This is a genomic window from Ruminococcus sp. 210702-SL.1.03, from assembly GCF_020559915.1.
Taxonomy (GTDB): domain Bacteria; phylum Bacillota; class Clostridia; order Oscillospirales; family Ruminococcaceae; genus YE71.
Genome location: NZ_JAJCLZ010000003.1, coordinates 1 through 57,671, shown reverse-complemented (window position 1 = coordinate 57,671; position 57,671 = coordinate 1). Strand labels below are relative to the sequence as shown.

Annotated in this window: 48 protein-coding genes and 1 tRNA gene (1 of these 49 running past the window's edge); 6 read left to right on the top strand and 43 right to left on the bottom strand. The window is 49.2% G+C overall.

Annotation, left to right across the window (positions count from 1 at the left end; genetic code table 11):
* The 22 genes from LI114_RS03005 to essC form a co-directional block, all read right to left on the bottom strand.
* Positions 1-1,511 carry the 5' portion of a zinc ribbon domain-containing protein gene (locus LI114_RS03005; RefSeq protein ID WP_227219223.1) on the bottom strand. The gene continues 1,342 nt to the left of window position 1, outside the view, so the window shows 1,511 of its 2,853 coding nt (coding positions 1-1,511); the start codon lies at positions 1,509-1,511; its stop codon lies beyond the left edge, outside the window.
* 26 nt (positions 1,512-1,537) lie between these two features.
* Complete coding sequence (locus tag LI114_RS03000) at positions 1,538-2,788, bottom strand: protein kinase domain-containing protein (RefSeq protein ID WP_227219221.1); 1,251 nt, start codon at positions 2,786-2,788, stop codon at positions 1,538-1,540.
* Positions 2,789-2,812: 24 nt separating this feature from the next.
* Positions 2,813-4,165 (bottom strand): protein phosphatase 2C domain-containing protein, encoded by a 1,353-nt coding sequence (locus LI114_RS02995; RefSeq protein ID WP_227219219.1) that lies wholly within the window; start codon positions 4,163-4,165, stop codon positions 2,813-2,815.
* A gap of 43 nt (positions 4,166-4,208) precedes the next feature.
* Positions 4,209-4,925: a vWA domain-containing protein gene (locus LI114_RS02990; protein ID WP_227219217.1), complete on the bottom strand. Its 717-nt coding sequence runs from the start codon at positions 4,923-4,925 to the stop codon at positions 4,209-4,211.
* A gap of 18 nt (positions 4,926-4,943) precedes the next feature.
* Positions 4,944-6,104 carry a hypothetical protein gene (locus tag LI114_RS02985; RefSeq protein ID WP_227219215.1) on the bottom strand — a complete coding sequence of 387 codons (1,161 nt, stop codon included), beginning with the start codon at positions 6,102-6,104 and terminating at the stop codon, positions 4,944-4,946.
* 14 nt (positions 6,105-6,118) lie between these two features.
* On the bottom strand, positions 6,119-6,757 hold the full coding sequence (locus LI114_RS02980) for a zinc-ribbon domain-containing protein (RefSeq protein ID WP_227219213.1): 639 nt from the start codon (positions 6,755-6,757) through the stop codon (positions 6,119-6,121).
* A 17-nt stretch (positions 6,758-6,774) separates the two neighbouring features.
* Positions 6,775-7,398 carry a hypothetical protein gene (locus LI114_RS02975; RefSeq protein ID WP_227219211.1) on the bottom strand — a complete coding sequence of 208 codons (624 nt, stop codon included), beginning with the start codon at positions 7,396-7,398 and terminating at the stop codon, positions 6,775-6,777.
* A gap of 6 nt (positions 7,399-7,404) precedes the next feature.
* Positions 7,405-7,731 carry a hypothetical protein gene (locus tag LI114_RS02970; RefSeq protein WP_227219209.1) on the bottom strand — a complete coding sequence of 109 codons (327 nt, stop codon included), beginning with the start codon at positions 7,729-7,731 and terminating at the stop codon, positions 7,405-7,407.
* A 9-nt stretch (positions 7,732-7,740) separates the two neighbouring features.
* Positions 7,741-8,022: a zinc ribbon domain-containing protein gene (locus tag LI114_RS02965; RefSeq protein WP_227219207.1), complete on the bottom strand. Its 282-nt coding sequence runs from the start codon at positions 8,020-8,022 to the stop codon at positions 7,741-7,743.
* Positions 8,023-8,064: 42 nt separating this feature from the next.
* On the bottom strand, positions 8,065-14,154 hold the full coding sequence (locus tag LI114_RS02960; protein WP_227219205.1) for an Ig-like domain-containing protein: 6,090 nt from the start codon (positions 14,152-14,154) through the stop codon (positions 8,065-8,067).
* Positions 14,151-14,600: a hypothetical protein gene (locus LI114_RS02955; RefSeq protein WP_227219203.1), complete on the bottom strand. Its 450-nt coding sequence runs from the start codon at positions 14,598-14,600 to the stop codon at positions 14,151-14,153. The genes LI114_RS02960 and LI114_RS02955 overlap by 4 nt, the downstream gene beginning before the upstream one ends.
* On the bottom strand, positions 14,601-15,401 hold the full coding sequence (locus LI114_RS02950; RefSeq protein WP_227219200.1) for a hypothetical protein: 801 nt from the start codon (positions 15,399-15,401) through the stop codon (positions 14,601-14,603).
* 9 nt (positions 15,402-15,410) lie between these two features.
* Positions 15,411-17,111, bottom strand: a complete 1,701-nt coding sequence (locus tag LI114_RS02945; RefSeq protein ID WP_227219199.1) for a serine/threonine protein kinase — start codon at positions 17,109-17,111, stop codon at positions 15,411-15,413.
* Between the two features lie 25 nt (positions 17,112-17,136).
* A complete protein-coding gene (locus tag LI114_RS02940) occupies positions 17,137-17,910 on the bottom strand; it encodes a PP2C family protein-serine/threonine phosphatase (protein WP_227219197.1) in 774 nt (257 codons plus the stop codon).
* Positions 17,911-17,921: 11 nt separating this feature from the next.
* Positions 17,922-19,211 carry an FHA domain-containing protein gene (locus LI114_RS02935; protein ID WP_227219194.1) on the bottom strand — a complete coding sequence of 430 codons (1,290 nt, stop codon included), beginning with the start codon at positions 19,209-19,211 and terminating at the stop codon, positions 17,922-17,924.
* 2 nt (positions 19,212-19,213) lie between these two features.
* Entirely contained in the window at positions 19,214-19,711 is a 498-nt protein-coding gene (locus tag LI114_RS02930) for a hypothetical protein (RefSeq protein WP_227219192.1), read from the bottom strand.
* A gap of 6 nt (positions 19,712-19,717) precedes the next feature.
* The gene (locus tag LI114_RS02925) at positions 19,718-20,227 is read right to left on the bottom strand and encodes a hypothetical protein (protein ID WP_227219190.1); all 510 of its coding nucleotides are present in this window, start codon (positions 20,225-20,227) and stop codon (positions 19,718-19,720) included.
* Between the two features lie 36 nt (positions 20,228-20,263).
* On the bottom strand, positions 20,264-22,729 hold the full coding sequence (locus tag LI114_RS02920) for an Ig-like domain-containing protein (protein ID WP_227219188.1): 2,466 nt from the start codon (positions 22,727-22,729) through the stop codon (positions 20,264-20,266).
* 132 nt (positions 22,730-22,861) lie between these two features.
* Positions 22,862-23,161, bottom strand: coding sequence for a pore-forming ESAT-6 family protein (locus LI114_RS02915; protein ID WP_022128273.1), 300 nt, complete (start codon positions 23,159-23,161; stop codon positions 22,862-22,864).
* A gap of 19 nt (positions 23,162-23,180) precedes the next feature.
* Positions 23,181-23,483, bottom strand: a complete 303-nt coding sequence (locus tag LI114_RS02910; protein ID WP_022128272.1) for a WXG100 family type VII secretion target — start codon at positions 23,481-23,483, stop codon at positions 23,181-23,183.
* Between the two features lie 80 nt (positions 23,484-23,563).
* Positions 23,564-23,815, bottom strand: a complete 252-nt coding sequence (locus LI114_RS02905; RefSeq protein ID WP_227219186.1) for an EsaB/YukD family protein — start codon at positions 23,813-23,815, stop codon at positions 23,564-23,566.
* Positions 23,816-23,820: 5 nt separating this feature from the next.
* Positions 23,821-28,410 (bottom strand): type VII secretion protein EssC, encoded by a 4,590-nt coding sequence (gene essC, locus LI114_RS02900; protein WP_227219184.1) that lies wholly within the window; start codon positions 28,408-28,410, stop codon positions 23,821-23,823.
* A gap of 596 nt (positions 28,411-29,006) precedes the next feature.
* Between essC and LI114_RS02895 the strand changes: the two genes are divergently transcribed.
* Positions 29,007-29,399, top strand: a complete 393-nt coding sequence (locus LI114_RS02895) for a CBS domain-containing protein (RefSeq protein ID WP_227219182.1) — start codon at positions 29,007-29,009, stop codon at positions 29,397-29,399.
* A gap of 176 nt (positions 29,400-29,575) precedes the next feature.
* Here LI114_RS02895 and LI114_RS02890 read toward each other — a convergent pair.
* Together LI114_RS02890 and metG are read right to left on the bottom strand one after the other, a co-directional pair.
* Positions 29,576-29,652, bottom strand: a tRNA-Arg gene (locus LI114_RS02890).
* Positions 29,653-29,681: 29 nt separating this feature from the next.
* Complete coding sequence (gene metG / locus LI114_RS02885) at positions 29,682-31,628, bottom strand: methionine--tRNA ligase (RefSeq protein ID WP_227219180.1); 1,947 nt, start codon at positions 31,626-31,628, stop codon at positions 29,682-29,684.
* Positions 31,629-31,894: 266 nt separating this feature from the next.
* On the opposite strand from metG, the gene LI114_RS02880 reads away from it, so the two are divergent.
* The 3 genes from LI114_RS02880 to LI114_RS02870 are packed head-to-tail and all read left to right on the top strand — an operon-like array spanning position 31,895 to position 35,546.
* Positions 31,895-33,232 (top strand): hypothetical protein, encoded by a 1,338-nt coding sequence (locus LI114_RS02880; RefSeq protein WP_227219178.1) that lies wholly within the window; start codon positions 31,895-31,897, stop codon positions 33,230-33,232.
* A 22-nt stretch (positions 33,233-33,254) separates the two neighbouring features.
* Complete coding sequence (locus tag LI114_RS02875; protein WP_022128265.1) at positions 33,255-33,953, top strand: response regulator transcription factor; 699 nt, start codon at positions 33,255-33,257, stop codon at positions 33,951-33,953.
* 39 nt (positions 33,954-33,992) lie between these two features.
* Positions 33,993-35,546 (top strand): sensor histidine kinase, encoded by a 1,554-nt coding sequence (locus LI114_RS02870; RefSeq protein WP_227219176.1) that lies wholly within the window; start codon positions 33,993-33,995, stop codon positions 35,544-35,546.
* 72 nt (positions 35,547-35,618) lie between these two features.
* Here LI114_RS02870 and LI114_RS02865 read toward each other — a convergent pair whose 3' ends face one another.
* From LI114_RS02865 to iorA, 8 genes are all read right to left on the bottom strand, one after another.
* The gene (locus LI114_RS02865) at positions 35,619-36,059 is read right to left on the bottom strand and encodes an ACT domain-containing protein (RefSeq protein ID WP_022128263.1); all 441 of its coding nucleotides are present in this window, start codon (positions 36,057-36,059) and stop codon (positions 35,619-35,621) included.
* A 43-nt stretch (positions 36,060-36,102) separates the two neighbouring features.
* A complete protein-coding gene (locus tag LI114_RS02860; protein WP_227219174.1) occupies positions 36,103-36,618 on the bottom strand; it encodes a DUF1877 family protein in 516 nt (171 codons plus the stop codon).
* Complete coding sequence (locus LI114_RS02855) at positions 36,619-37,926, bottom strand: phenylacetate--CoA ligase family protein (protein ID WP_227219172.1); 1,308 nt, start codon at positions 37,924-37,926, stop codon at positions 36,619-36,621.
* Positions 37,927-37,965: 39 nt separating this feature from the next.
* Positions 37,966-38,463: a phosphohydrolase gene (locus LI114_RS02850; RefSeq protein WP_227219171.1), complete on the bottom strand. Its 498-nt coding sequence runs from the start codon at positions 38,461-38,463 to the stop codon at positions 37,966-37,968.
* A gap of 1 nt (position 38,464) precedes the next feature.
* Positions 38,465-39,040, bottom strand: a complete 576-nt coding sequence (locus LI114_RS02845; RefSeq protein WP_227219169.1) for an indolepyruvate oxidoreductase subunit beta — start codon at positions 39,038-39,040, stop codon at positions 38,465-38,467.
* A 72-nt stretch (positions 39,041-39,112) separates the two neighbouring features.
* The gene (locus LI114_RS02840; RefSeq protein WP_227219167.1) at positions 39,113-40,057 is read right to left on the bottom strand and encodes a hypothetical protein; all 945 of its coding nucleotides are present in this window, start codon (positions 40,055-40,057) and stop codon (positions 39,113-39,115) included.
* Positions 40,058-40,093: 36 nt separating this feature from the next.
* Positions 40,094-40,477 carry a fluoride efflux transporter CrcB gene (gene crcB / locus LI114_RS02835; RefSeq protein ID WP_227219165.1) on the bottom strand — a complete coding sequence of 128 codons (384 nt, stop codon included), beginning with the start codon at positions 40,475-40,477 and terminating at the stop codon, positions 40,094-40,096.
* Between the two features lie 15 nt (positions 40,478-40,492).
* Entirely contained in the window at positions 40,493-42,217 is a 1,725-nt protein-coding gene (iorA, locus tag LI114_RS02830; protein ID WP_227219163.1) for an indolepyruvate ferredoxin oxidoreductase subunit alpha, read from the bottom strand.
* A gap of 287 nt (positions 42,218-42,504) precedes the next feature.
* Between iorA and LI114_RS02825 the strand changes: the two genes are divergently transcribed.
* The gene (locus tag LI114_RS02825; RefSeq protein WP_227219161.1) at positions 42,505-43,836 is read left to right on the top strand and encodes an MATE family efflux transporter; all 1,332 of its coding nucleotides are present in this window, start codon (positions 42,505-42,507) and stop codon (positions 43,834-43,836) included.
* 227 nt (positions 43,837-44,063) lie between these two features.
* Positions 44,064-44,360 carry a DUF2325 domain-containing protein gene (locus LI114_RS02820; RefSeq protein WP_022128244.1) on the top strand — a complete coding sequence of 99 codons (297 nt, stop codon included), beginning with the start codon at positions 44,064-44,066 and terminating at the stop codon, positions 44,358-44,360.
* 144 nt (positions 44,361-44,504) lie between these two features.
* Here LI114_RS02820 and LI114_RS02815 read toward each other — a convergent pair whose 3' ends face one another.
* The 11 genes from LI114_RS02815 to infB form a co-directional block, all read right to left on the bottom strand.
* Positions 44,505-44,786 (bottom strand): hypothetical protein, encoded by a 282-nt coding sequence (locus LI114_RS02815; RefSeq protein ID WP_022128243.1) that lies wholly within the window; start codon positions 44,784-44,786, stop codon positions 44,505-44,507.
* A gap of 268 nt (positions 44,787-45,054) precedes the next feature.
* Positions 45,055-46,563, bottom strand: coding sequence for a DUF4340 domain-containing protein (locus LI114_RS02805; RefSeq protein ID WP_227219159.1), 1,509 nt, complete (start codon positions 46,561-46,563; stop codon positions 45,055-45,057).
* Positions 46,564-46,602: 39 nt separating this feature from the next.
* On the bottom strand, positions 46,603-48,411 hold the full coding sequence (locus LI114_RS02800) for a GldG family protein (protein ID WP_227219157.1): 1,809 nt from the start codon (positions 48,409-48,411) through the stop codon (positions 46,603-46,605).
* A gap of 22 nt (positions 48,412-48,433) precedes the next feature.
* Positions 48,434-49,138, bottom strand: coding sequence for an ABC transporter permease (locus LI114_RS02795; protein ID WP_227219155.1), 705 nt, complete (start codon positions 49,136-49,138; stop codon positions 48,434-48,436).
* Between the two features lies 1 nt (position 49,139).
* Complete coding sequence (locus LI114_RS02790) at positions 49,140-50,099, bottom strand: ATP-binding cassette domain-containing protein (protein ID WP_227219154.1); 960 nt, start codon at positions 50,097-50,099, stop codon at positions 49,140-49,142.
* Positions 50,100-50,422: 323 nt separating this feature from the next.
* Complete coding sequence (gene gltX / locus LI114_RS02785) at positions 50,423-51,871, bottom strand: glutamate--tRNA ligase (protein WP_227219152.1); 1,449 nt, start codon at positions 51,869-51,871, stop codon at positions 50,423-50,425.
* 86 nt (positions 51,872-51,957) lie between these two features.
* Positions 51,958-52,869, bottom strand: a complete 912-nt coding sequence (gene ribF, locus LI114_RS02780; RefSeq protein ID WP_227219150.1) for a riboflavin biosynthesis protein RibF — start codon at positions 52,867-52,869, stop codon at positions 51,958-51,960.
* 21 nt (positions 52,870-52,890) lie between these two features.
* Positions 52,891-53,799, bottom strand: a complete 909-nt coding sequence (truB, locus tag LI114_RS02775; RefSeq protein WP_227219148.1) for a tRNA pseudouridine(55) synthase TruB — start codon at positions 53,797-53,799, stop codon at positions 52,891-52,893.
* The gene (locus LI114_RS02770; RefSeq protein WP_227219146.1) at positions 53,796-54,749 is read right to left on the bottom strand and encodes a DHH family phosphoesterase; all 954 of its coding nucleotides are present in this window, start codon (positions 54,747-54,749) and stop codon (positions 53,796-53,798) included. Before LI114_RS02770 ends, truB begins: the two co-directional genes overlap by 4 nt.
* A 39-nt stretch (positions 54,750-54,788) precedes the next feature.
* Positions 54,789-55,190, bottom strand: coding sequence for a 30S ribosome-binding factor RbfA (rbfA, locus tag LI114_RS02765; protein WP_227219143.1), 402 nt, complete (start codon positions 55,188-55,190; stop codon positions 54,789-54,791).
* Between the two features lie 70 nt (positions 55,191-55,260).
* The coding region (gene infB, locus LI114_RS02760) for a translation initiation factor IF-2 (RefSeq protein ID WP_227219141.1) at positions 55,261-57,671 on the bottom strand (2,411 nt) is incomplete at its 5' end.

Genomic DNA, 57,671 nt, shown 5'->3' with positions numbered 1-57,671 from the left:
TCGCCGCCGCAAGCAATTTTTGGCACTGCTATCTCTGCCTTTATATCTGCATTGCTTGCAAAATATTTATTCGCCCACTGTATATCATCGCCGCCCCACATATCGGCAGCATATTTCAGCGCCTCGTTGACGGTATCGCCGCTCAGCAAGCTGTAAACAAAAGCGTCTACGATGTAATAATTGTAATAACTATAAACCGTATCAGTGCAGGCTACAACACTTTTTGCACCGGATTTTTTGAATGAGCTGACAAGCTTGTCATTTTGATAAGCATGACAAGCACCGATATATATTATAGTGTTGCTGAGTTCATTGTTTTGATAATGCTTGGTGAAGAAATCAGGCATTAGGACATATTTAGCATGACTTGGGTCATCTTCAAAGTTGATCAGTATAACTCTGTCGTTTAATACATCATCTAAATACTTAATTAAATTATCTTCCGTAACTATCTCCATAGTGCATATAACGGGAGTTTCTTGGTACATCATACCATGTTCGCGTATATCTAAAAATGAACATTCGCCTAAACTGTCTGCAAAATCTTCTACGGTGCAATCCTCGTCGATATATGCTTTCAATCCCTCAGAGTTCCAAACGTTATCACGATTTTTCAGTTCTCTGAGCATTTCATCATACCCCAGACCATACATCACCTTAGCAGAGAGGTCTTTTTCTTTGTAAGAGTACTTTGAAGCGTCGTACTCAAGCTTATTTTTTACGTTTATCACCTTGCCGCTGCTGTCCTTATCGGCGTAATCTTTGGCAATGCCGCTCACATCGTCGCTGAATTCGACGATCATAACGCCGCCTTTGCCGCCTGCTGTATAATCATATTCATAAATCTCAGACACCGCGTTGTAAACAGGTTCTTGGATATATCCCTGCTTCTGCATATCGTCAAGCGCGCCGCCCACAAGCTCTTTGCGGGTATCTATATCGGCTTTGTCAAATTCGTCGGTAGACATTACCTCGTTCAGCGCCTCGCCTACCGTCTGCTGAGCCGTAACAAGTTCGGCTGCGGCGTCGGCGTTCGCAATGGCAGTTTCGGGCATATTGCTCGATGTAGAGCGGTAGATGTATATTACCGCCGCTACTGAAACTACGGCCGCTATGGGGAGGAGTGGAAGGAATGAGCGGCGGTGCTTTGGAGGAACAGGCGCAGGAATAGGCGGTACAGGCTTCGGATTCGGCTTAGATTTAGGCTCACCCTGCCTTACATATCCGCATACGGGGCAGATCATTTCAGCCGAGCCAAGTTTCTTTCCGCAATTCGGGCAATGGTCATCAGCGCTCACCTTAGCTTTTGGAACGTAGGCTGCATTTTTAGCTCCGCATACCGGGCATATCTGTTTTTTATTCTGATACACCTTTCCGCAATTACGGCAGATCACCTTCTCAGATCCGCTTTGCTGTTTTTGAACATTAGAATTAACCGCCGCGCTTCCGCAAACTGGGCATATATTACTTCCATTAAGTATTTTTCCGCATTTTGCGCATCTGTTTGGCATATTACGATACTCCTTTTATTGTATATCTAGAGAAACAATCCGTTGGAAAATGCAACGACCAAAGCTATTATCAAACAAATCAAGAACAGCGCAAGCCAAAAGCCTTCGGAAGATGTGTCCTTGTGCTCCTCAGGAAGCGGAACAGGTGTGGGCGCAGGCTTCGGCTTTGGAGTAGGCTCATCTTTAGGTTTCGGCTTTGGCTTTGGCTTAGGTTTAGACTTGGGTTTAGGCTTGGGTTTATATTCATCTATCTTGATGTTATCCATAATGTACTTTTTTCTTACAGGTATGCTTTGCTCGTATTCGCACCACGAGCATACGGGTTTGCCCGAGTAATACATATGCATTGGATTCTCGCTGCATTTTTTCAGCGAGCCTGCCAAACACATCATTGCGTCATACCACTCGTAAGCAGAGGGTCGCTGAGATGCGTCTGCCACAAAAGCGCGCGCAAAAAGCTTTTGTATCTTTTCCGGAAATATGGATATAAACGGCGAGCGTATCGTTACCAGCAGATTTCCATTATGATTCGTATCGCTGAAATATGCGCAGTAGCCGTTTGCAATATTCATCTCCGGCTGAAACTGACTTCCCGAAACGCTTACAGCAGTGCAGGCAAAAGGATGAACGCCATTCATCAAAAGTCTGAATATGATTATCGCAAGAGCAAAATTATCGGTAGATTCACTGAATGATCTCCACGCCTCGCTTTTCTTAAAATCCTTGCCTTGAAGTTCTTTCGGTATATACTCAGGAGTCACAACTGTACATGGCATTATCGCGCCGTTTTGCCGTATATGAAAAGAATCGGTATCGACTATAACTACTTTACAGCTATTCACATCGACTAAAATATTGTTGGGGTTCAGATCGCCGATTATATGCCCACATGCATGAATATTGTAAACAGCCGCCGATATATTTGCAGCTGCAAGAATAAACTTTGACCATACGTTATTTTCGTGGCTCTGGGGCGAATAAAACTCCGCAAGATCGCTGTATCCGCTCTTTTTATCCATTATATAACCGCAAAACTGACCGCCTTTATACAGTATCGCCTTCGGCCACGCACATTCCGGCAGCTTGCTTGAAGATGTCAGAAGCATAGCCTTTATCTTATCATGGCGCGATTCTGTACACTTTTCTTCATGATATATTTTCGCAACAATATCGGGGTGGTTTTTGATCTCATAAATACAGCCCTCGCCGCCTGAAGCCAGAGCAGGCGAGATCAAAGTATAAGAAACGCCGTCATTGCTTTTATATGTCATATCCATGTTTATGCAACAGCTCCTATGTTTTTATTCGGCATACTCCGCTGCGGGCGGTTCGTTATCGGCGTCGTCAGAAGTGCTTATGTCGTCGCTCTGAGGTTCATCAACAGTACTATCAGTAACTACTACATCTTCGCCAGCTATCTGCACTTTGCTGATTATATCCTCAGGTATTTTTGAAATAATGTTTGTAACGGCAGGCTGAGAACTTAAATCGTCCGTTTTTTCAGTTTTCTTTTTTTCCTTTTTGGAGTCAGCAGCAGAGAATGAACTGCCAGACTCCGCTTTTTTCTCGTGACCGCTTTTTTTTTCTGAGCCGAATACCAAAAGCAATATTGCCGCAATAAGAATCAGAATTAAGATAGATTCAACGAACAAAGCCTTCATCAGCTTATCTGCAAGCTTTTTATTCTTCGCCTTCTCTTCTGCAAGCTTTCTTTGGCAGTCATCTATCTGCGCTCGATAGTTTTCTGATACACCAGCGCTCTTTTGCGGAGTGACATGGGGTCTGACAGAAGAAGTGTTATACTCCCTATCCATTATCTCATACTGCTTTCTTTTTAAAGCTTTCCAATCAGGCTCGCGGTAGTATTCTTCGTCTTTTAGCTTCGGAACTACCTTAGTGTTTATCACGCCGACAATCGTTTTATCATCGGTAACACCCGGTATGCCGTTGCCGGAAATAAAGGCAGAAATGCTCTCTTGCAATTTTCTGAAATCTTCGGGATCATTCGCTTTCAAAACATTTCTGTCCATAAAGCGCCTTATGAAAGGCACATATATCTTTTGTTTTTCATTTGCAAGAAGCGGCGAGCATACAATATCATATATGCCGTCGGTCATCATCGTAAATGCGCAGATCGGCAGGTCTGCTTTGCCGAAAGTCCAGTATCCCTCGCCGCAAAGCAAAGGAAACGTTTCGTTAAATTCCTCGCCTTTCATAACGTCGGTCACGCATATGTAATCGCCGTCATATGTCAGCGCAACAATACCGCCGTCGCCGCATTGTCCGTAATACAGATCTTTGCCGTTATATATAGCGACAGTAAGAGTGGTATTATACATCTTTGGATCGTCATTTTGATTTTTTGCATACGTTATAACGGTTCTATATGCAAACTGAAATGCTTCATGAAGAGCATTGATATAAAGATCAGCCTTTTTCGAGGGCTTTATCCTTCCGCTTATATGATCTAATACCGTTTTTACAGCTATCTGCGAGCCAATATCTGACTTTTCAGCACTGCCGAGTCCGTCAGCTATCGCGGCTATTATCATGTCTTCGTTTGTCTGCACAACGTCTGAATAGTCCTGACAAACTCCATCAGACTTTGCGAGATGTGATTTACCGATCGCCGAGATCTTAAAAAAGCCTAACAATGACTGCCACCTGCTTTCAATAATTATATTTTTGCTCTAAAAATTAGTTCAGCGGGATACGGAACATACTTGATGGAATATCAACATCTACCGAAGGAGTACCTTCCTTACTATTGATAACAGGAGTAATGCTGGCAGATACGAATTTGAAAAGCCCTACGAAATCGCAGTCTTTCAGACCGAAAATGCTGTTAGGGTCAAAGATCTCCTGCATAACAGAATAATTGCAGCCCTCTACGCCTATGCAGTAGGAAACAAGCTTTCTGTTTTCTTCCATCCATTGCAGTCTTTCGGCGGCTTCTTTATAGCCATCAGTAGGCTGACCGTCGGTAATGCAGAAAAGCCACGGGCGGAAATAGGGCGTTCCCGACGCCACATATGCTTTCTTTCTGCGGGTGATCATATCCATAGCGGTATCGAGCGCTTCGCCCATTTTAGTTTGTCCGTATGCTTCAAGGTTTGGCGTTATCATTTGAGAAATAGGAGTAAAATCCTGAATAACTTGTACTTTGCTGTCGAAAGAGATCAAAGCAATATCTATGCAAGCCTGCGCCATTGTGGAATTATCCCGAATAGTCTGCTCCTTAAAAATTTTCAGCCCCATGTTAAGCTGGTCGATAGCGTTATGCAGAGTCATCGAGCCGGAAGTATCGAGCACAAAAATGCAAGCAAGATGCTTTTCAGTATCGCTGAATATCGGCGTAGTATTAAAATCCTCCTGATTTATAAAATCACCGTTAAATTCTTTCTGTTGAAGCATAATTATTCCTCCTGTGTTTTAATTTGTACTGAATGAATCAAGTATTTCTTTAAATTCATCAATTGAAACCATGTCTATTTCATTTGGGAGATCATTCGCCTTGTCTGAAAGACTAAGCGTATTCGTCACCATTATCGTATGTAATAATCCGTCACTAACCGAATAAGCTTTATAACCTGTTACATACGATTTTGTTTCATTGTTGTTTTCATAATCTCTGCTATCTTTTGCAATCAAAAAGGTTGTACCGTTTTTATTTGTATATTCACCAACAAACTCTTGTATATCGTAAGCCTTGCCACTATAATTTTCTCCATAAAGAGAATTTTCAAATTTACTGCTTTCCAGATCATATGCTAATGACGCTTCAAGTTCTTCATTTGTTAAACTAATAACCTCGGCATCATATTCAAATGTCATATCATCACTATGATTACTTAAACTGAGCGATTCATAATAAAACAGCGGAGATGAAATATGCGCTGCAAACGGATTGTTATTATCCGAACTATAAGTCACAGTTATAGTACTTCCTTGGTCACTAAATGCATAATTATTTTTAAAGATATTTAACCCACAGTCACTAACAAGATCTCTAAGTGATTGCTGAGCATTATTATCGTTATCAAATGCATAAATTGATATTGAATCTCCATCGCTAATATCTGATATATCTTTGGTCTTATAGGTTTCTGAATCACTAATTATAACTTCATCATAAGTTTTACAGAAATCAACTATTTTATCAAACGGCAAAGTAGTTATTTGCGAATAAGTTCCTAAATCATATTCGCCATCTGATGTCGTTATAACTATGGAATCACTATTATTCTCTGATATACCATGCTCTTCTGAACTATCAAATAACTTTTCACTTTTTAAATCAAAATCTTCCGTATAGTTTGTTTTAGAATCATTTTCATTCAAATAAACAGAATCTGATATGGATACCGTTTCATTTGATTCATCAGTTGAAACATTTTCGTGATTCTTTTCCATCGCCCAAACAATAGTACCGGCGCATATCACAACAGCCGCGCAAGCCGCAGCTATTATCACCTTGCTGGTCTTTTTAGGCTTTTGCGGTGCAGCATCTGCTCTATCCGACATTTCATAGCCACATTCAGGGCACTTTGAAAAGTTGTATTCAAATTCGCAATTACATCTTGGGCATTTCATTTTACGTTCTCCTTTTACTGTCTTTCAAAGACAACTTGCGTAGCTAAACCGCCGATCTTCTCCAGCACCAGCTTCTTTCTCGTGACCTTAACGATCCGGAATGAATCTTCATCATCATAATCTTTAGAACTGATAGTAAGAATATCATCATCGATGGTGTATGTTCCTATCTGATCGTCTATCCTAAGCTTATTGTTGCTTTTGAATTCCCATTCAGTTCTGTCATCTTCATCAAGCTCTACATACTCGTTGTCATTATAACCGCCGACCAGCTCCCATGTACCGACTATTGTATCGCTTTTATCGTCGCTGTCTTTCTCTGTATCTTTATTAGAAACAATAGCGATCACCAATATGACCACAACAAGCAAAACTGCCGCTATGGCTATATACATTTTGTATCTGCTCAATATCAAGACCACTGAATTAGTATTCTGCACACCTCTCTGCTCATTTCCGCAGGCAGCGCAAAATCTTGCATTCAGAGGTACAACGCTTCCGCATTTTGGACAAAAATGCATTTCAGCTTGAGGTCTTAGCGGAGTAAGCGGCGGCTCTTGCATAGTGTGTGTTTGTTCCGGCACAGCATTTCCGCATACAGGACAAAACTTTGTGCCTTCCTCTAAGTTTTTGCCGCAATTACTACATCTCATTTTTCGGTCAACCCTCTTTACTGTTTTTCAAATACTTTTTGCCTGCCTGAATATTTTGTATCTTCTAATACAAGTTTTTTATGTGACAATTTTATTATCCTATAATTCTTTGTATCGTAGCCGTTTTGAAAGCCGTTGTATTCATCGTTCTTTATTGTAAGAATATCATCGTCGATAGAGTATGTCTTGCCGTCACCGCCGATAAGCAATTTATTATTGCTCTTGAATTCCCACTCCTTTGGAGAATCCTTTTCATTATATTCGCCATCATCATCATACCAGCCGACTTCTTCCCATGTGCCTTGTATTTTCTTTTCCATAGGTCGCAGTGCGTTGACTATCATTATAACGATAACTACAACTACGGCAAGGGCGATAAGCTTTAAAAATCCGCCTGAACCCGTTTCCGCAACAAACTCCGGCACCGAAGCAGGATCAGGAGCGGGTGCTGTTTTAGGAGTACTTTTCGGCTTTGGCGCATGGCCTGATCTTAATGCAGGATCTATGGTTTTCTTCGGTTTGGGCATATTATCCTGCGTCTGCACTTTACGGGTACTGCTCTGCCCTTGAACAGCGCTTCCGCATACAGGGCAGACCGTTGTGCCGGCGCTTAGATTTTTACCGCAGTTATTACATCTCACTTTTTATCACCTCTTCACCCTAACATCCCCCGTGAGCCGAACCAACTTTATCTCAGTGAAATTATACCTTTCCGCCGCCTTGTCCATCACCGCGGATACTCGGCGCAGTATATCCTCAGCTTCCGCTACATTGCGCACCGCTGAGGATATGCGTCCCTCTATGCCGTACCGCTGCTTTATCTGCCAGTCAAGGCTGCCGCTCGTGAAGTTTAATGAGCCGCGAACAGAGCTTAGCCTGCTGCCTGCATTCTTTACGTTCGCCGATGCAGATACAACATTGCCTATGTTTATCTTTATCCTGCCCATTTTCTTCGCCTCCTTCTTTGCCGCCATATCTGCCTCTTATCTGCGTGCGCCGCAATTCGGGCAAAATGAAAGCGAAGCGTCGTACTCGTTAGCACAGTTTTTGCAGAATATCACATTGCGGTTCTGCGGCTGAGGGATCTCGCCCTGCGCAGTGGGCGCTGCAGGGCTGAAATCTCTGTACTTTTTCATTGTGCTCAGCGTGATCTCTACGTCTGAGAGCTTCTTTAATACGATTATCACAAGCACCAGCGAAGCAATCGCCACCGCCGCTGCTACAAACAGCAGAATGTATATTATTGTAAATTCAGGATACCACATCGTTTTTTTCCTTTCCGGGCGTGCGCCCTGCTATTGTTTGCCTTAAAGCTTCTTTTTTCTGAAGAATACGAAAAGCATTACTATCGCCGCTATCAGCACTATTGCGCCGATTATCGTTCCGATGAAGAGCGGCGTGTTGTTGTACCAGCGTACAAATGCGTTCGAGGATACGAGGAAGTTTGAGATCTTCATCTGCGCTTTGTTTCCTGCTGAGTCGGTCGCCGTTATCGAAATGTTCTGGCGCTTAGTGCTCTCGGGTACTTTCAGATCAAAGGTGTCGCCCTGTATATCGCAGTCTATTTTCTTGCCGTTCAGCATTACCTCAGCCGTGTCTAGCACGAGGTTGTCGCTTATCTCTATCTTTACGTTCTTTACTTCGTCGCTGTACGTTTCATCTGATTTGATGTCTACGGGCACGATTATCGGCGCGGTCTTGTCGATACCGAAAGCTATCTCAGCGTTGTTCTTTTCCTCAGCCGTGTCGTTTTCGTTATCCGCCTTGTCGTTTGAGAATATGGATACACCGTAGCTGCCGTCGTTCTTGAACTGCGAAGCCTTTACCGTGTAGGTGTAAACGCTCCATTCGCCGTTGCCGCCTTCGTGACCCAGCGTGTAACCGCTGTCCTTTGCAAGATCTGAGGGCGAGCCGTTCTTTATTACTTTTACGTTGATGCTGCTGTCAACAAGCTCGTCAACGTTGGTTTCTTTCACGATAACGTTTCTTTCCTCGTTGATGTATTTGCCCAGTATCTCTTTAGTAGAATCGTCGATGGTGTATACCGACCCGAAACGGTTCGCCGAGAAGCTTATAGCTCCCGAAGCCGTGTTGCCCGCAAGGTCGGTAACGCTTACGGAAAGCGTATAAATATCGTCGATCTCTTTTTTCTTCTCAAAGTTTTCAAAGGTGTATACCTGTCCGCCCTTTGTCTTGCCAAAGTTGCCGGGGTACTCAACCTCGCCGTTGTTAGCGCCGCTGAGCGAGATCTGCACCGTGCTGTCATCGTAATTCGTATCAGTCATGGTGATTATCGGGGCTACTTCGCCGTTGTTTGCGGACTTATCCTTTACGCCTGTGAACACTATCTGCGGAGCGGTCTTGTCGATTGTGAAGCTGTCCTTTTCGTACTTCGCGCTTTCGTTGCCCGCTTTGTCCTTTACGCTTATCGCGAACGAATAAAGCGCTTCGTCGGTGTACTTGATGGTAGCGGTGTACTTGTCGCCCGACTGCTTCCACTTAGAAGCTTCGGGGAACTTCACCTTTGCGCCGCCATTGGTCGCCGTACCGGTTATACTTACTCTCGACTCCTGGAAATTGTGCTCGGTAACGGTTATGGTAGCCGTTCTGTCGGCTGAGAAACAGTCGGTGGCGTCCTCGTCTGAGCTGCTGTATGAAACGCTGATAACAGGGAGCGTTTTATCTACCGTAAAGTCGGGCGTTTTCGCCTCGTTAGATCTGTTACCCGCTCTGTCAAAGCAGTACGCCGAGAATTTGTAGTCGCCGTCTGCCGAGAATGTAACGGTAGTGGTGTGCTTCATGCTGTCGCCCTCACCGCTGGATGTCCATGAACCTGCCGAGGGTACGGAATAATCAGTATTCGAGATATTCAGCACAAGGTCTGAGCCGGAGAAGTTTCTGTCGGTAACTGTAATAGTCGCCGTGCGGTTCTTGTTGTAAAAATCCTTGTTATCCGAGTCGGGCTGGGTGTTGTCCCAAGTTATCTCTATGCTCGGCTTTGTAGTGTCGATGCTGAAAGAATCCTCGGAATGGCTGGTGTTTCCGCAGCGGTCGGTAAATTCTACCACTACAGGGATATTGTTTATGTTCTCGCTTACAGTCACGGTCTTTTCCATCTTGTAGATGAGGTTGTCCTGACTTTCGAGCACTTTCCAGCCGCCGTACTCTGCTTCGCCGATGCTGTTGGGTATCGAAGTGCCTATCTGGCTTCCGTTTATGGTGCAGTTTATATCTCTGATACCCGAGTTCATATCGCTTACGGTGATGGTCACGGGAACCGAGCCTGCGTAAAGCGGATCGCCGCTGTTCGTGGTCGAAACAGGTGAGGGTCTTGAGATCGCGATGTGCGCGCCCTCGTTCTCATGCTGCTGCTGAGTTTCAACTACCGTGCCGTTCGGGGTCTTGTAGTTTACTTCGTTGTTGCCAGCGTTATCGGTAGCGTATGCCGAGATCTGTCCCTTAAAGCCCGCTTTTACGGTGATGTCTATATATCCATCCTTGTTTGCCGGTGCAGAGCCGCCCTCGGGGTGATCTTTATCGTTGATATTTTCCAGCTTGTAGTAGATGAAATTTACGCCCGAGCCGCTGTCCTCAGCCTTTATCCTTACAGTAGCGTCCTCCTTGAAATAGTAGCCGTAAAGCGTGGGGATAACGCCGTTGAAAGGCGTATGACCGTCCTCATAGCCGTCCTTATATCCATTCGTGATAAATTCAAAATCAGTTATCTCGGCAGGCTTGGTGTCCTTATATACAGTGTGGGTCGAAACGCTTTCATTTCCTGCATTGTCCAAAGCCTTGACCTTGAACGTATACTCGCCGTCCTCGTCGGTCTTAGCGATATTTTCAGTATAGCTCTTTTCGACCTTTGCGACCTTGCCGTTTGCTTCAGCGTATTCTTTTGCTTTGAACGCCTTTGCATTGTCGTCAGCCTTGCCCTTGAAAAGCTCAACGTTCACCGAATTGATGCCGGAATTCTTATCCTTAACGGTAGTTTTCATTTCAACATCGCTGTTGTACCAGTTGCCGCCCTTGTCAGTATTTTCATTTGCATTCCCATATGCTTCAGGCAGATCAACAGTTATCTCAGGCTTGATGTTCTCTATCATGAGATCGCCGTTCTCAGGAGCAAGTTGTTCTGATTCATTTTCAACATTATCATAAGCCACAAATGTCAGACCACTGTTGAGATATACCTTCTCGTCTTTTATCTGCTCTTCGGGAAGTGTGAAAACAGCCACGCCTTCATCATTCACACCCGCAGTTTTTTCAATTGATTTTCCTTTAGTATCGGTGTACGTCATTTTAACGTATTTGATACCCGAAGAAGCGTTTTCGTCTTTTACAGATACAGTTACATCAACTGTGTTATTGAAGAAATATCCGAACGAGAGCGCGTTTATTGCTTTCTTGATCGTATTCTCATTTGGAGCAATGTTAATATCCTCTATGACAGGTTTTGTTTTATCAATCCAGAATGTATATGACGCTACTTTTTCGGTGTCGCTAACTACATTTTTAACGCGTATAGTTACGGTATTTTCGCCGTCTTTCAAACAGCCGCTGTTTACCAAAGCATCGGCGGAAAGCGTAAGCTCATGATGTTCGCCCCGCTCGTTTTCTTTACAAGCAGTATTAAAGTCCTTAAGGAATTTGTCCCACTTTTCATTCTCTGTGTTGCCAACTTTACCCTTGATCGGAGTATTATTTATATCTATTGAAACTTCTTCGATATAGAATTTATCATCTTTCCAACTAAAGGTGCAGAAGGTGAAGCCGGTTTCTTTGTCATTATACCATTTTTCAGCAGAATTAGGTTTAATTCCAACACTCAAAGTGCTGTTTGACGAAATTATAAAATTAGTATATGTTTTTCCGCTATTTTCAAACTCAAGCAAAGTATTTTTGCAAACATTGCCTGCATTGTCCTGAGCAACTGCATAGAAATTGCAGTGGTCGTAATTATATTTATCAAAAAGTTTAGGTTCAACTGTAAACGCTGCCGATTCATTATAATCAACAGTACCAATAGCTATTTCTGTGCCATTGTCCGAACCGCCGACAAGCTCCGCGGTAAGAGCAATTTCCTTGATACCGCTCGAAGGCTCAGCGTCGCTTGCTTTAACATTTATAGTTACAGCCTCGCTTGACTGGATAAAGTCATCGCAGTAAGCAATTGAATCGTTGGCGTTGACACTGGTTACGCTTGCGACATCTATTGTCGGAGCTTTTCTGTCTATACCTACTGTAACATTTTTTGAATTAGAGTTGCCGGTATAGTCCGTTGCCGTTATCGTGTAGGTCTTATCCTGCTCATCAGATGTTACAAATGTCCACTTATCGCCATCAGGGGTCATAGGCTCGACAATATCGTTTTCACCATTGCCCTTTATCGTCACCGACTCGGGCTTAACGCCGCTGCCGCCGGCGTTGTCCGTTATAGTAGCTGTGATGGTGACATTTTGCTCGCTAGTCCAGTCATTATCAGGCTCTCTTCTAGCTTCTATGGTCGGCGCATCGCCGTCATAAACGATCTTTATCGGCTTTGCAAGCTCATAATTATGCCACTGGTGGTCATAGTACAGCGAGATGGTTTTTATCTCCGTGCCGCTTTCTATGGTCACGTCTTTAGAATTTCTATCGCTAAGCTTTTTATTTACAGCAATGCCGTAAACCTCATCGTCGCTGTCATCTCTGCTGTAAGAAAATTTCGCTCTGTTATTTTCATCGGCTGGCAGATAGTATGTATTGTCAGCCTCATCTTTGCGACCCTTTTTAACAAGCTCTTCCAGATTACTGGATACGCCCGCGGGTATTTCAGCCTCGGTCTTAGTTTCATCGTCCGCATAGCGAACTTCTACCGTAAAATCATACGTTACATTTTCCAGTGTAAGAGTGTAGCCATTAGATGACTTATCATTTTCCGTATACTCCAGCGGCTCTTCGATGGCATTTTCTTCGTCTGTGCCGGTTTCATCGTTGTGAACTATCTCGGTGTATTTCTTAGTTACGCTCGCGATGTGCTTTCCGCTATCGGGAGTGATCTCCAGCACGGGTGACGCGTCATAATCAACGGTCAGCGTGCTCGCGGCGGTGCTGCCATTAACGCTGCCGCCCTCGCCATTGTCGATAGCGATGTCAAACTCATCTATAACGAAGCTGACTTCTACCGTAACATTATTTTTGATTTTGTCGATTTTATGTTCAAAAGTTTTTGGCGAATTCTTTTCCGCTCTGTCGTCAGCAGAGATCCGGTCAGCGCCGTCCACCTTAAACTCATCGATATGGTAATTGCTGCCTGCTTCTGCTTTCAGCGTTACGGAAGAGCCTGCTTCCTCCGACTTATCGCCGCTTTTTATCTCTACCCAGCCGCTCGCGGCATCGTCGCTCTCCTGCTTCAAAAGCTTGCCGTTTTCGCCGATGACATACGTCACCGTGTATATCTTTTTCTGAAACTCTACCTCTATCTCGGTGTTATCGCAAATGCCCGAAAGTTCTGCCGTGTACTCGCTCTTGCCCTCAGCGTCCGCTATCTCGCTGCCGCCGATCTTGAGCGACTTTATAGCGTATGTATCATCGGCATTCACGTTCACGCGCACCCTGCTCGCAGCGTTCACCGAAATGGTATCGTCAGCAATATCGTCCTCCTCTATCGGCTGATATTCGCCCTTATCGTCCTTCAGGTCAAAAGTTATTCCGCCGCCTGTGCCGTTTACCGCGCGCTTTAGCGAATATGTGGCAAACTCCAGCGTGTAATCGTCATTCTCGGTATCTGCCGAAACGTTTTTCACTACTGTTTTAAATTCGTATTCCTTGCCCGCCGATACTGATAAGCTGTAATCATATCCGCCGTAGACCTCGTAGCTGTAACCGCCGTCATTGCCGATAGTTACCTTTTCAGGCTCGTCCGCATTGCCGTGGCCGTAGCCCCAGTAGCTCATCAGCGGCGATACGCTGTTATCCAGCTTATCGAGATCTTTCAGCTCCACCTTGCCCGAAACAGTGTATTTCGGCAAAGCCTCTATCACCGCCGACCAGCTGTCGCCGTCGACGGTTATGGTGCTGCTCTCCAGCTCCTTAAAGCCGTAAACGCCTGTGAAATCAAACGTCCCGTTATACTCAGCGCCGCTTTCGGCAAAGTTTTCAAATACCGCTTTGCCGTCCTCAGAGGTGCTCTCCGCCTTTACATTCGGGTCGGCGGCGGAGGTAAGAGTTACCTTTACGCCGTCAACGTCCTGCAAGTCGCCGTTTGAATTTGTAAATTTTACTGTGTAAGCGGCAAGGCTCTCCGCCGAAGCGGAAATAAACGCTTGGTCGAACGAAAAAGCGCTCATCGCAAATATAGCCGCCATAGTTCCCGCAGCAGCCCTAGAAGCCGTCGTTTTCGCTGAATAACTCATATATCATCAACTTCCCTTTCCTTTTCAGCGAGATCTCTCTTGCCGAATTTTTTCATATCTTTTATTTCAGAATAATATCTAAAGCACTTTCCTCTGAAGATAAATATGCACCTCAGCGAAAGCACTAAAAGTGACAAAACTACAAACTGCGCCGCATTCGCGCCGATATTTGCCGCCGACATCACGATGAAAGCCGCCAGCAGTACCGCAAACGCTATGCACGCCGCTGTAAAAGCCTTGTTCTTTTTTGGCTTTTCCGCAGCGCCTATGCTTTTTCGGCATATCCCGAAGAGTATCTGCTCCGCCGCAAGCCCCGCCCAAAATATTATCGGCACGGCAAACCGCATGGCATTTTCCCAGCTTTTCGAGATCTCTTCCAGCGGTATCAGCACTATCGCGGCTGAAGAGATCACCGTGCAGACGAGCGCGCTTTTAAAAAGCTTCATTTACGCGATCACCTCTTCGGTATGTACTTCCTTTACAGACCTCGTTATCACGAAACCGCCGTCGGCATCGTCGCCGGTGCTTGTAAATATCTCGGTAAAGCCCTGCCCCCCGTCGGTCGGTTTTGAAAGCTCAGAAGTTATATCGTCCGGCTCTCTCAAAAGATCGGTAGGCTGCTCGTCCTCATCATACAGATTTTCATTCAGCACGCCTGTAAGCTGTTCGCTGTCTTCTCTAAGCACGCTGGTAAGCTGCTCGCCATCGTCTTGCTGCGAATTGTCAGTAAGAACGCCCGTTGGCTGTTCATCATCGACGTACTCAGCATTTACACCCGCCGATCCTATCTTGCCGATATGCGCAGTACCGCGCGGCATATCCTCATACGCCGCGGCCTCCTCAACAGCATCGCCTATATGCGAAGTTTGAGGATAACTGCTTATCTCCGCGCCCTCATTCATATACGCCGAGGTAGGCGGAGCTTCAAAATTCGGCTCGTCGCGGCGCTCTCTTCTTATGTTCGGCCTTTCAGGCTCGCCGCTCTTCATGTTTTTCGTGTAGATATTTTGCAGGTTGAAAGAGCCGCTCGTTTCCGTAGTACCGCCCTCAAAAGCCACGAATTTCGGAACGGGGTTAGCAGCTTCCTCGCGCATACGCTTTAGTTCCTTAGCATAATTTCTGCCCGAAAGCTCGCCGATTATATCGGGGATCTTTAAAGCGAAAAATACTATTATCGCCGCCGCGAGCAGCAGTCCCGCCATCACGAACAGCACTATCGCGATAATAAACCATGTTTCAGCACTCATAATCTTCCGTTACTCCCCATCTCTGTATGCGCTGTCTATCGACTGCCGCACGGTCTGCTTTCTGCCGATAAGCTGCGCTTTCAGCTCGTCCGTCTTGTCAGAATTGGTATTCAGCGCTTCCAGCTTTTCGCATACTGTATCGTACACCGCCAGCATATCGTCTTGCTTTATGCCGTCTGCCTTGAATTTTCTCGAGTAATTCTCTATCGAGTTCATTATCAGTCGGTAAAGCTCCAGCTGAACTATCTCCTGATCTTCACCGTTCACCTGCTCCGCCATAGACCGCAGGTTTTCCCAGTAGGGCGCGTACTTGCCCTTGTCGGAAGCTTCCTCGATGTCTAGCGTGATGTCGCGGTTGAAAATGCCTATGTCGCGGTAGATGAGCGATATTTTGTATTCATCGCCGTTTTTATCGCCGTACTGCACCACGTCGTTGAACCACTCTACCGCCGCTTTCATTCGCGTTATCTGATTATCCGAGTCGTCGGTCTTGCCGTAGCCGTAGTAGTACCAGTAAAGCTTGCCCGTTTCGTAAGCCACCTTCCAGTAATCGCTCTGCTTTTTCAGCTCTACGAGGTTACTGTTTATGCAGCTTTTGAACTGCTGCTCTTCATCGGTACTGAAATCGGCGTCTTCTTTGTAAGCCTCGATCATGTTTATGTATGGCTCGATATTCATAGGTTTTATGTCTATCGCCTTTTCGTAATACCCTATCTTATTTTCCACCAGCGCTTCATTTTTCGCACGGGTCATGTTCTGCTCATAGTCGAGGTTATTGGTGTGCGTCCTCATACCCAAACTGCCGAAGCCCAGCCCCAGCGATAATATCGAGCAGGCGAAAAGCGCTGCGAATACTCCCAACTTCTTTTTCTGCGATCTGCGGTATTCGTTGCCCCACTGTTTGTAGTGGTCGAGGGCGTACATCAGCTCTGCGCAGGACTGATACCTGTTCTCCCTCTCGCGCTGAGTGCATTTGGTAAGTATCTCGTCAAAACCCACTGAGAGCTGTGGGTCCCAGCTTCTTATCGGCTTGAAATTTTCCACGAATGTATGCCCCGTTACCAAATGGTAAAGCGTAGCGCCAAGGCAGTAAATATCGGTGCGCGCATCGGTCTGACCCATCTCGCCGAACTGCTCGGGGGCGGCATATTCCTTTGTGCCCATGCACTCGGTGTCGCCGGTTTTGTTTTCCTTATACTCGCGCGCTATTCCGAAATCGAAAAGCTTTATCCTGCCGTAGGGGTGGTCTTTATCCGAATGGTCGGTCTGTAGCATTATGTTCGCAGGTTTCATATCACGGTAGATTATCGGCTTTTCGCGCGTGTGCAGGTAGTCGAGCACGTTGCAGAGCTGCTTTGCCCAGTCGATGACCGCGTCCTCGGGCTGCGCGCCCTTTTCTTTTATCACACGGCTCAGCGGGACGCCTTCTATGTAGTCCATTACAACGCATATCACCTTGCCGTTGTCGATAATATCTACGATTCTCGGCAGAGCGGGGTGGTCAAGCTTTTTCAGCATATTCGCTTCGCCGATGGCGCTTTGAACTACTATTTTGTTGTTCCTATCCCTAGCATTTTTCTCGACTTCTTTTACCGCCCACTGTTTATTAAGGCGTATATCTCTTGCGAGGTATACTTTGGACATTCCGCCCTTTCCTATCTCAGTAAGTATCTCGTATTTTCCGTCGAGTATCTCGCCCATTGAAGCCATAGTGTATTTTACCCTTCTTGATGTATCATATAGTATTTACCAGCAGCGCTGTTATGTTGTCGCTCTCGCGCCGCGTCATATTCAGCTCTATCAGCTTTGTAAGCCCCTCGCGCATTTTATCCTCTGAAATGCAGAAACGCGGAGAGAGAAGCCCGCGCATCTCATCTTCGCTGATCTTGTGTCTGAAACCGTCAGAGCATAAAAGGTAGCTTTCTCCCGCCTTTGCTTCGCTTATCAAAAACTGCGGCAGAGTTTTCTCCGTAGCTCCCACGCACTGCAAAAGCACATTTTTGCGCGGGTCGTTCTCCGCCTCTTCGGGCGTCATTCTGCCTGCGGCTATCTCCCTCGCCACGAATGTCTGGTCTTCGGTAAGCTGAGTTATCTCGCTGTCGGTCATTCGGTAAAGTCTGCTGTCGCCGACGTGCGCCATAGCAAGCCTGCCGTCGGGAAATATTATCATAACCGTTACCGTAGAGCCCAACTGCATCGAGTATTTTTTGCCGTAGCTGAGTATCCGCTCGTTTTCCCTGCATATAAGCTCGTACCATGAGTTCAGCGCTTCTTCGGCAGGGTCGCTCTTTCTCAATATCTCCGGAAGTTCATCGGCGAACCAGCTTTCCAGCGCCTCGATTATCGTCTTGCTGGCAAGCTCGCCTTTTATAAGTCCGCCCATTCCGTCGCAGACCGCCGCCATTATTGCATCGCCCTGCGGCGTGCTCGCTTCCGATATGCAAAGGCTGTCCTGATTGGTCTTTTTTCTTATTCCTACATCGGTAGAGTATGCAAATCTGAATTTCATCTTCGCTCTCCTCACCTGATCTCAAATTTATAGTTTTCGTCGGCAATGGTAACGGTGCTGCCGTCAGTTATCTCAGCGGGCAGGTTCGGCGTTATCTTTTTGCCGTTTATAAACGTGCCGTTAGTAGAGCCGAGGTCGTAAACGTAAAAACCCCCGCCCTCATTCACTATTTTCAGATGTCGGCGGCTGACAGCCGTGTTGTCCGTAATGCGGTAATCGTTAGTCTTGCTGTGACCCACGGTAAATTCCTGCTTGTCTACGCAGATCTCCTCGCCGGTGCTTTTTCTTACAAGGTACGCCGCAGTGATTTCTGCCGCCGTATTTTTCTTGAGCAAGGTCGTTCCCATCTCTTCATCGTCAAGATCAGGCTCTTGCTGCGGCATCGGCGCTATTCCCTGCTGATAATTCGGGTCTATATCGGGATTTACAAGTATAGTCCGCGAATTTACCGTAGGTCTTATCGAAACGGGCACAACGGTGCGGTTCTTGGTCTGCTTTGGCTGAGATTCAGGCTGAGGAGTCGGCTGCGGAACATTCTGCGGCTGAGGGGTTATCTTCTGTTTCTGCACCGCGCTCTTCTTTTCTGACTTATCGCTGCTGAAATGGTCGGTCGGCGGGATATATGTGCTTCCCGAATCTTTTTCAGCGCAGTTCGTTATCTTATTTCCGCACGAGCCGCAATAGTTTGAGTCGGAAGATATTTTCATTCCGCAGTGCGGGCATACAAGCTGCTTGTTCACAGGCTTCTGCGCGCTGAGAAGCTTTTCGACATACTGCTGAAGCTCATATGTCGAGAAAACCGCTCCTTTATTCAGTATCCTTATGTACTCCTGAATATACGAGCTGTCTTCATTGAGGTCGAAATTGGTGATGTCTATCAGCCCGAGCAGAAAACCGCGCAGGTCAAAATAGCCCTCAAAAAACTGTATCGGAACATAGGTAAAGCTGATGCTGAGCGTGTGCGGGTTCACCATTATGTACTGCGGGCTGAGCAGTATGCCGCTAAGGTCGAAGCAGACCTTCTGCACCTTTTCCTTGTTATCGAGTATCTTCTTTATCATGTCTGCAAATTTTATCTTGTTCACAGGCATTGAAAGATAGGTCGCAAGGTCTACATAACCCGTAACGTCGTAGATCAGCCTGAATTTTGAAGGCTTTTTGATAACGCTCATTTTCAGCAGGCAGTTAGGCTTGTTTTGATTTATCAGGTCTATCTCGTTTTGCTTTAGCTGCTGCCCCTTTTGGCTCGAGATTATTATGCGTGTGCCTTTTGATTTCTTTTCCAGTTTTATTTTGTTCAAATTTAATCATTCCTCTGAGCATTGTAATAAGCGGTGCGGCAGCTTGCCTCTATCTGTTTCGCTTCGGTAAGCTCGCTGTCGGCGGCTTCTATTTCCGCCGTGATAGCCGATATATCTGCATTTTGGGCAGCCAAAGCCGCAAGCTCCTGCGTGAGCAGATCTTTTTTCTCTTCAAGCGTGCGAACGCTGTTCTCGGCGTTATCCAAAGCCCTGCGTGCGCCCGCTATCCGCTCCCTTTTGCGCTGTATCTCTTCCTGACGTATATCCTGCGCCGCCCTTTTTACGTCTGAGCATATGCCTTCCATCTCAGCCGCGGCGCTGTCAAGCTTTTTTATCGCGCTTTCCAGAGCGGCGAGTATGTACTGCGTTTCCCTAGCCGACCAACTGACCGAAATATCGCCGCTGTATGAAACCAGCGCCCTGCGCACCGCACGCAGGCTTTCCGTTTCAAGGGAAATATCGTAAGCGCGCCCGTATGCGTCAGATACGTTTATCCCCATTTCAGATCAGCTCCTCTCAACAAATATTTCGTTAGTGTCGATGGTGTAAACATCGGCGGGGTAAATACCTATCAGCTTTTCCGTTTCTCTGCCATTTTTCATCTGCACGCGGCTGATTATGTAAAATTCGCGGCCGGGTGCGAACTCGCGGTAATAAAGCTGGTTCGTTACCCTGCGGTCGTTCTTCTCACCTTTAAAGGCTACCCAGTGGTCGTCGTTTGAGATATATTTTTCTACCGCAACACGCTTTTTCACCCTAATATTCTCGGGACGAAGCTCGTTTGAATTTTTCTTGTGGCTGAGGAGCGGCAATATACCGCATATCACCACGCACACCAGTACCAGCCCGGCGCTGATTCCCCATATCGCGACCTTAACGTCGTGCGGAGAATTGACCGAGCCGACCAGCATCATTGCTATCACTACACCAAAAACTATAATGAAAAACAACGGTACTTTGGTGTTCATACCACCAGTAATTTCTTTTTTCAAAAATTCCAGATCGATCTTATTCATATGATGCTCCATATATTATGTTATGATTTTTAAATATTACGCCGCAGATGTATTGTGACTATCAGTTACAGTGACTGCCGCATACGCCATATTTTTACCGTCGGAAGTCTTTATCGTGATAAGCGCGTTGCCCGAAGCGACAGCCGTTATCTCTCCTGAACCGTTTACGGTAACAATATCTGGGTCGTCGGAAGAGAACTGAATATCGCTCATCTCATAGCCGTAAGGAAGCTGCTGGATTATGATAGCGGTAGTTTCGCCCGGACCGATTATTGTCTTGAGCTGCATTATATTGAGCTTCTCGCCGTGCGCGATCTCGTTGCTGCTGGTATCCTCGCTGTCAGAGCTGCTCTTAGCCGAGCTGTCATTGCTCTTGCTGTCGGTACTGCTGTCGTCGGCCGAGCTGTCTGCGTCCTTGCCGTCGAAGTCTTTATATTTGAGAGTGCAAAGGTTCGTACCCTCATTGCCCAGCACTACGCCCGACATTACTCCGTTATCGCAATGCACTGTCGCAAATCTCGCATTCTTTTCCGAAAGTATCTCGCCCGAGAAGCTGATCTTTGAACCGAGAAGGTCGCTTGCATATGAGTCAGTGCTGAATTCCACGCCAAGGATAAAGTACAGCGTTACCTCGCTGCAAGAGTCTATGTGCAGTGAAACTGTTCCGCTTCCGTTATACGTTCCGCCTTTCATTCTTGCAAGGTCTTCAATAGCCGAAGCGTCGAACGGGATAGTCAGCCCGACCAGCAGCGGCGTAGCCGTCGGCGGCAAGTCTGTACCGCTCGTTTCTTCTATCAATACCATATCGGGGTCTGCCATATGCAGAACGCCTGTGTATTTTCCGCCTATGCCTACTTTAAGGTCAAAGCCGAGTATCTTCTTTTTGAGTCCCATAACGTAAAGCGCAGGGCCGATCTTCATAGTAGCTTCTACGCTCGCCTGAGCCTTAAAAGCGCGGTCTTTATTAGAGGTATTTATGAGTCTGAGCTTGCCGTTTTTGTAAGAAACGCCCTTGCTGCCGACCTCAGTTATCGTAAGCTCTATCGAGCCGTCTACCTTTATCTCAAAGTTTACATCAAGGCAGACCTTAGCAATGCCCGCGTTATATATATCAAGGCTTGCAATGTGCAGGGTCTTGCGGCTGGCGATAGTTTTTGCGCCGTCGGCGTTTATGTCCTTTACTATGCTCTTTTTTAAGTTTTTGAGGAAATTGGTGTTTCTGTTGTTATCGGGCGCGCCCGTCCACTTTCCGCTTGTTGAAACATCAGCTTTATAGGTCTGGGTCTGCTTATAGTCCACCTTAACTTCCGCCGAGTTGAGCGAAAACCACTTATAGTCTACGTCTGTTGTAACTTTAAAATCGTTCAGTGCAGAACCTGCGCTGAAATTGAAAGCCTGCTTTTTGCTTTCGCTCTCTTTTTTATATTTTACATTTGCCGCTAGGTCAAGCTTTCCGTTCACGCCGTATTTCAGATCAACGCTCCAGCCGTCGCCCATATCGAACGAATGTGAAACGTCAAAGCCGGTGCTCTCAAACATATCCTTCCCGTCGTTTTTATTGGTCAGATCGTCAAGGGTGGGCTGAGCGCTGTTCATCTCTGCCGTTACTTCGGGCGAGATGTTGTTTCCTACCGAGATAACTTCGCCGTTGCCGTCGTACACAACGCAGTTTTCCATGGTAGGCTCCATCGTTTCTTTTAGCTGTATCTCTTCTGCGATGTCGTAAAGGTCGAGATCCTCTTCGGAATTCTCTATCTTTATCTCGCCGTTCTCCTCATACACGTTTTCCGCACGGCAGGCTGTGTCGCCAAGATATGTGCCGTTTGCGGGAAGAACGTAAACGTCGCCGCTCTTTATGCCTAGGTCTTCCTGAGAAACAGTGGAAGTAGTTCCGTCGCCGAGATCCTGCATCGAGGGAATGGAAACTATATTTCCGTTGATGGAATACTGCTCAACGGGGCTGTCGTCAGTGGTAAGGTCAACTACGCCCTCTGAGTACTTCACCTTTTCTACCTTTTCATCGTCGGTGTAAGTATGTCCCGCCCACTTTTCCTGCGCGGTGCTGAGCATCTTTATAGCGTCCTCGGCGCTAATATCTCTGTTTCTCCAGTAAGTTCTGGACTCCACGCCGAAGTTGGCTATGCCGTACTTTATCTTATCCATATCAGAAGCTTTTTCGTCTGTAAATTCGCCCGCGTTTACAAGCGTTACATAAGCTTCGCCCCACGAAAGCGTGTCCTCGGGGTCGAAATCTTCGGAAGCGTCTATAACGTTCCACTCGGTAGCCGTCTGCACGTCGCTGAAATAAGGGCTGTCGCTGCTGATATTCTCAAAATACGGCTCTTCCTCAGTGTAGCCGCTCATGCCGAAAGACTGGTTTATCATGCTGAGCCACTGAGCGTTGGTCAGCTTCTGAATGTCCTTTTTCCCGCAGGCAGCCAGAGATGCCATGGTAGTAAACGAGAGTACTGCAGCAGTAGCCGCCGCCACAAATTTTTTCATAAAAAACCTCCGTCCTATGATCTTTTATTTCGTATGTAAAATATATAATTATCTGATATAAGTCAGTTTTTTTCAAAGCCAGGGCAGCGTTCTTTCGGACGCCGCCCGAGTCAAGAGTTGTTTTGCTTATGATTATTTGAACTGGTCAGCGTAGGTCTGTACGCTCTGTTCGGTCTGCTCGTAAGACTGAGCGGATTTTTCGAGGAATTTTGCGTAGGATTCAACTATTGTCTTATAGCGCTCGAATTCGGGCTGAAGGGCGTTCATGTTAGCGATGATAGCGGTAGCAGCGTCGCTCTTCCATGTAGCGTCGAGGTCTTTCATGGTCTTCATGATGTCCTGAAGCTTCGCGTCCATATTTGTGTTGCAGTTTCTTACCTTAGTAGCAGTATCTAAGAGCACTTGTGTCGAAATCTTGATAGAATCAGCCATTTAAACTTACCTCCCCTTTTTAGTTCAAAAGATTCTTGGCTTCTGTAGTAACAGCGTCCTGAGTATCCTGATATGCCTTAGCAGCGGTCCTCAAAAACTCAGCATAATCGCCCATCAGCTTGTACATCTTCTCAAGGTCGTCCTTAAAGCCCTCGATCTGGCTGATGTAGCTCTGGTTGTCCTTTCCGCTCCAGGTGGAAGCCATGCTCGATGTTTCCTTGTAAAGCGTTTCGTACTGGGTCTTGTAATCTCCGGCCATGCTTTCTATGCTCGCTGCTGCGGTGGTGAGCATTTCCGGTGTTACCTCAATGTTTCTTGCCATTGTGTTTACCTCCTATATTTTTTTGCGCAATGCGCGTTTTTTTGACATTCCGTCACCCAAAAGCGTGAGGTCTGCCGTTTTTATATCAACATCAGTTTTGAGCCGTTTCTTATACGCAGCTCATAAACTGTCTTGTCAATATTCAGTATTGTGCCGTCGTCGCGGTAGCAGATTGCGGTGTTTTTGTCGGGAACGAAAAGTCCCTCTGAGATCTCGTAGACCGCTTTTTTTATCAGGTCGAGAATGATATACATCGGCTGCTCAGACGGTATGAATATATCAAACGTTCTGCCGATAGCCGGAACGTAGATCTCGGTAAGTATCTTTTTCAAAAAGATCATTCCTCCCTTTTCTCGCCGTCGGTCAGCAGTTTGATAAGTACCGGCTTTCCTCTGTTTATCAGATAGCCGTATTCGCCGCCGATCTCTTTATACAGCTCGTTGGTAAGCTTGCTTATCTTAAACAGATACTGGTCTGTTACGCCGTCGCCTACCCAAAGTGCGTCGTATACCGAGATATGCCGCTTATACCACTCGTCGAACGAGAAGTTTGAGAAAGCGGAAGCTTCGTCGAGTATCACAAACTTTATCTTATAGCAGGGTTCGCACTTTTCGATAAGCAGCTTAAACTGCTTCAAAGCTTCCGTTCCCAGCCGCTCAAAGAATTTTTTCACGCCGAATATTATGTATACCCTCTCGTCAAGATCATCTAGCGAGTGCAGATCCATTCCCGCGTCTTTATATGTATTGTTTCGCTTTACCATCTCGGCAAAAAGCTCTTCGGCGAATTCGTCATAGCCGCTGTTTATCTCGTTAACGCCGTCGATATTCGCCTCAGTGCCGAAGCTGCTGTGAGCGTCGATAAAGAACACGCTGCAAACTTTCGAGCACTGCTTTGCAAACTCCGCCGCAAATCCCGAAAGCAGCATAGCATCCGCCGCTGCCGCCGCGAAAAGCACGCGCGTTTGCAGATTCACCGTCATAATATCGAGCGTTTTCTTCGATATTCCGACAGGCAGACTGCGTAGTCCGTCGAGTGCCGCGCTTACCGCTGCGCTGTCAACGGTCTTCGGCAGTATAGGTATAGGCATGGCTCTAAGCTTCGTCTGCTCAGCCTGCTTTTCGCAGAAATCTTTGATATAGTCAAATTCGTCCTCTGCTTCGGTGCAGAAAGCCGTTTGAAATTCGTACAAGCCGCCCGCCCGCACAAGTCCTCTGCCCTTGCAGGCAGTCGGCACAAGTCCATCGGTCTTTCCCAGCACCACTGAATAATCCAGCGTGTCGTTTAGCTGCAATGTCAGCACCTGCTTGAAATTCTGCGCAGTCTTGTAGCGGATACCGTTCACGCTTCCCACCGCCGCGAGAAAGTATATTCCGTACTTTATGCCGTCCCTCGTCAGCAGGTTGAATGTTTCAACAAGCTCTTCGTACTGCTCGGCAAAGGCAGGGAAATTATTCAGCGCCACCAGTATATTCGGCAGCGTGCGCCCCGAATTTTTGCAGTAAGCCTTGAAATCGCCGCCGTATTCTGAGAACATCGTCTTTCTGCGCTCAGTTTCTTTCAGCAGCATTTTCAGTAGATTTATCAGCTTTTCCTCATCAGAGGATAGCACTACTCCGCCGACGTGCGGGGCTTTTTCAAAGGCTTTCAGCGTCTGCGAACCGAAGTCTATGATGTAAATATTAACCTCGTCGGGCGTGTGGTTCTTTATCAATCCGCAGCAGATGGTGGTCATAAGCGTGGTCTTTCCGCTGCCCGCCGCGCCGTAGATAAGGCAGTTGCCCAGCTCTGAGATCGGCAGGGTTAGTATGCTCTGCCGCTGGTTGAAGGGGTCGTCGTACTCGCCTATCACCGGCTCCAGCTTTATGCCGTCTTTGCCGCGGTGATATTTCTTTTCAATGTCGTCGAGGTAGATCTTAGCGGGTATCGGGTTGAGCCAAAGAGGTCTTTCGTTGATCTTTTCTTCTTTGGCAAGGTCTGAGAGGTACTTCACTATCGCGACCACCTGCTTCGCGGTGTGCACTTTTTTCTCATTCTTTTTCGCCTGCTTTACGTTCATGACAACTCTGCCGAGGTTGTCTACTACCTGTATAGCGGGGTCTTCCTGCTTTTCCATCTCGTCGGTAGGCAGATAATCCGCTCCGCACCACGCCGACTGACCCAATGCAAAAAGCTCGTTGAAGCCGACCTGCAAGTAAAAGCGGCCGGTCTGCGAAAGCTCGGCGGCGTCGGGGCACTTTATCATGTCCTGGCTGTCCGCTTTTTCCTGAACTTTAAGGCACACTCTGAAACGCGAGTTGCTCCAGATCTGGTCGTCTACCACGCCGCTGGGCTTCTGCGTTGCGAGGATAAGGTGCACGCCCAAGCTTCTGCCTATTCGCGCGGCGCTTATCAGCTGCTCCATAAATTCGGGCTGCTGCGTTTTCAGCTCTGCAAACTCGTCTGAGATTATGAAAAGGTGCGGCACGGGCGTATCCACTATCTTATCGCGGAAAAGCTGCTGGTATTTGTAAATATCCATAGTGCCCTCGCCCGAGATCCTCCTCGCGCGGTTGAATATAGCCTGCCTTCTGCGCAGCTCGCTCTGTATTGAGATCAGCGATCTTTTTACCGCCGCGCCGTCCAGATTCGTGATAGTTCCAGCCAAGTGCGGCAGCTTTATCCCCCTCTCGGGGTCTTCAAAAGCGCCCGTAAGTCCGCCGCCCTTGTAGTCGATAAGTATGAAAGCTACCTCGTTCGGGTGGTAATTTACTGCCAGCGAAAGTATGTATGTAATTATAAATTCCGATTTGCCCGAGCCTGTCATACCCGCCACAAGTCCGTGCGGGCCGTGGTATTTTTCATGCAGGTCGAGGTAAAACGGCTCGCCGTGAGAGTCTACGCCTATCACGGTCTTTAAACTTTTGGTCGGATTATTCTCTTTCCAGCGCACCAGCGAGTTCAGGTATTCTATCTTGCCGACCTTGAACATCTCGAGAAACGTCATCATATCTGGCAAAGTGTATCCGCTGCCGCGCAGGTCAAGTTCAATATTTGCCGCGTCCTCCGAAAGGCTGGACAGTATAGAAACGTTTATCTTATCTCTTTCAAAACTTATGCCCTTATCAGACGTATCGTTTTTATTGAATATCCTGGTGCGGTCTTTCGTTACCGCTATTACCGAATTTATCTCCTTCGGCAGGTCTTTAAGTTCCTCTTCGAGCATTATAACGCTGAATCCGGGATTATTTTTGTAAGTTATCAGCTTTTTCAGACCCTCGCATTTTTCGGCGAGCATCTTGCTGGTAGATATTATGATATAGTATGGCGAAAACGCCGTATAGTTCGGATTTTCTTTGTCAGGACGCGTAAGGATATTTTTTTCGATGTACGCCGAAAGCTCCTTAGCCGACTCTTCATCGGAAGCAAAAAATCGCTGCTGCTTGTTATCGTCCCAAAGGTGGGGTATCCATTTCAGAAAGTTCCATTCCCTCTCGTCAAAAGAGTCGGTAAGCAGCATTATCTTCACTTCGTCGTAGCTGTGGAGCGAAAATATCTGCACAAGCATTACTTTCAGAAAGTTGAACGAAAACCCGAATGAGCCGAATATTCCCAGCTTGTTATCCTTAGTAAGCTCAAGACCAATGGGCACGTTCATGAGTATTTTCTTTTCTGCGGCAAGCGAGTACATAGCGTCCTGCAAGTTATCGCTGTCCATAGTAAAATGCTTTTCCTGACACTTCACCTCCGCATCAAGCGGAATATTTCCCGTGCCTATCCTGATACGCAGAAAATCGCTGTGAGAAGGCATACGTTCCCAAAGCGAGGGTTTACGCTCGGCTATCCTTGAAATGCACTTATTTAGGTCGGCGAGATTTGTATTCAGCGAATCGCTCTGCTCTTTCAGCGCGCGCCTTATCTCATCGCGCACCTGCTCGAGGTATTCAAGGTATTTTTTCTGGCGCTCTTCTTCTTTATGCGCTTTGACTTTCTTCTCATGTTTTTTGGTAAGTATAGGCCAAAGCACCGTTCCTACCAGCATACTTCCCGACATTATCACCATAGGCAGTGCCTGCATCATCGAGCCGCCGTTTACTATAACGTTTGTCATAGAGATAGCACCCGTGCTGGCGGAAGCAAGACCCATAGTCATAGAAGGGCCGAGCATCATAGCCATAGGCAGCCCATCGTCCTTCGCACGCTGTGGGGGAGGGTCTATGGTTATTATCTTGTGCTCAGCCTCGCTGTAAAAGCGCGGAGATCTGTAAAAATAGTCCGCAGGCGGAAGCTCGGCGCGCGGCGCGGCTTCGCAGGAAGGACTTTGCGGAGAGTATGGCACAAGGCTGTCTGAATTGATATGCAGCGAATTATCGGGATCGTTTATCGCGATAAAGCTGCTGCCGATTATTATTTTCAGCCCCATAATGTATATCATGTCGCCCGCGAGAAGATTTTGAGAAGTAACGCGGTAGCCGTTGACATACGTTCCGTTCGAGCTGTTTATATCGGCAACATACCATCGCTCGCCGTTGAACGAAAGCTTAGCGTGGCGGCCCGAAACGAATTTATTATTGACAAAAATATTATTATTGAGATTTCTTCCGATGTAAAACGAAACGGCGTGCGTAGCCACATATTTGCGGAAATTCAGACCGCCGCAGGCTTCGTCCTCAGCGAAAATAAAAGCCTTTTTGCCGACTTCATAAAGCGTTACGTTATAGTAACCGTTATGTACGATCAACTCATTTGAAACAGGGCGGTTATCATGGTCGAGAACAGTAGCGCTGCGGTTGCTTTTCAGCAGCCAGCGGCCGTCTACGGCTTCGATACCTATAAGATCGCGTTTTCTGCCGTGGTCGTCGATGTCAGAAAGCCAAAATTGACCTTTAACTCGGGAAGGCAGATTAACGGTAAACATCTGATCCTGCTCTATAAGATTAACTATCATCAACTATCACTCCATTAAAAGGCATTGACCCTGTTTATCCGTCGCGATGCGGACAAACCAAAGAAGCGATCATTCTATCATCATATGGCTTAAAAGCCAGTTCATACTCGCTATATATGACATTTCTTTATATAGAAAAAAGATAATACATTGCCTAAATTATAATGATCCTCTACATTGTTTATTATAACTCTATCAATTAACGCAGTCAATAAAGATAAGGCTAAAATGTAACGAACTGTCGTTTTTTGTCACGAAAAGTTTCTCCGCGTCGGCTTAAGCTGACAATACGCCGCCCCCCACATTTAACTTCCCAGTAACATTTCAACCCAAAAATCCACCTTGAATACCGCTCGGAAACGTGCTATAATAATGATAGTAATCAACACGGAGGTGGACAAATTGTCAAAAGGCGACAATTGCGGGTCTAACTGGCGATATTGCGTATTTTTGAAAACAGCCGATGGGCTTCGCTTTGCGCTGCCATTTTGTTCGCTGTGATCTGATATGCCTGCCCGTGCGTGACCTGCTCATGCACGGGTATTTTTATGCCCGTTTGTCCCTCACGTCAGTAAAATGAAACGGAGGACAAACCAATGAAGAATACTGAACTCAAAAACATCACCGCGCTCGATGAGATAGCGGCTATCATCAGTGGAAACGATTCGCCTAAGGCTATGATGAACAGGCTCGACGATTACCACGGCAGCGATATTTCCGAAGTCATACGCACCGAGCTTCGGCTCATCGCGTCTTTTGACGACGGCGAGATAGGCAGCCGCATGACTACCAACTGCATGATCATCGGCGAGGATATGTCGGTAAAGCAGGCTATGAATGCACTGGTAAGTCAGGCGCGCAAAAACGACAACATCTCTACCCTTTTCGTTGTCGATGAAAGCAACGTGTTCAGCGGGGCTATCGACCGCAAAGACCTTATCACAGCGGACAGCTCCACTGCGCTGGAAAGCATTTGCCTTGGCTGCTGATACTGCTCGGTCTGGGCATGGTGGTGTCGCACGCATTCGCTTGCTGTAACTATCCTTGCAGCTGTGTTAGCCTACTACGGCACAAGCTGGATATTCCTGCTGAACGTTCTGCATCTTTCATAAAAAAACACGCAAAAAAAGACCCGCACTGTAAAAAGTACGGGTCAATTTTTATATGGTACGCCCGGTGCGATTCGAACGCATGGCCTACAGAGTCGGAGTCTGTCACTCTATCCAGCTGAGCTACGGGCGCATATGCGGAGCTTTCGCCCCGCTTTTTTATTATCTTATCTTAGAGCCGCAGGGCAGATCCTGATCGGGGAAGATGACCTTCGCCGAGCCGTCAGGAGCGTCCGCCGCGCATATCATGCCGTTAGACTCTACGCCGCAGAGCTTCACGGGCTTTAGATTTGCTACTATTATGACCTTTTTACCGATGAGGTCTTCGGGCTTGTACCACTGCGCGATGCCGGATACTACCTGTCTGCCGCCGAAGCCGTCGTCGAGCTGTAAGCAAAGCAGCTTCTTCGACTTCTTGACCTTTTCGCACGCCTTTACAAGCGCTACTCGCAGGTCGCTCTTCGCAAAATCGTCTATGGTTATCTCTTCGCCAAGCTCGGCAGGCTCAAAGCCGTCGTCCGCCTTTTCAGCTTCGCCGCTCTGACCGCCGATTATCTTGTTCAGCTCGTCTATCTCTTTTTCAACGTCAATCCTCGGGAAGATTATATCGCCCTTATGAACGGTAACGTTTGCGGGCATAACGCCGAATTTGCCTGCGTTTTCGTAGCTAATATCGCTCTCCTGCGCGCCTATCTGCTCCCATACCTTAGGCATGGTGGTCGGCATAAAGCAGCTCAGCAGGGTGGATACTATTCTTATAGTTTCGAGCAGGTTGTAAAGCACTGTCGCAAGGCGCGCTTTCTTGCTCTCGTCCTTGCCCAGTATCCATGGCGTAGTTTCGTCGATGTACTTGTTCGCGCGCGAAACCACCTTGAATATCTCAGCCAGCGCGTTGTTTATCTGAGTCTGGTCGATGAAAGCGTCTACCTTGCCGCGCAGTGCGGTAGCTTCCGCTATCAGCTCGTCGTCAAACTCACCGGCTTCGCGCTCTTCGGGCAGAGTGCCGCCGAAATACTTTGCAGCCATAGCCACGGTGCGCGATACGAGGTTTCCAAGGCCGTTCGCAAGGTCGGAATTTATTCTGTTTATCATTATCTCGTTAGAGAACGAGCTGTCAGCGCCCAGCGCCATCTCTCTCAGTATATGGTATCTGATAGCGTCTGCGCCGTATCTTTCGCCGAGTATAAAGGGGTCTACCACGTTGCCCAGCGACTTCGACATTTTCTGTCCGTTAAAGGTTATCCAGCCGTGTACGGCGAGGTGCTTCGGCAGAGGAAGATCCATAGCCATCAGCATCGCGGGCCAGATTATAGCGTGGAAGCGCATGATGTCCTTAGCCACCATGTGCACGTCTGCGGGCCAGAACTTTGCGAAATCATCGTGCGCCTCGTTCATGTATCCCAGCGCGGTGCAATAATTAAAGAGCGCGTCTACCCATACATAAACGACGTGCTTAGGGTCGAATGTTACAGGTATGCCCCATGTGAACGATGTTCTCGAAACGCAGAGGTCTTCAAGGCCGGGCTTGATGAAGTTGTTGATAAGCTCGGTAGCGCGAGTCTTTGGCTGAAGATAGTCTGTTTCGGTGAGCAGCTTCTCTATCCTGTCCGCGAAAGGCGACATCTTGAAGAAATACGCCTCTTCCGAAGCTTCCTTTACCTCGCGGTGGCACTCAGGACAGCAGCCATTTTCGTCAAGCTGCGACTGAGTCCAAAAGCTCTCGCAGGGGGTACAGTATTTGCCCTTGTACTCGCCCTTGTATATATAACCTCTGTCATACAGCTCTTTGAATATCTTCTGTACAGCTTGAACGTGGAAATCATCAGTAGTCCGGATGTATCTGTCGTAGCTGATATTCATGTAGCTCCAGAGGCTTTTGAATACTTTTACTATATCGTCAACGTACTGCTGCGGGGTAACGCCTTTTTCCTTTGCCTTTTCCTCGATCTTCTGACCGTGCTCATCGGTACCTGTAAGGAACATAACATCGTAGCCCTGCATTCGTTTATACCGCGCGATAGAGTCGCACGCAACGGTGGTATAGCAGTGACCTATATGCGGATTACCCGATGGGTAATAGATCGGCGTAGTAATGTAAAACTTTGACATTATAATTCCTCCCAAAAGATACCGCGCACCCGCGCGTTTTTTGAGCGGCGCGCCCATGTTTCAGAGTGAACCGCTATTATGCAACACCGCACAACTATTGTGCGGTGCTGCCTATACTATTATACTACTATTCAAGCAGTTTGTCAAGACGAATTTTGCAAAGCAGTTTCGCACCGAAAAAACGCTTGATTTTTTTCTCGCCGTGTGTTATAATATAAAGTGTATGACAACACCGCGGATATTTTTTCAGAAAGGAATGTGATGGCATGGCAGGCTTGGCTTTTAAACAAATAGCCGCTTCGGCGCTCGCCGCACTCGTTTTTGCGGGCAGTACGGGCTGCTCAAGCGCGAATTTCACCATTGAGGGTCTGCTCGCCGCACCTAAGCTTACGGAAGAACAGTCGCAGATACACGAGGCGCTGATCTCCGCCGTTGGCAGGAACGTTACGCTGAAATATCCGCGAAACGGCGCTTACCGCTCGGCATACGTCATAGCCGACCTCGACGACGAACCTACTGACGAAGCTCTGGTGTTTTACGAATACTCAGGCTCTGAAAATGAGGGAATACGGGTAAATCTGCTGGATAAAAAAGAGGACGGCACATGGTACTCGGTAAAAGAGATAGCGGGCGCTGGCTCTGAAATCGACAAGGTGATAATATCATCTATGGGCGGCGAGCGCGACATACTCGTCGGCTACCAAAACATGGCGGGCGACAACACCCTCGAGATCTATACCTTTAATAATGGCAGCTTTCAGCGCATAGGCACCGACACATACTCGCTGCTGGAAGCTGTGGATATAAATTCCGACAGCTCTGACGAGCTGATAACTGTTCAGAAACCGCAGAATACCGAAAACGCCGCGGCCGCCGCAAAAGCTTACCTGCTGCACGTCGAAAACGGCAAGATCACTAAGGACGACGGCATAGATATGTGCGCGGGCACGCAGAGCTATTTGCAGGCTTACAGCGGCAGGCTGGCGGGCGGCGGCAACGCAGTTTACATCGACGAGCAGGATACCGACGGGCAGCTGAGGACTGAGATAATCTTCTACCGCTACTCTGGTCTGCAAAATCCCGTAGCGCAACGCAGCGCGGATATGCTCTCGACCTGCACGCGCCCCGCGGGGTACTATTGCAGCGACGTTGACGGCGACGGCGTTTATGAGATACCCACTACAAAGCCTATGCTGGGCTACGAGGACGCTGTTTCGGAAGAGCAGCTTTTAAAGACCACATGGTGCCAGTATAAAGATTTCTACGAGCTTTCGCCGAAGATAACGGGCTATTATTCCGTTGCCGACGGCTACACACTCGCCTTCCCGTCGCGCTGGTCGGAGGCGGTAACGGTAAAGCTGGACGCCGATACGGGCGAGGCGGTCTTTTACAAATACATGGGCAACATAAACGCCGACATGACCGAGCTTATGCGTATACGCACTGTCGCCAAAGAAGCTTCTGACGAATACACCTACGACGGCTACCAGCTCATCGCCTCGCGCGGACAGATAGATTATCTGGTAAAGCTGCCAACAAACAAACGCGAAAAACTTATACTCACCATCGACGAGGTGCAGAATAGTTTTTATATCATAAACTGACTGAAAGAAAGGAATGGCTGAAATGAAAAAAGTTCTTGTATGCGAGGACGAAGAGTCTATCAGAGATTTCGTTGTGATAAATTTAAAGCGCAGCGGCTACGACGTAGTAGACGTATGCTGCGGCGAGGACGCGCTGAAAGCTTTTGAAAACGAGGACGGCGGCTTTGACGTGGCGCTGCTCGACATAATGATGCCCGGAATAGACGGTATGCAGGTATGCAAGAAATTCCGCGAGCAAAACGAAACTATGGGCATAATAATGCTTTCCGCAAAATCACAGGAGATGGATAAAATATCCTCGCTGATGATGGGCGCGGACGACTACATAACAAAGCCTTTCTCTATCTCAGAACTTATCGCGCGAGTAGACGCAGTTTGCCGCCGAGTAAGCATGGTGCACTCAAAGGCTGAAACGGCTTCCGTTATCAACAGCGGCCCTTTCACCCTAAACCTCAAGAGCCGCACCGTTTTCAAGAACGGTGTGCAGATAGACCTCACGCAGGTAGAATACCAGATAATGGAGTATTTCTTTAAAAATCAGAACACCGCCCTCGACCGCAGCAGTATACTCAACCACATTTGGGGCGAAAACTACTTCGGCGACGACAAGATAGTAGACGTAAATATCAGAAGAATACGCATGAAGATAGAAGACGAGCCCTCGAACCCGAAGTACATACTCACCATTTGGGGCTTCGGCTACAAGTGGTCGGCTAACTGATAAACTCACTGATCACTCGGCAAAGGCGGTGAAAGGCTATTGTTTTTTAAGAAAGGCGCTGACGGCAAAAGCGCCGCGAAAAAGTCGGGCAAAGCGAAACTGCCCGCCTCAGACGGCAGCAAAAACAGGTTTGGGCGCAGAAGCATAGCCACTCACTGGCTGCGCAACAGCTTAGGCGTGGTAATAGCCGTGCTGATAGTTATCGGCGTGCTGCTGGGCGTGCTGCTGAAAAATTACTACTACGGCTCGGCGCGCCAGTACCTGACCTCGCGCATGAACATAATCACCAACACCCTGCAAAACGGCGTGCGCGACGGCAGCGTAAACTACTCCTCGCAGATACGCTCGCTGGTAGAGGGCTACGAGGAAAAGGACAGCATAGAGCTGATGGCGATAAACAATGACGGCAGCGTAGACGTTACCTCTTCTGGTTTCTCGCCCTCGCAGGACACGCCAATGACCGACCTCGACCAGGCACAGAACGCCGAAAGCGGCATGGCCTACGCAGTATTTGACCTGCCGAGCGGCGAAAAAGTCATCGCCGTATCCGCGATGATCTCGATAAGCGGCTGCGAGTACAAGGCGCTGCGAATGGTAAGCTCGATGAAAAACATCGACCACCAGATAATTATGATAATGGCCGCGATGTGCGCCGTTTTTATCATCATAATACTGATAATCTACCTCTCGGGCAGATTTTTCATACGCTCGATAGTTTACCCCGTTATCAAGATCGGGCAGATAGCGCGAAAGATAGCTAAGGGCGACTTCTCGGAGCGCATAGAGAAAACGGGCGACGATGAGCTCGGCGACCTCTGCGAGTCGATAAACTACATGGCGCAGGAGCTTTCAAATACCGAGTCGATGAAAAACGAATTTATCTCCTCAGTATCGCACGAGCTGCGCACGCCGCTGACCGCGATAAAGGGCTGGAGCGAAACGCTCACCGCTATCGACGACCCCGATACGTTCAAAAAGGGCATGCGCGTCATAACTTCCGAAACCGAGCGCCTTTCGCAGATGGTGGAAGAGCTGCTTGACTTCTCGCGCATACAGGATAACAGGCTGACGCTGATAATGGATAAGATAGATATTTTGGCAGAACTGGGAGAAACAGTGCTTATCTATCAGGAACGCGCCCGCGCGCTCGGCATAACGCTGAATTATTACGAGCCTACTATGCTGCCCTTCGTTTACGGCGATAAGAACCGCCTGCGGCAGGTTTTCATAAACATCGTGGACAACGCGATAAAGTATTCCGACAAGGGCGGCACCGTTTCGGTAGAGGCTTACGAAGAAAAAGGCGACATCTGCATACTGGTCTCGGATACGGGCATAGGCATTTCCAAAGAGGACTTGCCTAAGGTAAAGACGAAGTTCTTTAAGGCAAACCACACGCGCCGCGGCTCGGGCATAGGTCTTGCCGTTGCGAACGAGATAATCACCCGCCACGGCGGTACGCTGACGATAAACAGCGAGGAAAATGTAGGCACTACCGTGCTGATAACCCTGCCCGCCATCGACGATGGTCATGCAGAGGACAACAACCCGACGGTAGAGGTCGAGCTAATATCCTCAGATGACAAGAAATGATTTGCGAAACAAAAAAGCGGAGAACTCCATTTTTCAGAAGTTCTCCGCTTTAGTTTTTTTCATGCAGTTAAATCACATGGATTTGAGCTCTTCGTCAGATACCAGCTTGAAGCCGCCCTCGTTCAGCGCGCGGATAGCCTCGTCAGCCTTGTCAACGCGCAGCACCAAATACGCGCTCTCGTCAGTTTCGTTAAGGAATGCCGCGTACATATACTCTACGCTGATGTTGTCCTTGTAAAGGCACTCCATAGCCTCGGCAAGTCCGCCCGGCTTGTCGCTGATGCGGATAGCCAGCACCGAAGTGATGGTAACGGCAAAGCTGTTTGCTTTCAGCACCTCAAGAGCCTTTTCGCTGTCATTCACGATAAGGCGCAGTATGCCAAAATCCTTAGTATCGGCAATGCTCATAGCGCGGATATTCACGCCCGCATCGCCCAGCAGACGAGTTATCTCGCTAAGTCTGCCCGCTCTGTTTTCAACAAAAATAGATAGCTGCTTTACAGTCATGTTCATAACCCCATTTCTTTTTTAATTTAAGATCCCTGTGTGGAACTTATTAGGTCTCCGCTGTGAATAGTACATACAGCCCGTGCTCTGCCGCAAAGCGCCAGAAGGGTACGCTGTCCTGCAAAAACTCCAGCGTGTATTCGTAATCCTCGGCGCTTTTATCTTCATAATCGCTGCCGATCTTTTTGTACATTTTTTTGAAATCAGCTTCCGTCAGCGCGCTTATGGCGCTGTTTACAGCCTTTACCTGCTCGGGCGTTTTTGCCGATATTATGTAATCGTCAAACTTTTCGCCGTCGAAATATAAAAGCTCGCCGCCCAGTATCGCCATGCCCAGCGGGCACTTTTCGCTGTCGAAGCCGTCGAATGTGAAATCCCCTCCCGTGAATGCGCGGTGCATTGCCTCCCACGAACCTTCCAGCTCGCAGGTGCGCTCGGGGTATTCCTCAAAGTAAAGCTCTTCCAGATCTTGCGATATGTACTCCGGTCTTTCAGCCGTTTTCATCGCGCGCAGACGCTCTATGCAGAGGGCGTCCACCGCGAAAAGCACTCCCGGCGCAGCCATTTACACCAGCTTTCGCTTGTCGATAACGCGTACAGCCTTGCCTTCAGAGCGCGGTATGCTCTTCGGCTCTACCAGCTTGATCTTCGCGCGGATACCCAGTATAGAGTGTATGTCGTTCGAGATCTTCTTTGCAAGCTCTTCGATGGTCTTTACCGTGTCGGAGAACATATCGTCAGAGATCTCTACCAGTATCTCGAAAGTATCGGTAGTGCCTACGCGGTCTACTATTATCTGGTAGTTAGGCGTAGCCTTGCTGATATTTAGCAGCACCGACTCTATCTGCGAGGGGAATACGTTTACGCCCTTGATGATGAGCATATCGTCGCTTCTGCCCATAGGCTTGGTCATTTTGACGAGCGTTCTGCCGCAGGAGCATTTTTCACGGCTGAGTATGCAGATGTCGCGGGTGCGGTATCTCAGCAGCGGGAAAGCTTCTTTAGTTATGCTTGTGAAAACAAGCTCGCCCTTCGAGCCTTCGGGCAGCACTTCGCCGGTATCGGGATCGATTATCTCAGCGATAAAGTTATCCTCGTTGATGTGCATACCATGCTGCGCTTCGCACTCGAAAGCCACGCCCGGGCCGCTAGTTTCGGTAAGTCCGTAAATATCGTAAGCCTTTATGCCGAGCGACTTTTCGATCTCGCGGCGCATTTCCTCAGTCCAAGGCTCAGCGCCGAAAATACCGGCTTTCAGCTTTATATCGTCGGGGGTAAGGCCCATCTCTTTCAGCGTTTCGCCGATGTACGCAGCGTAGGATGGCGTGCAGCAGAGAATGGTAGAGCCGAGGTCTTGCATAAACTGTATCTGGCGCTCGGTGTTGCCCGAAGACATAGGCAGGGTAAGGCAGCCTACTTTGTGCGAGCCGCCGTTGAGTCCCGCGCCGCCTGTGAATAGTCCGAAGCCGTAGGCAATGTGACAAACGTCGCTCTTAGTGCCGCCCGCAGCGGTTATCGCTCTGGCGCAGCAGTCGTCCCAAAGGTCAATATCGTGCTGAGTGTAGAAAGCCACTACGCGCTTGCCCGTAGTGCCGCTGGTGGAGTGTATCCTTACGCACTCATCGAGCGGTTTAGCGAGCAGACCGTAGGGGTAAGCCTCGCGCAGATCAGCCTTAGTAAGAAAAGGCAGCTTATGCAGGTCATCGGTAGACTTGATGTCATCGGGCGTAACGCCTTTTTCTTCCATCATCTTGCGGTAGTAGGGCACATTATCCCAAACGTGCTTTACCTGCGCTGCGAGTCTTTCGTCCTGAAGCTTTTTCATCTGCTCACGGGGCATACACTCGATCTCTTCGTTCCAATATTTTCCCATTGGAACACACCTCCTGTTTTTACTGATTTTTGTCGATCGTCAAAGCCCGAACATATCGTTCGCCAGCTTTATTCCTGTTTTTGTGGTAAACACCTTATCACGAAAGCTGCACACAGCATCTTTGCCAAGCCCGTCCTCATAAGCGTTTACGAGAAAGTCGGCTTCCAGCAATATCTGCCAGTCAAGCCCCTCTACGCCGTCATATGTGTGGTGATGGGCTATCAAAAAGCACACGCGGTCGATAATATCGCAGTCGAGATCAAGCTCCGTCAGCATTTTTCGTGCAGGCTCAGGGCCAAGCTGCTCCTGCAATTTGCCGCCGCAGTGCCCCGCGCCGTACTTCTCCTCCGCAGACTTTATGCCAATATCGTGCACTACCGAAGCGACGTCAAGGCAGTACATGGTGCGTACATCAAGTCCCTCTGCCCTGCCGATCACTCGCGCGAACTCGTGCACCTTTATAAAATGCTGTATCCGCTTAGGGTCGCCGCGATAATACTCGGTCATTTTTATGATAAGCGCGTTTATCTCGTTCATGTCAAACCTCTTCTCTGCCCAGCTCGAAAGCCTTTTTGTTCAGCTCGAGGAACTTTGCGGGAACGCACTGCTCGAGCGCCTCCTGCCATACGCTTTCTTCAAAAGGCAGCTTTTTGGATACCACGCCCATGAGCACTACGTTCGCAGCCTTAGCCGTACCCGCCTGCTCGGCGAGGTCGAGAGCGTCTACCGAGGTAACTTCAACGCCCATATCCTTTATCTTGCCGATAATGTTTTCCGGGTATACCGCCATACCGGTTATAACGGGCATGGGGTCGAGCATCTGGTCGGAAGTTACAAGCTTACCGCCCTTTTTGAGGTATGGCAGCCATCTTGCCGACTCGAGCTGCTCAAAGCTGATGATAACGTCAGCCTCGCCTTTTTCTACTACGGGCGAGTAGACCTTATCGCCGTACTTTACATATGTAACTACCGAGCCGCCGCGCTGGCTCATTCCGTGCACTTCGCTCACCTTTACGTCGTAGCCCTGTGCGAGGAAAACGCTGCCCAGTATTCTCGAAGCTAGCAGCGTACCCTGTCCGCCTACTCCTACTATCATTATAGATCTAGTTTCCATTTTATTCATTCCTTTCGGATAAATGCGCGTATTATGCGCGTTGTATTTTTTTTGAGAGAGAAAACTTTTGCTTTATATCATGCCCTTGCGCCGTCTGTCGAGGAAGAACACCAGCGAAGCCACGCCTGTCATAACGTAGCTCTTCACAAGGTCGCCGTAGTACGCCGCTCTCGGGTCGGTAAGGTCTTTTACTTCTACGGGGCTGTACAGCTTTATGTAATCATACACTTCGCCAAGACCTTCGTAATACTGGTCGAAATTCATAAATATCTCTGGAATACCGGCGTTGGGATCCATATCGAAATAATCGTAAAATCCCGCGTCTTCTTCCTTAAAATCTTGAAATTCCCTGTAAAGGTCGATAGAGTAGCTAAGCCTGTTGCCGACGTACACCGAGCCTGCGAGAATTATCACGATAAGCATCATGCCCAGTTTGCCGATGGTCTTTGCGCCGATCAGATAGCCGAAGAAAGCACCTGCCGCGAGCGCCAGACCGCCTATCCAAGAGATGTAGCCGAGCGCACCGAATATGCACCAAACTACCATTCCCAGCGCCGAGCCTATCAGCGCGCCGATTATGCCGAGTATGTACCGCTCAGGCGAAGCGACGTTGCGCGCGGGGCGGAAAGAATCGTACTTTGGTATATCAGCAGTGCCTGCGTTCGCATTTGCATTGTAGTAACCGCTCTGCGGAGCGCCCATGCCGCCTTGCTGATAACCACCCTGTTGATAATTACCCTGTTGATAATTACCCTGTTGATAAGCACCCTGTTGGTAAGCACCTTGCTGATAACCGCCCTGCTGAGGTTGGCTGTACATATCGGAAATGCCCGCGTTCATGCCGTTCATGTTGCCGACATTATCCATGTTGCCCATGCCGTTAGCAGCGCCCGTATTTGCAGAATCTTCCGACTGTTCAGGGGCTTCATAAGCCGCAGTTTCGCCCGTATTGGTGTCGATGGAATCCATCAGCCCGTGCGAGCCGCCGTAGCTGTTTCTCTGCTCAAATTTGTTCATATTAAATTTCTCCTGTAATTTATTTTTTTTTGCCGCTTACCTCAGCAGCGCCTTTGCAAGCAAGCTGCCCGCGAATACGCCGAGCAGACAGCCGAAAAGGCTGACGGCTATGTACGCCGCCGCTATGCCGTACTTTCCGCCCTCTATCAGCCCTACGCTTTCAAGCGAAAAGGTCGAGAAGGTGGTGAACCCTCCGCAGATACCCGTTTTGCAAAAGAGCACGAAATTTTTGTTGCCAAGGTTTCCGCCGCGCACCGATACCGCCCCCGCGATAAAGCCTATCGCCAGCGCGCCGATCAGATTCGCTATCAGCGTGGCGAGCGGCAGTTCGCATTTGAATGGTATCAGGGTAAGCATATATCTTGCCGCCGCGCCAAGCGCTCCGCCCAAAGCCACGGCAGCTACCGAATAAAGATCCATATCAATATCAGTTTATCAGTTAATGGCGTCGAGTCTGCACATTTCCTTGCATATTCCGCAGCCTACGCACTGAGTGTGGTTGATGACGCACTTCTTGTCGTGAATGGATATTGCGGGACATCCTATCTTTAGGCACTGCTTGCAGCCTACACACTTCTCGGGGTCAGCCTTGAGGGGCGGGTTGTGCTTTACATATTTCAGCAGAGCGCAGGGACGGCGAGAGATTATTACGGAAGGCTCTTCCTTAGCAAGCTCTTCCTCTATTATCTTCTTAGTTTCCGCCATATTATAGGGGTCTGCAACGCGAACGCTCTTTATGCCGATAGCGTGGCAGAGGTCTTCGAGGTTTACAGCCGCGGCGGGGTCGCCCTTTAGGTTTTTGCCCGTGGTGGGGTTCTGCTGATGGCCCGTCATGCCCGTGATGGAGTTATCCAGAATGATAACGGTAGAATTTGTAGCGTTGTAAGCGATGTTTACCAGACCTGTCATACCGCTGTGCATGAAGGTAGAGTCGCCGATAACTGCAACGCTCTTCTTCTCAGCCTCTTTGCCCAGCGCCTTGTTATAGCCGTGAAGTGCGCTGATGGAAGCGCCCATGCAGATGGTGGTATCCATAGCGGAAAGCGGTGCGGTAGCGCCGAGGGTGTAGCAGCCAATATCGCCCGAAACGTAAACGCCGAGCTGCGAGAGGCAGTAGAAAAGTCCGCGGTGAGGACATCCTGCGCACATTACAGGCGGACGTACAGGCACCGGCTCTTCAAACTCCATAGTTTCAGCCTTTTCGCCGAGTATCTTTTCGCGAACGATAGCCTGCGAGATCTCGCCCTCCCAGCCGAAAAGCTCTTTGCCGATAACATCTACGCCGTTCTTTTTGCAGTGCGACTCGATGATGTCGTCAAGCTCTTCTATAACATAAACTCTTTCGCACTTAGCGGCGAAATCGCGGATAATATCTATCGGCAGGGGGTTGATAACGCCGAGCTTTAAGTAAGAAGCTTTGTCGCCTAGTGCTTCCTTAGCGTAAAGGTAGCAGTTGCCCGCGGTGATAACGCCTATCTCAGTGCTGTTGTACTCCACCTTATTGAGCGGCGAAGTTTCAGCGTACTTAGCGGCCTCAGCCAGCTTTGCCTCTACCACGGTGTGGCGCTTTTTAGCGAAGCCGGGCATCATTACGAACTTAGCGGGGTTCTTCTCATAGGGCTTAGTGGGGGGAACTACCCTCTCGCCCAGCTCTACCGCCGACTGCGAGTGAGCTATTCTGGTAGAAAGGCGCACGATAACGGGGGTGTCGAACTTTTCGGAAAGCTCGTAAGCCGCCATTGTGAAATCCTTACATTCCTGCGAATCAGAAGGCTCTACCATCATTACTTTGGAAGCGATGGCGTGGTGGCGGGAATCCTGCTCGTTCTGCGAGGAATGCAGACCGGGGTCATCGGCGACGCATATTACCATACCGCCGTTTACGCCGGTGTAGCCTGCTGTATAGAGCGGGTCAGCCGCAACGTTAAGACCAACGTGCTTCATTCCGCAGAAGCTTCTCTTGCCCGCTATCGAAGCGCCGAGGGCGGCCTCCATAGCCACCTTTTCGTTAGGCGCCCACTCAGCGTAAAGTTCGTCATATTTAGCGGCATATTCCGTGACCTCGGTCGAGGGAGTGCCGGGGTAAGACGAAACGAACTCGCAGCCTGCTTCAAAAAGGCCGCGTGCAAATGCCTCGTTACCCAGCATAAGTTTTTTCATTATATTACCATTCCTTTCAACACGGCGTTCCGTGTATAGTCACACGGGTATCCATGCACAGTTAATACCTTAATTATACCACAAAAAAAGCAAAATTGCAACAGCATTTTTGAAAATTCTGCACAAAAATAGCGTACATAAATTTATCGGCAGGATTGTGAGCGCGTTTTATTTCAAAATAATCTTCACGACACAAAAAATACATTGCAAAATCTCATGCTCGGTGCTATAATATATAATTGAGTATTTAGTCGAAGCATTTTCACATTTCAAGGCAGGTAAATAAAATGGCACGTTCATCTGAAAATATAGATTTTGGCAGCGACAGCGTAATGCGCATACTGCTGCGGCTCGCACCGCCCGTCATGGCGGCGCAGCTTATACAGGCGCTCTACAACATAGTAGACAGCTTTTTCGTCGGCAAATGCTCCGCCACAGGGCTTACCGCGCTTTCGATAATCTACCCACTCCAGCTTCTCATGATAGCCATAGCGGTCGGCACGGGGGTCGGCATAAACACGCTTATGGCGCACTACATGGGCATCGGCAAGCGGCACAAGAGCGACGAAGCGGCGGGCACGGGCGTGTTCCTAGCGGGGGCGATGTGGCTGATCTTCGCCGCGATATGCTATGCGATAATGCCATTTTACGCGAAGATGTCCACCCCCTCGGCAGACGTTGCGCGCGACGTCGTCGCCTACGGCAGGATAGTCTGCGTTTTCAGCTTTGGGCTGTTTTTTGAGAGCATATGGACGAAAGTTTTGCAGGCTGAGGGCAACATGAAGCGACCGATGGCGGCGCAGATAATAGGCGCGGTGGTGAACATCGTGCTCGACCCGCTGCTGATATTCGGGCTGGGCTTTTTCCCGAAGCTGGGGATATCTGGCGCAGCTATAGCGACGGTCACGGGGCAGATAGCGACGGCGCTGATAGTAATGCGCGGAGGTCTGCGGCGCTCGCCTGCGCTCGCGAAATACCGCAGTTACATCAGGCGCATATACACGCTGGGCTTCCCAAACATACTCATGCAGTCGGCGTATACTTTTTACATACTGGGTCTGAACCTTATTTTAAAAGGCTTTTCGGACAACGCCGTCACCGCGCTGGGGCTTTACTACAAATGGCAGTCTTTCTTTTTTATACCGCTCGGTGCGATGCAGACCTGCATAGTCCCGCTGCTGAGTTTCAACTACGCCGCGCGCCGTTACGACCGCTGCCGCCGCACGCTGAAAGACGCGGTGCTGCTTGGCTTCGCGCTGATGGCGATAGGCACGCTGTGTTTCGAGCTTATCCCCACGCAGATGCTGAGCGTTTTCACCGACAGCCGTGAGGTCATCTCGATAGGCGCGCACGGCTTCCGCTTCATCGGCGTAAGCTTCATACCGATGGTAACATCGCTGATATTCCCCGTTTTCTTCCAAGCGATAAACTCCCCTGCGAAAAGCTCGCTGCTGACGATACTGCGCACGGTAGTGCTTTTCGTGCCGCTGGGCTGGATATTCGCGCGCTTTGGGCTGTACTGGTTCTGGCTGACCTTCCCGATAACCGAGGTGATAACCACAGCGGCAGGCGCGGCGTTTTATCGGGGGTGGAGGAGAGACAGCCCTACATATTCTTAACATTTCAAAAACAAACTATAAATTTTTTCATATTCGTTGACACACCGCTTCTCAGTATGATATAATATGATTACAGTTAGCAAAGGCTAACTGGCAAATAAGTATTTTTCGGCAGTGCGGCGCTTGATATTTTTGCGGTGATGGATAATGTCTGCTTTATGTGCGCATTTGCCTGTTTTTTCAGTAACCGGTTAGCTTATGCTAACGAAAGTCGAAGGGAGTATCTAATGAGTATCGTTATAGTTGGCGGAAATGAATGTATGGCGGGCCAGTATGAGAGCATCTGCAAATCTTATGGCTGCAAGGCTAAGGTATTTACAAAAGAAAGCGGCGCACTGAAAAAGAAGATCGGCAGCCCCGACCTGCTAGTGCTTTTTACCAACACCGTTTCCCACAAAATGGTCATAAGCGCCTCGCAGGAGGCTAAGCGCTCTAAGTTAAAAGTCGAGCGCGTTCGCTCAAGCAGCGCCGCTGCGCTTCACAGCGTTCTCAGCAAGCACTGCGGCTGCCCCGCAAACGGCTGATATTTCGCAAAAACGATTATTTCTACCTCTCCTTATCATATAAAAAGAACCGCCCCCGCAGTTTCCAACACGTTGCGTGGGCGGTTTTTTGCGCATATAAAAGCGCCGCACATCTTCGCGATATGCGGCGCTTGTTTGTTAAATTCAGCTTATTTTCAGCCATGCGCAGGCTATATCGAGCGCCTCGTAAAGGCTCTCTTTTTCTGCCTTTTTAACTATCTGATCCTTCGGCGGTACGGTAGGGTCGGTAGCCATCTTGCGTATGCGCACCTTGTTCGCCACGTCAAGATCTCCCTGCTTCTCCGTGCCCAGTATCTCGATCATTACTACATAATCATCATACATATTTCCAAAATAGATCAGGTTTCCTTTTCGTACCAGCGGCACTCCGCGGTATGTAAAAAAGCTTTTCTTATCTTCTGCCATGTGTCTGCCTCTTTTCTCCGCCGTATATTTCGCATATCAAGTCCCCCTGCGCCGGCGGTGCGTTTAGGGAAATAAATTTTATCAAATCGCTTGCTTTTCGGCTATGTTACAATTATAACATATTTTTGCCCTTTTGAAAACCCCTTTTTGTGATTTTTTTCACATTTTCAGAATTTCGTGATATTTTATCACAAGCTCTGCACATTCTTTTGCGAACATCTATAATCATACCACGTTCAGCCTGCGAAAAATGTCAGTTCGCGCGGCGTCAATAAGTATTGCTTACCTCGCCGCCGTCCTTTACGGCTTTCGCGTTTGAGATAAGGCGCGTTACCCAAGAGCTGGCAATGCGGTAAGGCGTTTTGCCGTTGAGTACCGCTATGCTGCGGCGGCCTGTATCCTTATAGAAATCTATTCTGTCAGATGTGCCGTCGGCGCAGTTTATCTCGATGCTCTGGTAAGGCTCGCCATCGGGCAGATCAAAGATTATCTCAGAAGTCGGGCATGTCAGAACGTACATATAGAAGCTCTTGAAGGTATCAACGCTTACCTCCTTGCCGTCGCACTCAGCCTTCGTAAGGTCAGCCGAGCTGTCGTCGCCGTCTGCTGATTCGGAAGTAAGGTCAAACTGCGTGTCCAGCTCGCCCTCCATCTTTATGTTGTCTACGTCTACTACCATGTTCCAGGTCATCATGCTGGAAACTATATCGCCCGGCTCGAGCGTTACCCAAGGCAGCGCCGAAGCGTCGATCTTCCAGATAGCGTCCTTGCCGTCTACTCCGGTGAAGTAGCAGTAGTAAGCCGATACAGCCGACTGCTCCTCGCCTTCGTCGTTGACTTCATGATACTCGTTGCCGATGGTGAGTTTGTAATCATAGCCGTCGCCCGTGTATGTAACGGCAGCGCGGGGCTTATCCAAGCCGTATTTTTTCATAGCCGCCTTGTCGGGGAAAACTACTTCCGCCTCCTGCGCGGTGAGTCCGTACAGTCCGTAAAGGGTATCGGTAGCGGTATCTACGTTCAGGTACGAGAATATCGGCTCGGTCATTACCTGCTGCGAAGCCATGTTTTCGCTCATTTTCTCGTTTACTTCTTCGCTGTCCTGCCGGAAAACCATCTTGTAGTCGATGTCGCTGCGCTCTATCGTCAGCGTGCCGAACGCGGGCATATCTTCGTCAGAGGGCTTTGTGAGCAGCGTAGCAGCCGCGAAAGCCTCTTTGCGCTCAGCGTAATATTTTACAGTAGATTCCAGTATCATGTAAACGTCGTTCGAGCCGTCTTCATGCAGGTATCTGTAACGGTTCTGAGGAGCGCTGTCGCCGACTATGAAAGTACGCTCGGTGCCATCGGTAAACTTCACCGTAAATGTGGCGTAAGGCGTTTCAAAGCCGTATTTCGCAAGGTCCTGCGAGTCGCTCTCTACCAGCTTGTAAGCTTTAAGCTGCGAAGCGTCCTCGGCAAGGTCGCTCACCATAGATGAGTTAAGCTCTATGCCATCCAGCTCGCGGATACCCGTAGTTTCCTTGCCCGTTTCGGTATCGCGGTAGTAGGTAAAGCTGCCGTTTTCGTTCACCGCGGTTAGCTCTGCCACGTCCGCCGCCTGCTTATCCACCAGCTTCACCGATTCGTCTTTTTCGGAAGAGGTGCTTGCCGAGGTGGTAACTGCCGAGGAGCTGTCGCCCGTATCGGCGCCTGTAAGCTCCAGTATTCCCAATGTGCCGCCTAAGCAGACCACTACCACAGCGCACACGATTATGCCTTTTGCCTTTGAATTCATTGGGTATCGTTCTCCTTTATCGCCAACATGACAGATTTATCATCTATTCTTTCTTCTCAGCCAGATGGTCAGACCTATCACCAGTGTGGCAACGGGTATAACGCCGATGAAGATTATCTTCAGGCGCTTTACAGCCGCGGCGTCTACGTCGAAGATATTGCCGGTTATCACCTTAGGCTCTATGGTGATGCCGCTGGTCGTCTTGCCGGTCATGCCGTTTACTACGCTGAGCAGATACTCTCTGTTCTGGAACTGCTCATACATCAAGTAGGTATCTGAGAACATAGTGTATGAGCCGCATACGAAGATGTTTGAGTAATCAGTAGTGCCGTCGTCATTAAATACTGCCTTTGAAGCGAGGGCTGCGTATATCTGCTTGCCGTTTTCGGTAGCCTTGCCCGTAGAGGTATCCATAACGCTTGCGCTGTCGGTAGAGCTTACATAGGCAGTAGCCGAATGCTTGCCCTTTTCCTCAGCCAGTATCTTTATCGGGCGCGAGTAGCTGGAAGCTATCTGTATAGTGTCGGAGGATATATCCTGCGTAAAGCCGTCGTTTATATCGTCCGCCATAGAGAGTATCTCGCCCGTCATGCTGTTCTGATAGGTGTGCTGCTGATCGTTGTCGAAAATTATTCCGTCGCCGATCTCGATGTAATATTCAGCTAGGAATTCATCGAGATTCGGGGTGCTTGCCTGCTGCGCGGAAGCCATGTAGATCATGTTTTTCTTGAGCTTGCCGTCATTATCGAGGAAGTCGGAGATCTTCTGTATCTCGGTATCGAGGTAGTCGGTCTGCGGCGCTGCGAGCACGCAGAGGTCGGTGTCCTCGGGTATATCCTCGGTTCTGATATCGACACTGTTTACAGTGTAGCCGTTAGCCTCAAGCAGGGTCTGGAAGTACGAAAGGTCGTCGCTCTCATTTCTGCCGGTGAGGAAAGTAACGGTAACGGGGTCGGGGTCGGTTACCGCCATAAGAGCGGAAACGAACGCCTGATCTGCGTTTGAGGACTCTACCACGCCCGCGCTGCCGACGTTTGCGAAAGCCGTAGCCTCAGTACCGAAATACTGAAGCAGATAGTCGCTTGCGGATAAGCCGTAGGTCTGCTGCGCCTGAGTTTCAAAATCATCGGTGAAATTTACAAGCTCGAGCAGCGAGATCTTGCGTATGCGTTTCAGCGGGTCGCCGTTATCATCCTTGATTATATTGCCGTTCTTATCCTTAGATGTAGACTCGGCGATGATGTCGTAAGCGGCGAGGTTCTGGTCGGAATAATCGCTCACAACGTCGGGGTTGGAGTCGAGGTCAATGTACTCTACGCTTATCTTGTTATTGTATTTTCTGTAATTTTGAAGCACTTCATCAGCCTGCTTGCTGTAATCGTTGATAGCCGAAAAGCTGTCCTCGGTAGCGAACACCTTGAAGGTAACTTCGGTATCTACGCTCTTCACATACTCCTCCGACTCTTTCGAGATAGAGTAGATGCTGTTTTTGGTAAGGTCGAAAGTTATCGGGTACTTATCAAAAAGTATTCCGCAGATAACGTTCACCAGCACGATTACGGCTATGAATACCACGATGTAAACGCCCGAAAGCATACCGTGTTTCAGCTTTTTCATCTCGTGCTTGCTCTTCTTTTTGCCCTTAGCGCTCTTGCCGCTTTCCTCTTCGGTATCTTCCGCTTCGGCTTTATCGGCGGCTTCCTGCTCGGCGGCGGGGGTGTCTTCAGCCTCTTTTTTCTCGTCTGCCAGCACGTCTGAAAGCAGCTTAGCAGAGTCGGTAGAGGTAACGTACTCCTCGCCCGCGCCCTCTTTCTGAGGCTCTAAATTTTCGTTATTCTTATTGCTCATATTATCTCAAGCCCCCTTTGCGTCACGACCAGCGGCGCTTTTCAAGCACGCGCACGGTGAGGAACAAAAATACCACTATCGCGCTGATGAAGAAAAGCACGTTTGAAAGGTCAAAAAGTCCGTAGGTAAAGCCGCTGTACCTCTCGTAGAAGGAAAGCTTTGTGCATACCGTTTCCAGCCAGTTCCAAGGTACAAGATTGCCTATGAGCGAGAGCATATTCAGCGCCAGTATGCTTATAAAGCTTATTACCGCCGCTACCACCTGATTTTCGGTGAGCGAGCTGCAAAAGATCCCTACCGCTATGAACGAAGCTCCGAAAAGCTCTAATCCCACTATATTGCCGATGATAACGAGCCAGTCCATCTCGGCGTATGCCGAAAGGATAACTGCGTATACTACGGTGATGGCTACCGCGCAGGTGTATACTAGCAGCGCGGCTAAGAATTTGCCCGCTACTATGCCGCCCAGACTTACGGGTGCGGTCAGCAGGCACTGATCTGTCTTTGATTTTTTATCCTCCGACATGGTACGCATGGTAAGGATAGGTATCAGCACCACGAGTATTATCATAAGCTGAGAGAACATAGTGTTCATCTTGGTGCTGCCCTGCGCCAGCGAAGAAGTAGCGAAGAAAAACGCCGAAAAAGCGTAAAACGCCGCTAAGAATATGTAACCGATAGGCGAGATAAAGTATGACTGTACCTCGCGTCTGAAAATTGCTCCCATATTATTCTTCGCCTCCGTTTATTGCTGCGGGCGCTTCGCCGATGGTTAGCCGCAGGAATATATCTTCCAGCGAAAGCTCAGCCGAGCGCAGCTCGAGTATAGGCGTGCCGTTTTCCGCCATAGCGTTGAAAAGCTCACGGCGAATATCTCTGCCCTCTTCCGTTTCTATGCGGTACTCTATCACGCCTTCGTTTTCGTTTACCTGTCGGCATACCTCTACGCCCTCTATCGCGAGCACCTTTTTCGCTACGCTCTCGTACTCGCCCTCTATCTTAGCGGTGAGTATGTGCGAGCCGATGAGCTTGTCTGAAAGGTTCGTTTCGGTATCGTCGGCTACTATCCTGCCCTCGTTGATAACTATTATCTTATCGCATACCGCCTGCACTTCGGAAAGTATGTGGGAGGAGAGTATAACAGTGTGGTTTTTGCCCAGCTTTTTTATCAGCGTGCGTATCTCTATTATCTGCTTCGGGTCAAGGCCTACGGTAGGCTCGTCGAGTATCAGCACGGGGGGATTTCCCACCAGCGCCTGCGCCACGCCTACTCTCTGCCGATAACCTTTTGAAAGATTTCGTATAACGCGGTTGTAAACGTGGTCTATCTTTACCAGCCCGCATATGTCTTTCAAGTGCGAAACTCTTGGCAGCTTGCACTTTTTCAGATCGTAGATGAAATTTAAGTATTCTTTTACCGTCATATCCATATACAGCGGAGGAAGTTCGGGCAGGTAGCCTATGTTCTTCTTCGCCTTTATGGGGTCTTCCAGTATGTCGATACCGTTTATCAGCGCCTTGCCGGATGTGGAAGAAATGTACCCCGTGAGCATATTCATGGTGGTAGATTTTCCCGCGCCGTTAGGGCCTAAGAAACCCAGTATCTCGCCATCGTTCGCCGTGAACGATATGTTATTTACAGCGGCTTTGTCGCCGTAATGCTTTGAAAGGTTCTGCACCTCTATCATTTTGAAAATTCACGCCTTTCCGCAAATCCAAATTGCAGGACAAAGCGGGGCAGAGAGAGTCTGTCCCGTAGGCAATATCGTACAACTATTGTGTACGGATTGCGCAGTCAGATTTTTCGTCAGATTGCCTAAAGCCGACGACGCTTAACTCGCGTTAAGCTAGGAGGTTTTGGGTGATATGACGGAAAATTGTTTTGGCTTCGCAAAAACGCAAGCAAGACGTGCACAAAGCCGCTAGGCGGTAGTTGTGCGATATTGCCTACTTGTCCTAAGAAACTCCAACGTTTATTTTAACGCATTGATGTGATAGTATTGTGACGTTATCACGAAAGCTTTTCAATACCTTTGCGGATCCTTGCCAGCGCGTCGTCTTTGCCTAGCATATAGCAGATCTCGATACCGCCGCCGGGGGTGAAAGCCTTGCCTGATACTGCCACGCGCAGGGGGTAAAGTACTATCGCGTTCTTGCAGCCCTTTTCGGCTATCAGCGTAAAGAGCGCGTCGTGGATAGCGTCTGCGCTCCAGTCCTCCAGACCCTCGAGCACGGGAAGCACGCTCTTTAAGGTATCGAGAGCTATCTCCTCATTGGTCTTTGACTTCTTGTGAACGTAAAGCGCCTTATCGTAATCGGGCAGCTCGTCGATGAAGTCTACCATCTCTGGTATCTCGGTAAACACCTCGGTGCGCGCCTGAAGCAGGCTTGCAACGTAGCTGAGGTCGATATCCTCGCGCTTGATGCCCTCTTTGAGGTAAGGCAGAGCGTGCTCGTAAAAAGCTTCGGGAGTGAGCATCTTGATGTACTTAGCGTTTATAGCCTTGAGCTTCATCGGGTCGAATATCGCGGGCGACTTGGAAATTCCGTGGATGTCAAATTCCTTTATCAGCTCCTGCAGCGAGAATATCTCTTCCTCGCCCTTAGGCGCCCAGCCCAGCAGAGCGATGTAGTTTATTACAGCCTCTTTCAGATAGCCCTTTTTGATGAGGTCCTGATAAGAAGCGTCGCCGTCGCGCTTCGCAAGCTTGTGCTGCTTGTCCTTCATGATGTGCTCAACGTGGATATACACCGGCTCTTCCCAGCCGAAAGCTTTGTAAAGCAGCGAATATTTCGGCGCGGAGGAGAGGTACTCGTTTCCTCTTACAACATGGGTGATGCCCATAAGGTGGTCGTCTACTACGTTCGCAAAATTGTAGGTAGGCATACCGTCGGTCTTTATAAGTATCTGGTCGTCGAGAACTTCGCAGGGGGTGGTAATATCGCCGTAAAGCTCGTCGTGGAAAGTTACCTCGCCCTCGGTAGGAACTTTCTGGCGGATAACGTAGGGCACGCCCGCAGCGAGCTTTGCCTCTACCTCTTCCTTAGGCAGGTCGCGGCAGTGGCGGTCATACATCGGCATTATTCCGCTGGCTTCCTGTATAGCGCGTACTTCCTCAAGGCGCTCCTTATCGCAGAAGCAGTAGTAAGCCTCGCCCTTTTCTACGAGCTGCTCGGCGTACTGCTTGAACATACCCATTCTTTCCGACTGGATGTAAGGGCCTACGGGGCCGCCGATATCAGGGCCTTCGTCCCAGTTAAGACCTACGTCGCGCAGGGTGTCGTATATTACCTGCGTAGCGCCCTCTACAAGGCGCTCACGGTCGGTGTCCTCTATTCTGAGGATAAAATCTCCGCCGCGCTGTTTCGCTATAAGGTAAGTGAAAAGTGCAGTTCTTAGGTTTCCGATGTGCATATATCCCGTAGGTGAGGGTGCAAATCTGGTTCTGACTTTGTTCATTTATATACATTCCTTTCAAATATAAGTCTTATCCTTTCGGTGATGGATACGCTGTATTTTTTGCCGACAGCACGAGCCGTGCCGCCTTAGCTATGTTTAAAATACTCCTTCACCTGTTCGGTGTTGCGCGCTATCTCGTCACGCAGCTCGCCGAAGTTTGCGAAAACCCTTTCGGGGCGCACAAACTCGTACAGCTCTATCGGCAGGGCCTTGCCATAGAGGTTTTCATGGCAGCCGATTATAAAAGTCTCCGCAAGCGGCGGCGCTGACTTGCTTACGGTGGGCTTTACACCGATGTTCGTCACGCCCGCCAGCCACTCGCCGTCTACCAGCACCTTAGCCGCGTAAACGCCGAACCGCGGGAGCACCAGCCCCTCGGGCAGCGGTTGATTTATAGTCGGGAAATTCCACGTTCTGCCAAGCTGCGCGCCGTGCTCTACTTTTATGGTGTAGCCGTAGCGCCTGCCGAGCAGCTCGTTCGCCGCCGCTATCTCGCCGCGCTCTATCAGCGCGCGTATGCGGGTAGAGCTTACCTCCGCCCCGCCGAGCGATAGCTTTTTCACCGCGCGCACCTCTATACCCAGTCCGCCGCAGATCTCGCGCAGGGCGTTCACATCGCCCGCGCCGCCCCTGCCGAAGCGAAAATCTTCGCCGCAGACCACGCAGCGCGTATTCAGCCTGCCTTTAAGCACCTGCTTTACAAAATCCTCCGCGCTCATGTCTTTCAGCTCGGCAAAATCCGCAGTCAGCGCGTATCCAAAGCCCATGCCGCCGAGCATTTTCAGCTTATCCGCCTCGGTAGTCAGCGTGCCCGCTATATCTTTTGAGGTAACGCTGCCGCTGCGAAATGTAAACACCGCGGGCGCGCAGCCAAGCTCCTCAGCCGCCGCCAGCGCGCCGCCGAGCACCTTTTGGTGCCCCAGATGCAGCCCGTCGAAAACGCCCAGCGCCGCAGCCGTACCTTTATCTAAAACTTTGTTTTTATCAATACAGATCAAAATTTCAACTCCGTGCTCAGATCAGAAATTTTTTATCACGGCAAATGCGCCGTCCTTAAAGCCGCCAAGCCCTATAAAAGCTTCGTCGGCGGCGTACACACGGTAGGTGTCGGCGGTCTGCTCAGCCTGCACCTGCTCGGGGCGCAGCTTCACACCGTTGCGGTAAAGCGCCGTTTCGCGCACGCCCAGCTTCACCTGCGGCCAGCAGGCAAAAACGCCGTCGGTAGGCAGCAGTATATCCGCCAAACGCCCCTCGGCGCAGCTTTCGGCTATCTGCTCTATCGTCAGGCAGTCCTCAAGCGTGTATGCGCCGGAGCGCGTGCGTATCAGCGAGGTCATAGCCCCGCCGCAGCCGAGCGCTTCGCCTATATCGTTTATTATCGTGCGTACATAAGTGCCCTGCCCGCAGTCGATCTCCATAACGCCCTCGCGTTTTTCAGGCGAGTAGTCGGTGACCTCTATGCGCGCCACCTGCGCGGGTCGGGGCTTTCGCTCTGCGCTTTTACCCTCGCGGGCAAGCTCGTAAAGCTTTTTGCCGTTTATTTTTACAGCCGAATACATCGGCGGAAGCTGCATTATATCGCCCACGAATTTTTCCGCAGCCGCTTTCAGCTCATCGCCGCTAACGGGCATATCGCTGCTTTCGAGCACCTTGCCCGTAGTATCCTGCGTATCGGTAGATATACCCAGCTTAAAGCCCGCGCGGTAGCTTTTCCGCTTATCGGGCAGTATATCGCAGCAGCGCGCCGCCTTGCCCACAAACACAGGCAGCACGCCTACCGCCATAGGGTCGAGCGTTCCCGCGTGGCCCAGCCGCTTTATATGCAGCACTCCCCGCAACTTCGCTATCACGTCGAAAGACGTCCAGCCCTGCGGTTTGTACACGGGTATAACTCCGCTGAGTTCGCAAGCACCGTTCACGCCGCTCACCGTGCGCTTTCCTCAAGCGCTTCGCTTACTGCGGCTATCACCTTTTGCTTTACTTCCTCCAGCGTGCCCTCTATCTCGCAGCCCGCCGCGCGGATATGTCCGCCGCCGCCGAATTTGCAGCAGAATGTCGAAGCGTCCATCTCCTCAGTAGTGCGCACCGAGAGTTTGAACACGTTTTCGTGGCGTTGCTTTATCGTTATGCCGATAACTACGCCCTCTACCGTCAGCGGTATTGAAGCCAGTCCGTCAAATTCGGCAGGCTCAGCGCCGCTTTCCTGCATCATCTGCGAGGTGAGGCATATCATAGAGCAGCGGTCGTCGAAATAATACTCCATTTCCGAGATCATCATCTCTTCCACTTTCAGCCGCTGCTTGCTCTTTATATCGAACATTTTGCGGTTTATCTGCGAAAAGTTTATGTTGTACTGCATAAGCTCCGCCGCCGCCATGTGCGCTTTCGGCGTAGTGTTTTCGTACTTAAAGCAGCCGGTATCGGTAGCTATGCCGGTGTAAAGGCAGCGTGCCTGCTGGTCGCTTATAGCGATGCCCTGCGATTTGAAAAATTCAAACAGCACAAGCGCCGCCGCCGAAGCCTTAGCGTCTAGCACAAGCTCTTTGGCGTAGTGGGTGTTTGAGATATGGTGGTCTATACAGAGGTCTATCTTGCCCTCGTACTTCGCAAAGCGCGAGCCGAGCAGCTTTTCGTCGGCAATGTCCACCGCTACCACCGTTTCTATCTCAAACTCCTGCACATAGTAACCGTCGTAGAGAAAATTATACCTTACGGGCAGGTTCTCGTTATTTACTACGTTCGCCTTTTTGCCCATATCCCTCAGCACTCCGCAGAGCGCAAAGCCGCTGCCCAGCGTATCGCCGTCGGGGCTTTTGTGGGTGAGGATAAGGTAATTATCGTGCTCTTCAAAAAATTTCTTCAGTTCTTTAAATTCCATTGTGGTTGAAGCCAGCTCCCCTCTTTGTGCAAAGCCGTTTTACTCGTTGTCAGCTTCGGCGTTTTCAGCCTCGGCGGCGTCCTTTTCGTCCAGCTCGCGCTTTATGGTCTTGAGCTTGTCGAATATCCTCATAGAGCTTTCGCCCGAGTTATCCGCTATGAATTTCAGGTCGGGGCACTTTCTCAGTCCCAGCACGTTAGATATTTCGCGCTTAAATATACCCGTGGCGCTGGTAAGGCCCTTTACCGCCGTTTCAGCGCGCTGCGCGCCGTCTATCGAAGATATATAGACCTTGCAGTAAGAGCCGTCGTGAGATACCTCGCAGCGAGTAACGGTGAGCGATTCGCCGCCGCCTACTCTGGGGTCTTTCAGCTCTCTCATTTTTGCAAAGACGATCCTGCGAATATCCTCGCTCATTCGTCCGGCTTTATAACTTGGCATTTCTTATCCCTTTCATCTATAAATATGCCCGCTGCACAGCCGCAGCCGTGCAGGCGCATACCAAAAAATCTTAATCTCTGTACTCTTCCATTATATAAGCTTCAAATACGTCGCCCTCGCGGAAGTCTGCGAATTTTTCGAGCGTTATACCGCACTCAAATCCCTCTGCTACTTCCTTAGCGTCGTCCTTAAAGCGCTTCAGGCTGCTCATCTTGTCGTCCGCAATGATTATGCCGTCGCGCACTACGCGGATAAGGTCGTTTCTGCCTATCTTACCGCTCTGTACATACGCGCCTGCTACCGCGCCTACGCCCGAGATCTTGTATACCTGGCGCACTTCTACGCGTGCGGTGTCTACCTCGCGGTACTTGGGCGCGAGCATACCCTTCATAGCTGTTTCTATCTCTTCGATAGCGTCGTAGATTATTCTGTAAAGGCGTATATCTACTCCGTCGCGCTCTGCCGATTCCTTAGCTACGGGGTCGGGGCGAACGTTAAAGCCTACGATTATAGCGTTTGAAGCGTTAGCCAGCATTACGTCCGACTCGCTTACCGCGCCTACCGCGCCGTGAATGACCTTTACGCGAACTTCTTCGTTAGAGAGCTTTTCGAGCGACTGCTTTACAGCCTCTACCGAGCCCTGTACGTCTGCCTTTACGATTATCGGCAGCTCCTTCATCTCGCCCTCAGAGATCTGGCTGAAGAGGTTGTCGAGCGTTACCTTAGTGTAGTGGCTGAACTGCTCTTCCTTAGCCTGCTGCTTTCTCTGCTCTACCAGCTCGCGCGCCAGCTTTTCGTCCTCTACGGCGTTGAACTGGTCGCCTGCGCCCGGCACTTCCGCCAGACCCGTTATCTCAACAGGGGTCGAGGGGCCCGCCTTGTCGATAGAGCGTCCCTTATCGTTGATCATAGTTCTTACTCTGCCGACAGCCGTGCCCGCTATGATAACGTCGCCCTTGTGCAGAGTACCCGCCTGTACCAGTACGGTTGCAACGGGGCCTTTGCCCTTATCGAGGCGCGCTTCGATAACCGCGCCCTTTGCGAGCTTGTCGGGGTTGGCTTTAAGCTCCTGAAAATCTGCAACGAGCAGTATATTCTCGAGCAGGTCGTCTATGCCCATGCCGGTCTTAGCGGATACGGGAACGCAGATAACGTCGCCGCCCCACTCTTCTACTACGAGGTCGTGCTCGGTGAGCTGCTGCTTTATGCGCTCGGGGTTCGCGCCCTCTTTATCCATCTTGTTTATAGCAACTATTACCTGTACGCCCGCAGCCTTTGCGTGGTTGATAGATTCTATGGTCTGCGGCATGATACCGTCGTCCGCCGCTACTACCAGCACCGCAATATCGGTGATGTTAGCTCCGCGTGCTCTCATAGATGTGAAAGCTTCATGGCCCGGGGTATCGAGGAAGGTTATCTTGCGGTTATTGTGGTATACCTGATACGCTCCTATGTGCTGAGTTATGCCGCCCGCCTCGCCGTCAGCGATATGCGCGTTTCTTATCCTATCGAGTATAGAGGTCTTGCCGTGGTCAACGTGGCCCATTACTACTACTACGGGGCAGCGCTCTTTCAGCGTTTCGGGAGCGTCCTCTTCGTCGGTGATAAGGCGGTCTTCTATCGTTACGATAACTTCCTTCTCTACCTTAGCGCCCAGCTCTTCCGCAACGAGCGAAGCGGTGTCGAAGTCGATAGTTTCGTTGAGGGTAGCCATTACGCCCAGACCCATCAGCTTCTTGATGACCTCGGTAGCGGTAACTTTCAGTCTGCTCGCCAGCTCTGAAACTACTATCTCGTCGGGTATCATTACCTTGAGCTGCTGCTTTCTCGCGCGCTCAAGCTCTAGGCGGCGCAGCTTTTCAGCCTCGGTCTCTCTCTTGTGTGAGAACTGCTGCTTCTTGTGCTGCTGCGACTTCTGAGTTATCTTCTGCTTTTTGGTGAAGTTGTCACGCTTCTTGCCGCCGCCCTGCTTCGAGATAGCGAGGTTATCGTACTTTTCGTTATATTTGTCAAGCTCTACATAGCTGCCGCGGGTATCTACCGTGCGGTAATTCTGCGAGCTGTTTTCCGAAACGGTGTAGCCCTTATCGGAAGCCGAGTCAGAGGATTTTCCTACCAGCGTTTTCTTCTCGCCGTGCTCCTGCTTCTTAGCTTTTTCCTGCTTTTTATTCTTCTTGTCAGCCTTTTCAGCGACAGGCTCAGCCTTAGGCTGCGCGGTCTGCGCAGGCTTCTCTGCCTTTGCAGGCTCGGTCTTAGCGGGCTTTTCTTCCTTAGCGGGCGCAGGCTTGCTCTCTGCCTTGGGTGCGGGCTTGTTCTCAGCCTTGGGCTTCTCCGCCTTTGCAGGCTCAGCCTTTTCCGCCTTATCAGCCTTTGCGGCAGGCTTCTTCTTAGGCTTTTCAGCCTTAGCCGCGGGCTTTTCTTCCTTAGCAGGCTCGGTCTTAGCGGGCTTTTCTTCCTTAGCGGGCGCAGGCTTGCTCTCTG

Excerpts from the sequence above, each read along its gene's own strand:
- LI114_RS03000 (WP_227219221.1), bottom strand. The coding sequence starts at position 2,788 with ATGGATATGACATATAAAAGCAATGACGGCGTTTCTTATACTTTGATC.
- LI114_RS02990 (WP_227219217.1), bottom strand. The coding sequence starts at position 4,925 with ATGCTTCAACAGAAAGAATTTAACGGTGATTTTATAAATCAGGAGGAT.
- LI114_RS02985 (WP_227219215.1), bottom strand. The coding sequence starts at position 6,104 with ATGAAATGCCCAAGATGTAATTGCGAATTTGAATACAACTTTTCAAAG.
- LI114_RS02980 (WP_227219213.1), bottom strand. The coding sequence starts at position 6,757 with ATGAGATGTAGTAATTGCGGCAAAAACTTAGAGGAAGGCACAAAGTTT.
- LI114_RS02970 (WP_227219209.1), bottom strand. The coding sequence starts at position 7,731 with ATGGCGGCAAAGAAGGAGGCGAAGAAAATGGGCAGGATAAAGATAAAC.
- LI114_RS02965 (WP_227219207.1), bottom strand. The coding sequence starts at position 8,022 with ATGTGGTATCCTGAATTTACAATAATATACATTCTGCTGTTTGTAGCA.
- LI114_RS02960 (WP_227219205.1), bottom strand. The coding sequence starts at position 14,154 with ATGAGTTATTCAGCGAAAACGACGGCTTCTAGGGCTGCTGCGGGAACT.
- LI114_RS02955 (WP_227219203.1), bottom strand. The coding sequence starts at position 14,600 with ATGAAGCTTTTTAAAAGCGCGCTCGTCTGCACGGTGATCTCTTCAGCC.
- LI114_RS02950 (WP_227219200.1), bottom strand. The coding sequence starts at position 15,401 with ATGAGTGCTGAAACATGGTTTATTATCGCGATAGTGCTGTTCGTGATG.
- LI114_RS02945 (WP_227219199.1), bottom strand. The coding sequence starts at position 17,111 with ATGGCTTCAATGGGCGAGATACTCGACGGAAAATACGAGATACTTACT.
- LI114_RS02940 (WP_227219197.1), bottom strand. The coding sequence starts at position 17,910 with ATGAAATTCAGATTTGCATACTCTACCGATGTAGGAATAAGAAAAAAG.
- LI114_RS02930 (WP_227219192.1), bottom strand. The coding sequence starts at position 19,711 with ATGGGGATAAACGTATCTGACGCATACGGGCGCGCTTACGATATTTCC.
- LI114_RS02925 (WP_227219190.1), bottom strand. The coding sequence starts at position 20,227 with ATGAATAAGATCGATCTGGAATTTTTGAAAAAAGAAATTACTGGTGGT.
- LI114_RS02920 (WP_227219188.1), bottom strand. The coding sequence starts at position 22,729 with ATGAAAAAATTTGTGGCGGCGGCTACTGCTGCAGTACTCTCGTTTACT.
- LI114_RS02915 (WP_022128273.1), bottom strand. The coding sequence starts at position 23,161 with ATGGCTGATTCTATCAAGATTTCGACACAAGTGCTCTTAGATACTGCT.
- LI114_RS02910 (WP_022128272.1), bottom strand. The coding sequence starts at position 23,483 with ATGGCAAGAAACATTGAGGTAACACCGGAAATGCTCACCACCGCAGCA.
- essC (WP_227219184.1), bottom strand. The coding sequence starts at position 28,410 with ATGATAGTTAATCTTATAGAGCAGGATCAGATGTTTACCGTTAATCTG.
- LI114_RS02895 (WP_227219182.1), top strand. The coding sequence starts at position 29,007 with ATGAAGAATACTGAACTCAAAAACATCACCGCGCTCGATGAGATAGCG.
- metG (WP_227219180.1), bottom strand. The coding sequence starts at position 31,628 with ATGTCAAAGTTTTACATTACTACGCCGATCTATTACCCATCGGGTAAT.
- LI114_RS02880 (WP_227219178.1), top strand. The coding sequence starts at position 31,895 with ATGGCAGGCTTGGCTTTTAAACAAATAGCCGCTTCGGCGCTCGCCGCA.
- LI114_RS02875 (WP_022128265.1), top strand. The coding sequence starts at position 33,255 with ATGAAAAAAGTTCTTGTATGCGAGGACGAAGAGTCTATCAGAGATTTC.
- LI114_RS02865 (WP_022128263.1), bottom strand. The coding sequence starts at position 36,059 with ATGAACATGACTGTAAAGCAGCTATCTATTTTTGTTGAAAACAGAGCG.
- LI114_RS02860 (WP_227219174.1), bottom strand. The coding sequence starts at position 36,618 with ATGGCTGCGCCGGGAGTGCTTTTCGCGGTGGACGCCCTCTGCATAGAG.
- LI114_RS02855 (WP_227219172.1), bottom strand. The coding sequence starts at position 37,926 with ATGGGAAAATATTGGAACGAAGAGATCGAGTGTATGCCCCGTGAGCAG.
- LI114_RS02850 (WP_227219171.1), bottom strand. The coding sequence starts at position 38,463 with ATGAACGAGATAAACGCGCTTATCATAAAAATGACCGAGTATTATCGC.
- LI114_RS02845 (WP_227219169.1), bottom strand. The coding sequence starts at position 39,040 with ATGGAAACTAGATCTATAATGATAGTAGGAGTAGGCGGACAGGGTACG.
- LI114_RS02840 (WP_227219167.1), bottom strand. The coding sequence starts at position 40,057 with ATGAACAAATTTGAGCAGAGAAACAGCTACGGCGGCTCGCACGGGCTG.
- crcB (WP_227219165.1), bottom strand. The coding sequence starts at position 40,477 with ATGGATCTTTATTCGGTAGCTGCCGTGGCTTTGGGCGGAGCGCTTGGC.
- iorA (WP_227219163.1), bottom strand. The coding sequence starts at position 42,217 with ATGAAAAAACTTATGCTGGGTAACGAGGCATTTGCACGCGGCCTTTTT.
- LI114_RS02825 (WP_227219161.1), top strand. The coding sequence starts at position 42,505 with ATGGCACGTTCATCTGAAAATATAGATTTTGGCAGCGACAGCGTAATG.
- LI114_RS02820 (WP_022128244.1), top strand. The coding sequence starts at position 44,064 with ATGAGTATCGTTATAGTTGGCGGAAATGAATGTATGGCGGGCCAGTAT.
- LI114_RS02815 (WP_022128243.1), bottom strand. The coding sequence starts at position 44,786 with ATGGCAGAAGATAAGAAAAGCTTTTTTACATACCGCGGAGTGCCGCTG.
- LI114_RS02805 (WP_227219159.1), bottom strand. The coding sequence starts at position 46,563 with ATGAATTCAAAGGCAAAAGGCATAATCGTGTGCGCTGTGGTAGTGGTC.
- LI114_RS02800 (WP_227219157.1), bottom strand. The coding sequence starts at position 48,411 with ATGAGCAATAAGAATAACGAAAATTTAGAGCCTCAGAAAGAGGGCGCG.
- LI114_RS02795 (WP_227219155.1), bottom strand. The coding sequence starts at position 49,138 with ATGGGAGCAATTTTCAGACGCGAGGTACAGTCATACTTTATCTCGCCT.
- LI114_RS02790 (WP_227219154.1), bottom strand. The coding sequence starts at position 50,099 with ATGATAGAGGTGCAGAACCTTTCAAAGCATTACGGCGACAAAGCCGCT.
- gltX (WP_227219152.1), bottom strand. The coding sequence starts at position 51,871 with ATGAACAAAGTCAGAACCAGATTTGCACCCTCACCTACGGGATATATG.
- LI114_RS02770 (WP_227219146.1), bottom strand. The coding sequence starts at position 54,749 with ATGGAATTTAAAGAACTGAAGAAATTTTTTGAAGAGCACGATAATTAC.
- rbfA (WP_227219143.1), bottom strand. The coding sequence starts at position 55,190 with ATGCCAAGTTATAAAGCCGGACGAATGAGCGAGGATATTCGCAGGATC.